This window comes from Paenibacillus sp. JT22N1, from assembly GCF_059692155.1.
The window spans coordinates 57,672-115,342 of record NZ_JCAUAW010000008.1 but is presented as its reverse complement, the minus strand read 5'-3'; the positions used below and the strand labels follow the sequence as shown (position 1 = coordinate 115,342).

The window sequence follows — 57,671 nt, the reverse complement described above, 5'->3', positions numbered from 1 at the left end:
AATCGGGAGGAGAATAAATACGCAAGCCCAAAAGCCAGCAGACATGAAGCTACTGCAACCATAATCGTATTCGATCTTATAATGCTGGAGGAGCGATAGAACGACTGGGAAGGCAGCCTCGCCTCGATCGTCCAATGATTAGCTGCAAGTGTTTTGTTCCAGACAATATCACTGGTTTGCGAAGTGAAGGCAGTTGCTGACTCATATATAATTCGTCCCTGTGGATCTGCTATTCTTAGATGAGCCTTCGTATCGTTCTCGAATAACTTGAACATATGAAGCAGATCTTCCGCATTCTCCTCTATAAGAATCTTGCTCCCCCGAAGCGCGCCGTAAGGATTGTTAATCGGTACAGCTAAGCCCAGCACGGGCATTCCGGAATCTTCGGTTTCCGTCATCCCATGATTCTGAGAATAGAAACCCAGCCAGTACTTCCCTTCATTAGCATCCGACATGGATTGCCAAGCTGGAATACGGCTGAGCTTCGACACATCGAGATTATTTTCTCCATAATAGTAGCCAGAACTGGTAATAATGTAGATGCCTGTCGTTCGGTCGGTTTTAAGCGCTTTCAGAAGAACTTCAAAATCATTCTTATCCATAATCTCTTTATAAGTTGTCGGAACCTGGTTCCCTAGATCGACCCTTGCAGGATCAAGTAAATAGGAATAAACCGTCTCCGTCGTCTGATTCATCCGATTCAAATACGAACTCATCTGCTGCTCCAGTTGCGCCACAGCATTCTCCCCATATTTGCCAAACTGTGAATTAATGACCTTCGCGGACTGGTAATAAGACAAGGCCCCAAGCGATAGCAGCGGAATAATCGTCACAATGAGAAAACAGAAGAGCAGCTTCGTGCGAATGCTCCGATAAGAGCCAGACAAAAGGCGGATGTTGAGTCGCTTAAGCAAATAATCTTTGATGATCGCACCCTCCCTCCAGCATTCTCTGTAAAATCATACACTTGAAGTGTAGCATGGAACACTTTAAGCGAACAATGTATCTTCCATCCATTGAGAGAGTCCGCTGACGGCGATGGCTTCACATTTCAAATTGAGACCCGATCCCCGAAACCGGAAAAGCACCTCCCCTCTGCGAATTTATAGCAGGGAGAAGTGCAGGTTTTATTTAGGTGGTTGTGTACTCATTTCCTAGAATCAAGAACACACTCGATGTCCATGTAAAGGCACGATCACGCAAGCCTTGTCCCGTAATCGCGTCAAAATTCTCAGCCATTCCGCTGCGATCCAGCATGGTACAGAATCGGCGTGCTACCTCTTCTGCCAATTCACGATCACCCGCTGCGGCCACTCCTTCCACGAGCAGCATGGTCGAAGGAGCCCAGATCGGGCCTCGCCAATAGCCGTCCGGATTATAGAAAGGACTAATCACGCTCTCTGTCGCCCAACCATTACTCGTTAAGAAACGATCTTCATCCCTTAGCCCCTTCAGCAAAGCTGTGCGGATCGGCTCGGGCAGACGTTTGCCTAGAAGAATGGGAACGAACAAGAGGAGACTGTCCCCTTCGGATAACTCGTGCGTGCCGGAGCGGCAAGCCGTGAAGCGGCCATCCTTCCAGAAATGGGAAATCATCTTCTCAAGTGTGCCCTCAGCCAGCTGCCGCCATTCTTTCGCTTCTTCCGCATTCCCGAGCAGTCCCGCAATCTCAGCAAGCAGTTCTGCTTGAAGAATGAGAAAGGCCGCTAAATCCGGGCTTTCTACCGGAATGCCATTATTGAAGGCTGTACTGTTATCCCAGCCAGAGTCATTGCCGTGATTGTATTGCGGAATGCCATCTCCATCGCCGTCGCGATATCGGAACCACCATTTCGTCCATTTAGAGAGTGGTTCATAGACCTCTCGAAGTTGGGCATCCTTAATATAGTCCGTTCTGGCCATCATCCAGGAAAGCGTCCATCCATGAATCGGCGGTTTGTTGCAGTTCCAGAGCTCATACTTATCATTGATGAAATCAGGAATCAAGCCGCTCTCATCCTGGCGGTCAAAGAAAATCATGAATTGATCCCACGCCAGCTTCGGATCATGGCGAACAAGCGCCATCGCATTGAAGCAGTGATCCCAGCTCCAAATATTCGTCATCCAGTTCTTCGACATATACATCGCCGGCCTGGTCAGGCACCCCTCATCTGGAACGAGGCAGGACCACGTGATATAAGCTGCAAGTTCCCGACTTTCATGCCAACGTTCTGGCAGAGGCAGGGTACGATCTAGCCACAGGTTAAACTCTTCCTTCACTTGCTTGACAGCGTCATCGAAGGATTCCAAAGCAGCGCGCGGCTCCCATACGGTGCGGAATTCCTCTACAGCAAACTCGGATACACCCGATTTGCGGTCAGGCAGGAAGTCTGCAATTACATAGGAACTTTTAATTTTGTCCCATGGCACTTCCATCTTCAAGTCGCCAACCAGCGCTGTCAGCATGAATCGGCATTCATGGGTGAAGCTGTTCACTTCCCAGCTGCTGGAGTCTGCTTGATAGGCGTAATCGTAAGCAGCCGTGCGGAAGGTTAAGCGGATTCCACAGCCTTTCGTGCGAATCCGAAATGTTCGGTGATCGGAGATACAGATCTCAGCTGTTAAGCCTGCCGTCGATTCAAGCCGGATCAGCTCCGGGCAAGCTATTGCCTGGAATGACACGGAATGACCGCTTTCATCTAGCACATCAATATGGAACGCCTCGCCGAATTTATCGTCGCCGCCACGAACGGTGCGCAGATACAGGCCTTGTTGTCTATCTTGGGCTTCAGGCAGAATCGAAATCGCTAGGAAGGATTCTCTCCGGCTGAAAGGTACAACGTTAAGGTCAAAGTTCATGATTAATTCTCCTTTACGAAAGCAGTATGCGCTTTCATTGTACCGAATGGAGATCTGGGGAAGAACCGACAGTTGTTTGTGATGGGTAGGTAATTTGTTGCCTATTGAGAGTTGCGAGGGGGTGAGGGGGAATTTTGTTCGGCGTAATTCGTCATATTGTTCGAAAACGAAAAACCTCCCATCGTGGGAGGTTGGTTTTGTGAATATCAATTTAAGAATGGATGATAGCTATTGCTGTTGTTGAACCTTTACACCCTTAATCAGAAGCCAGAAAGCTAATGATAGCTCTCCAATCACACCAGGTACGGCTACCATCAGTAGGAATATCGTTTTGTAGTCGGCGTAGTTGGGTAGAAGAAAATGTGCCATACTATCTATTACATATCCAGCAGATGCAAGGATCAAGAAGATCCCAATTATTCTTGGTATATATCCTCCTGACTTGATTATTAAATAACCAACGACCAACAAATGACATCCGAAAAATACTAATCCAATAAGCCATCCATTGTTAAATGCATTGATCAGTAGCATCACCTGAGCGTGTAATTGATCTTTCGTGAATACCGTGAAGTATTTAGCACCACTTAGAAGTGGTGAAACATTCAACAAATTAGACAAGGCGATTCCAAAAATAGCGGTGTATATCAACCTAAAACACGCCGCGAGCATGGCAAGATTCTTATTAACGGGTTTGAGTAGAACATACAGTGCCCAAGCTACCAGCACATCAAGAATAAGCACGATGACAAAGCTAATTAATCCACTCCGAAATAACATCTCATTGGCTATAATGTTACTAGCAGTTTTTGCTGCATCATCCGGTATAATAAGACCCTCAAGAACAGAAAAATTAGAGAACATAGCAAGTATGGCCATAAGTAGAAGCCCGAACCCTGCGACTCTAGCATAATAAAGCGGTGAGGCTCCTGTGTTAAGGTTTGTCATTTCTAACCCCTCCTAATTTTCCTCAAAAGAAAACACTTCTTCCAACGTTAAACCGAAGACGCGAGCAATACGAAAAGCCAATTCCAAAGAAGGGGAGTAATTTCCTTTCTCGATGGCGACGATGGTCTGTCGTGTCACCCCCGCTTTATCTGCTAATTGTTGTTGGGTCATTTCATCATGATTAAAGCGTAAAGTTCGAATCTTGTTGCTAATATGTGCTTTGCCCATCTTAGACTCCTCTCCGATAAAGATACAGCTGTGTGATGACTCCAATCACCTCTGATAATAACCCTGAACTAATAAGTATGATGAACATAACATAGGGTGGTTGATCCATAACCAGCGGTATCATTGCTAGAAGAAAACCAATAATAAATACATAATGAGAATTTCTCGTGGATTTCAATTCAATTAATTTGTCCAGCTCATCCGTGATTCGAGGTTCTTTCTCCTTCGTTGTTATGGTATTGATCATACTGAATACGATATGAATGATAATTTTTGCTAAAATCGACACCGGGATTAAGATTAAGATGAAAGCTCCCCAGAAGCTGAATGCGTTCGATGTATGAAAGCTCCCTTCTTGGTACTTTTGAAACACATACATACTATAGAGAGAAAAAATTAGTAAGGTGGATATTAAAGATACGATGTTTCTCTTTTCTTGAAAGGACATATTCACCTCTCCTTTTCTGTTAATATTTATAAATAAGTAAAGTATTATTTACATAGTATATTATCAAGCATACATTGTATCAAGTATTCTTTACATAAATAAAAGATAGGCTGTCCAAAAAGTAGTCGAAGATGTCTGAGAGATATACTTGTGCGACAATTTGGGACAGTCCCTATGCAAAAAGAGCAAAGGCGGTTACGCCTTTGCTCTTTTTGATCAATTAATCTACTGTAGGGTCCAAATTGCATTCTTCCAGTTTCAACACTTTTGTTTTGTATTTCCACTTGTAACCCAGCCACAACACCAAGAAAAACGGAATTCCAATATAGGAAGCGAGTAAGAAAATCCAATCCACCTGTCCGTCCGAAAACGCGCTAATGCTTTGGCCTATAATGACAATCATACACATTACGCCTGCCAAGATCGGCCCGAACGGGAACCACATGGAGCGGTATGGAAGATCAGCTACTTTGTTCCCTTGTGCAACGTAAGCTTTACGGAAACGGTAATGACTAATTGCAATACCAAGCCATGCGATGAATCCAGACATACCTGATGCGTTCAATAGCCAAATGTACACTTGACCATCGCCAAAGAAAGAGGCAAGGAAGGTAAGCATTCCGATTGCAGCTGTCGCGAGCAGGGCGTAAACTGGAATCCCGCTTTTACTTAATTTAGTGAATAATTTAGGTGCTTTACCTTCTTTCGCCAATACCCACAGCATGCGTGTGGAAGCGTACATCCCTGAATTACCCGCGGATAGAACCGAGCTTAGGATAACGGCATTCATCACAGAAGCTGCTATGCTTAAGCCTGCTTTTTCGAAAATAATCGTAAACGGACTTGCCGCTACGCTGTCGCTAGCCAATGTATCTGTGGAATACGGAATCAGCATGCCAACAACGAAAATAGCCAAGATGTAAAACAATAGAATTCTCCAGAACACGCTGCGGATCGCGCGAGGTACGCTCTTCCGAGGATTCTCGGATTCCCCTGCTGCAATACCTACGAGTTCTGTTCCTTGGAAAGAGAAGCCGGCAGCCATACAAACACCAAGTACTGCAAGCAAACCGCCCGAAATCGGCGCATCACCTGCTGTAAAATTACTGAATCCAATCGCTTTTCCACCCCAGATACCGACGATCATTAGCAATCCGATACCGATAAACACAGCAATTGTTAAAATCTTTATCATAGCGAACCAATATTCCGACTCACCATAGCTTTTAACAGACAATAAATTAAGTCCTACCATCAATGCAAGGAATAAAGCACTCCATAAAAACGACGGGCTATCGGGCAGCCAAAACTTAATAATTAACGTCGCCGCGGACAACTCTGCCGCAATTGTAATTGCCCAGTTGTACCAATAATTCCACCCTAGCGCGAAGCCAAAGGATGGATCTACGAATTTCGTTGCGTAGGTACTGAATGTTCCAGATACCGGCATAAATGTCGCCATTTCTCCTAAGCTTGTTACCAAAAAGTAAACCATAATACCAATGATCAAGTATGCTAACAGCGCGCCCCCTGGTCCTGCCGTATGAATCGCCCCGCCGCTGGCTAGGAACAACCCTGTTCCAATGGATCCGCCAAGTGAAATCATCGTCATGTGGCGCGACTTTAGACCTCTACGTAACTTGTTCTCTTTCAATTTCTGTACGCTCCCTTTACATGTTTTCCGTTAGCTTTCTTAAAATAGAAGGCTAACAACGCAAAAAAGCCGCCTCTATAAATAAGTCAGGCAGCTTCTACTCCCTCATTTATCCTGTTTCAAGATAGCACAACACACTGTTTTGGATTAAACAGTATGACAGTTCCGCTCCTTTCGGAAACGGCCCCAGCCGAGCGCGGTCAGTATACCGTGCGGCTTCGGCAATGTTGCCTTTTCATCGGAATCAACAGTCTTTACTGGACTTCCTCTGATGTACTCTTCAACATCGCGACCTCTACCTCATCTAGGTTGATGAGGGTTCATATTTAGTTTTAATAACTTTTACTATTTTAATTAGCTTCAGGTTATTAATCAATAGATATTTATTCCAATTAGAAAGGGATTCTAGATCATTATATTGTGTTTTACTGTCACATGCTGCATATTATATGGATTAACCTTTATTTTCAAATTAAATCGACTGGTTGAGGTGAACTGCTATGAAAGAACTAAAAATACATACGTATGAAGAGGCCGTTCAACTTATTCATGAAGTCGGTATTCTACCATTAGCTCCCTTAATCCCAGATCACCCGTCACTCTATCAGGTCACTCACGGTGAACCGTGGTTAACTGGCACTGATTTAGATCCTTGGGTGTGGCGAGCACGGTTTCCGAGCGACGGTACGGCTGCCTATGGCAAATTCCTTAAAAAAAAATCAGTTTTCATTTCACGCGAATTGTTTCCATGGGTCAAAGCCATATTAGGAAGCCCTCAACCTATTGAAGATCGTTATAAGAACGGCCTTGTTTCCAACGCTTCCTTAGAGCTCTTCCGGCAAATCAAAGAAGAAGAAGGGATTGAAACAAGGTCGTTAAGAGTTAAAACGGGCATGAATGCCAAAGAAATGAAAAAAACCTTTGGACAAGGTTTATTGGATTTACAATGCACATTGGATATCGTCATTTCTGGTGTCAAAGAAAGTAGAATTTCGTTAGATGAGAAAAGCGCATGGCAAAGCACTTCATTCGAAACAGCGAATCATTGGATGGAGAGCGCCAAATTGCACGCATTCGACATTGACCCCAAGATTGCCAAACAAGAATTGCACGCTCGATTAAAAAGCAGTTGTAGTCCCGATTCAATGAAATTTTTCACTAAACTGTTTCAGTTCGAATCCTAGTCTTACGTTAACATGTTAAATTATAATCAATTAAATAATATCGATGTATCCTGAGACTCATAAATTTGAGCCGCACAATTATCCAATAAATTGTTAACCTTCCGATATAACGCACCTCCAATACTTAACCTTTTGACTCCAAGCTCCTTGAGCTTATTGCAGTTAGTAAGTCCCGGCAAAGACATAATATTTAGCGGTGCATTTGTTTGTGAGATGATTGTTCTGATTTCGTCATCTTCTTTCAATCCGGGAACAAAAATACCGCTTGCTCCGCTTTCGACAAAGGCTTTTGCTCTGTAAATCGTTTCATTTAGTGGATCTTGATTTTGTAAATAAGTATCAGTCCTTGCGTTTATATAAAAACCTTGATAGCCATTCTTCTCTAATGCAGTTCTAATTTTCGATAAAAGATTGCATTGTTGGTCCAATGGTTTGAGCCCCACTAAGTTCTTGTGCGAATCCTCTATATTGATTCCTGATGCACCTAAATCTGCAAGTTTTAACACATTATCAACTATCGTTTGATCATCTTCTCCATAACCTGACTCAATGTCTGCAGTAACAGGTATTTTTACATGATCTACGATCATTTTCACAACGTTAAACTGCATTGCTAATTCAATCATTTCCCCGTCCGAATATCCTAAGCTTTTCGCTACTCCCCAACTCGTTGTACCGATTGCTTTGAATCCGGCTTTCTCAAGTGACAGAGCGGATAATAAATCCCAGGCGTTCCCCAACAATAAAACTTCATTTGATTCATGCAATGCGTTAAACTCCTGAATTTTATTCAAGCTAGTACATCCCCTTTAGTCTGGAACTTATGATTCTCTACTAATGATGCAATAAATAATTTAAAAATAGAAGCTAGGAATTGATTTTAATTAAAATATCCCTCTCGTTTGAGCTTTATCTTTTATCTGGGAGAGGAGAGGCTCCCCAACTCATCTCGTAAATGAGTTGGGGAGCCTCTTCAAAACTTAACTACTTAGTTACATTTACAATCATCTTTTCGCTAGATGTGGCTCCTGCATAGTTAATAAGCTCAGCTCGATACTCATAGTTGCCTTTTGCTCTATTTGCCACGGTCATTACAGATGATTGGGCATTCGGTGTATGATTGGCCAGTGCTTCTGTATAGATGAGAATACCGTTCTCATATAAATTATACGTCCCGCCATTGGTTCCCCACCACAGGTTCATGGTGACTTTAAAGTTGCCGTCGCCATCCCAGTTATCGCCCGACAGAACCGGCTTTTCTGGCGCTGCTTTCGTTACCGTTACAATATGCGTGCTGCTCGTTGTTGTGCCGAACGCATTAGTAAGCTCTGCATAGTAACGATAAGTCCCATTCTGCTTGTAGGTAATGGATGTTACGGTGGATTGAGCTGATGGTGAATTGTCAGTGAGCATTTGCGTATCTATTAATACATCATTCTCGTAGAGCTTGTAGATTCTACCGTTTTCTCCGTACCACAAGTTCATCGTAACCTTGTATGTACCGTCCAGAAGTCCGGTATCATACCCATTGTCATCGGATAGTACCGCTGTACCTGGTTTAGCTTTACTCTTCGATGCAATATTGTTTACAGTTGCCGTTGCTGTTCCGTGATTTCCTGCTGCGTCGACGAATTCGAAGGTAAAGCTGCCATTAAAGATGAACGTGTAGCTGCTTGAACCCCCATTATTCGTAATCGTTACCGCTTCGCTCGGTGTGATTGTGGCAATCACACTTTGTGCGGTTACCGCGCTATAGGCCACTGTTGCAGTTGGTAAAGCATGATCGATATTACTGACTACATAATGGGTTACATTGGATACGTTGCCTGCGGCATCCGTTCCTCTTGCGTACACCGTGTTATTTGCGGAAACAACGACAGGGTCTGTGTACACTGTCCATGCACCGTTTGCACCCACTTTGTATTCTTTCACCGCTGCGTCAGCCGGATAGCTGATCGTTATGCTAACGTTGGTATTGGTTGGTGGTGTAATATCTGCTGCCAAGGCTGCATCCTCCGGAGGCGTCCTATCGATCTTAATAATTGTCGTGTGATTGGCTTCGATATTCCCCGCGTTATCAATACTCCAATAAACAAGCGTATGAATACCTTCCGCTATCAATGTAACCGTAGTACCGGTTTGTTGCGGGCCGCCATCTACGGTGTAGTTTGTAGCTGCGATCCCTGATTCGCTATCACTTGCGTTCAAGCTTACGGTTACATCATGGTTTACCCAGCTTGTCGGAGCATCATCTGTTGTCGTTGGTGCTGTCTTATCATTCGGGGTCACTATCACTTCAGCTTCAGTATAAAGAGACGTCAACGGATTCGTGACGCGGATCACCGCGCTGCCAACAGCCAGAGCACGCAGCTGTCCTTGGGCATCAATGGCTGCCACATCGCTATTCGTGCTGCTCCAAAGCAGATTTCGATCCGTTGCATCGTTCGGAGTTATCCCCACCGTAAATAGATGCGTATCTCCTACTTGCAAATCAAGCGCCTGGCTATCCAAGCTGATGCCCGTAGGGGGGATGAACTCGAACTTGACTACATCCGCACGAAGCGGTCTGTCATGAGCTGCATTCGCATCCTCGACCGTGATGTAGCTGGCACTTCCTCGCGGCAAATCATAGATGCCCAGTACCTGCCATGAGCCTTGCAGTGTAGATTGATCGACGATCTTGGAATCACTCTTTGTGCCATCGATATAAATCGAATATTCGGCTGCTTTCGTCGTATACGCCGGAGTCGCGGGTGTTCCTGGCAAATAAACAGATACCCTATATCGTCCAGGCTGGGTGATTGTCGGCGTCCATTTGGCCGATGCGCCTGTTGGGTTCGTAATCGCTCGCGAGATGCCGCCGTTATAACCTTGGAGAACCGTGGAAGTCACCCACTTATTCGTAGCGGTTCCTAGAGGCCCGTTGACTTCCGTGTATCCCCCGTTTGTGCCATAGCTATTATAGATCGCAACCTGCTGTATGACGGGCATCGTTACCTGGATCTTCGCTTCGGCATAGAGGGAAGTTAGTGGATTCGTGGCACGAATTACTGCCTCCCCGACCCCCATCGCATTCGCATGCCCTTCGGCCTCCACAGTCACGACTTGACTGTTCGAACTGCTCCAAACCAGCGTCTGGTCGGTAGCCTCAGCAGGCGTAAACACTGCCTTGAAGGTATGCGTATCTCCTACCCCCAGGTCCAGTGAATCGGTATCCAGAGCAATTCCTGTCGGCGGGATGGCCTCTAACTTGATGACATCCGCCCTAAGCGGTCGATCATGAGCGGGGTTTGTGTCTTCGAGCAGGATATAACTGCTTGTTCCCCTTGGAAACTCATAGGAACCCAATACCTGCCAAGATCCCTGCTGAGAGAATTGATCAACAGCTTTCGTCTCCTGTTTGACTCCGTTGATGTAGATCGAATACGCAGCCATCTTGGTGGTATTCACCGGAGTGGCGGGCGTTCCGGGAAGATATGCTGAAACTCGGTATCTTCCAGAAGCGGACACATTCGGTGTCCATTTGGCCGAAGCTCCAGTTGGATTCGTAATCGCTCGCGAAATACCGCCGTTATAGCCTTTGAGTACGGAAGACGTTACCCATTTATTGGTAGCTGTTCCAAGCGGCCCATTGACTTCGGCATAGCCTCCCATGCTGTAACCACTATATAGGGTGATCGGATTGGTAATCGTAGGCGGAATCTCTTCGATATAAGGAGCCTCCAACCCACCCCTTACATAAATCGGATTCTCATCGAGCCGCAGCCGCACGTAACCATTCGTTGGCGTATATGTTAACATATTCCCCATGATATCTGTGATATTAAGGGGGCTGCTAGTATAAAGCTTGAGGTCGGCTCCCGCAGGAGCGTACATGACCCGAATATCTTCTGTTCCATTATGAAACTTATGACTATAAATGCCAGGTCCAACATCCTCCGTGGTTTGGAAATCCGCTCCCGTTAGTTCACGGGTCATGGTCGCATAAGCGGCATAGGCCGGCTTGGGAACATAGGCCCCTTTGGCATCGTCAGGATTCCGAATCAAACCGAACGTTCCCTCAAATTCATTCGGAACGGTAGATTTATTTTGTAAATTATAGATATTGATTTTTTGGATGCCATTCGCCAAAGCAGTGACAATTCTTCGAGCCACATAGTTGGCTTGGACATGCTCGTCGAAATTAAAATTACTAAATCCTGTCTCCGAAAGATTGATAGGGATCGTTTGATTGTTGTTATAAGTTTTCATTATATTTTTGTGCCTATTGATATCTTTAACGAAATCTTCTGGATTCCTCGTATATGAATGGAACGAGTACTCATCCATATAATTCAGCGCACCTTTTTGATAAAGCGCTTCCAAAAATGCATCAGAACCCAATTCGCCAAAGACGAATCCTGTTATTTTCACATTTGGAAAAAGGGGATGCATTTGTTCGTAGGATGTTTTTAACAGATTAAAGTAAAAATCCGCCTTCTCTGCCTCTGTGTTAAGTCCCTTTCCAAACGAAGGAATGTCCGGTTCATTCCAAATCTCCACCTGTCCGATCTGGGGATATCTGCTCAATACTTGCTTACCATATTCGGCAAATGCCGCCCTTGCCTCCGGACTCGTCGGCGCATTTCCCCCATCGTATAAATTATTATATAACGCCAGAGTCATATAAGGCTTGAGATCATTCGCCGCCACACGCGACATGAAATCGTCATGGAAGGATTTGAAGCTATAAACCCCCTTCGTCGTATCCTCGATGTCCCCCCAGCGCAAGGCATCCCTGACATACTTAACCCCCATTTTCTTAGCAATCGGTATCAGCGCTGCCGAATCTTGAGCAATAAGATCGGTTCGAGCAGCATGCGTTTGTACAGAAAAATGAGAATCTGCCACTTGGCTCAGATCGAAATTGGAAACGACCGCAAACGAGGTGTCTTTGGAGGCAATGACATTCCCGTTCTGCTTGGCTGTAATAACTAAGTTGAACCATCCCTTTTTCCCAGGATTAACGGTTAGCAGGGTCGTTCCATCACTTACAGCTTGGCTTCCAGACTGTACGGTTGTATTCCAATAATCGGAATAAACCCAATCAATCGAGTCCCCATCTGTATGGATCTGGAAGCTCTTGGTGTCATTTTCATAGAAAATGTTCCCTATTGTGTTTTGCTCAATGGTTAATGCTGCCGCATAAGCCACTTGGTTTCCCGAAATCAGGGAGACCCCAAACGTTGCGAGTAGAGAAAACACCAAAAATGCAGAACTTAAACGACTTAACACTTTTTTCATTGCCTTACATCTCCCTTCAAATTAGCTTTTTCATTACTGATTCAACACGTGTGTTTCCTTTACAGGACCTTCTACGAATTGGCCTCGGGTTTGCAGAATATACCGTATCTCTTCGGCAGAGACCATACGAACATCGCTGAAGCCAGATTTGACTGCTAAAGCTGCTGCGGTTCCTGCTGCTTCACCGATAGCACTAATTCCTGACATGACACGATAAGAAGCGTGGGCCTCAAATGTACCGCTAATGCAGCGCGAGCTTAACAGCAGGTTACCAAATCCTTTGGCAATGAGACTGCGATAAGGAATATGATAATACCCTGGGCTTGGCAGAATTGTCATATACTCTTGGTGATTTTTATTTCCATCAGGATCATGTACATCCACATCATAAGCACAAGCAGCCACCATATCATCAAACTTGCGTACTTGCAGACAGTCTTCTCCGGTTAACATATAGTCACCGATAACTCTGCGGCCTTCACGAACCCCTAGCTTCGTAAAAATAGTCTCGATCTTGGCATCCCGAAAGGCAGGATGCTCCCTTATCGCTTCAACTAATTCATAAACTTGAACTTTTCCGATTTCAAACGCACGTTCAACTGACCCTGGAATGGTCGGATCAACATCGCTCACAGCAGTCGAATTGAACAGGAACGCCTTCCCATCTGGATAAGGGAATGCTAATACGCCCTGACGCATATTGGTACTGTTCTTTTTCTGTTTCATCGCAAGATAATAGGGCTTCAGCGTCTCTTCCAGCCAAAAAAAGCAGCCCCAGCTTGTGACATCTTTCACTTTAAATAAAGAGGGATCGAATCCAGTAAGCTTGAAAGTAACCGTCGCCATCTGCATCTTTCCATCTTTTTCTCGCCCCTTCTGAAACCCTGCTCCTGCCAATGCGGACAAATTCCCGTCTGCCGTCCCGTCAAGGAACACGCGACCAAATACACGCGTTTGCTTAACTCCAGTGATCGTCAATGAACGAATATTCCCATCTTCCACCTCAACGGCATCCACTTCGCAGTTCGTCCATACGGTCAGATTTTTCTCTTTTTGAATTAATCGATGATAGGTTTCTTTTAATTCCTGTTCGTCATAACTGGGTACCGTTTCCTCGTCGAAGGTCAAGCCTGTGTTCTGGTAGGCCAGTGGGAATAATTCCTTATGAATGCCTGTGTTCACACACCGTCCATGATGATCACGAAATTTACACACTAAAGCAATAGCGGCATGGACGCCTGTTCCACCAATCTCACTCATTTTTTCAATAAGCAGCACTTTGCTGTTTAATCTTGAAGCAGCTAAAGCTGCACAAATGCCGCCTACGCCTGCCCCAACAATCACAATATCAAAATCGTTTGTCAAATCATTCATGGTTATCACTCCTTAATAAAATTACGTTTACCCCTTCAGGCCGCTGCTGGCAATGCCTTCAACAAAGAATCTTTGGAAGATGGCTACGACGATGATGAGAGGAAGCAGCGCCGAAACCGAAGCAGCCATAATCAAGGAATAATTCGCACCGTATTCATCTACAAAGCTGGAAAGACCTATCGGTAGTGTGAACAATTCACTCGAACGCAGGAAGATCAACGGATTCTCATATTCATTCCAGTGCCATGTAAAGGTTAGTATGAGGAGTGTCACGATGGCAGGCTTCGTTAATGGCAAACAAATTTGCCAATAGATCCGGAAGAATCCCGCTCCATCCGCTTTTGCCGCTTCAAGCAGCTCGTTCGGAATTGTACTGAAAAATTGCCGCATCAGGAACGTTCCGAATACGGTAAAAATTCCCGGTAAAATGACGGCCCAATGGGTGTTCACCAAGCCAACGCGATCGAACAGGATAAACCTAGGGACAAGCAGTACCTGAGCGGGGATGATCATCGTGGCCAAGTACATCAGGAAGATTAGATCTCTTCCCTTAAAGTTCAATTTAGCGAACGCGAACCCAGCCAACGAGCTGGTGATGATGGAGCCAACAACCGTAAAGAAAGTGATTTTGGCCGAGTTCCAATAAAACAAAGCAAATTTATATTTGCCACCCCAAACCTCTTCATAATTCGAGAGAATCGGATTTTTGGGAATCCAATTGATCGGGTATTTGAATAAATCAGCTTGGATTTTGAAAGACGAAGAAATCATCCAAATAAACGGAATCAGGACCATTACACCCAAAACCAACATGACAAGCGTTAAGCTTAATTTTCGCAAAGATACCACTACGAACCCACTCCTCCATTAAAAATGCTGCTGCCACTTTTTCTGACTGCGCCATTGAATCAAGGTAATCGAAAATATGATAACGAACAAAACCCAGGACATCGCTGCCGCATAACCCATTTTGTAATTTTGGAAGGCAGTGAGATAAATATGATACGCGATAACCATCGTCGAATTGACGGGTCCGCCTTGCGTCATCACATTCACAACCGCAAAAACCTGGAATGTGGAAATAATCAGTGTAATAGCAATCAAAAAGGTCGTTGGTTTCAGCATAGGTACTGTGATACTGAAAAACTGCCTCATCCCTGTGGCCCCGTCAATCGAAGCCGCTTCATATAAATCTTTCGGAATCCCTTGCAATCCCGCCATATACAGCACCATCGTGTATCCGATGTAAGTCCACACGACCATAATGATGATAGCCGGCAATGCCCACGCCGTACTGCCCAACCACTCAGGAGGATTGGCAACTCCTAGTGATCTTAGGAAGGCATTGATGGGACCATCCTGGGCATTGTAAAGCACGCTCCATACCACAGAAACGGCAACCAAACTGCTGACATAAGGAAGGAAAAACAAAGTTCGTAATACACCCTTGGCATAGACATGTCGATTAAGCAATACTGCTACAACCAAACCAATCGCCATTGCACTGGGCACCGTTACACCAGTTAGAATAAAATTGTTCCTCAGTGCGTGCCATAAGTAAACGTCATTCACTAATTTTTCAAGATTTCCTAGTCCAGCGAAACTCAGCCCAGCAAAGCCCTTTAAGTAATCCCAATCTGCAAATATCAGCATAAAACTGAACAGCAGAGGTAGAATGACGAAGAAAAAAACGCCGAGAAAGTTCGGCAAAATAAACAAATAACCCGCCAATTGTTCCTTCATATTATGTTTGGACACTCGTCGCATGATGCCACCTCATTTAGCTATATTCAACCCATACCCGTATCATAAACAGTAGCGAATCAGAGTGGAATGGCGTGATTTAGGTTGTTACAGCGTTGATTTTAAGATGTAGGGAAACAACTCAGATAAACCTAGCTTGCTTATGCCTCCCTAACAGGAGCCATTCGAACAAATAAGCACTCACAGATGCCTTATTTTCCGTATCGAACCACTTGGGGGATATGGATACACGCTCAACACGAATAAGGACCTGGCAGACTTCAAATTGAAGTCCTCCAGGTCCTTTTTTTAACACAACAGTTATTTTTTCTCAGCCTTAATCGCTTGATCCGCTCTTGTCTTCATATTCTGAATCGCTTTCTCTAAGGGCTGCACGCCCATTACATATTTCTCTGTTTCCTCATTGATAATTTTGGTCATTTCCGGCAAAGCGGTGGAAATCGTTTGAACTGGGAACGTGTAATCGCCTTTGATTAGAGCTTTCAGAGAATCCACGTTTATTAGGCTTGCTGCATCCCCGACCATAAGCTCAGCCACTTTGTCCACATCGATCTTCTTAGAGGATGGCAAACGTCCACCCGGAATCATTAGAAGATTTCCTTCTGTTAGGTACCAGGAGATAAATTGAAAGGCTTCGTCTTTGTTCGAAGACGTATTGTTAATCGACATGAAGTCGTTGAAGCCTGCCGTATTCACTTTGCCACCTTTCTCCAACTGAGGCACCGGTGCAAAAATGGTTTTGAACTCATGCGGGAAGCTTTTCGTATCCTTCACATTCCTTAGCAAATGTGTCCCTCCGAAGATCATCGCCGCTTTACCGGTCAGAAGCTCGTTAGGAGGAAGCAGTTTGTTGGCGATAATTTCCGGCCACTTGACCGACAATCCTTTGTCCTGCAGCGCTTTTTGATATTCCAAGCCCTTCTTGACGGCAGGACTGTCGAAGGTGGACAATCCATCCGCGGTATAATAGGAATCCACTGGCTTATTCTCAAGAATCGCAAAACGTACCATATTATCATCTGGAACCTTGATAAAGCTGCCCTTCTGGTCCGGTGTATGCAGCTTCTCGGCAAGCGCCATGTAGTCATCCCATGTCCATCCTTGAGCCGGAATCTTCTCTCCCGCTTTCTCCAAAGCCGTTTGATTAATCATAACGGAAGATAACAGCTTCATGGCCGGTAAATAATGCGTTTTCCCTTTGAACGGGACGACATTATTTTTGCCAATAATATCATCCACATCAAGCTTATATTTGCTAATCAAATCATCCAATGGATAGGTGACGCCAGCGTTGGCTCGGCGATTGTAATTGGTTTCTCCATAGCTGAAGAAGATGTCCGGAGCATCGGAGTTGCTGATAAGAGCCGTATCGAGCTTGGTGTTACCGCTATCGTCGTTCACGTAACGTGTATACTCCACTTGGATATCAGGATGTGTACTGTTCCATTTCGTGACCACATCCTTGGGTCCACTCTCTTCAGGAATGCCGCCCCACATCTTAAGTTTGACGGCTTTCTTCGGAACTGCGGAGCTGGCAGTTGTCGCTACAGCGGGAGATGAGCTTGTTTGGTTGTCACCTTTTGCACAGCCGGAAAGCATCAAACTAAATGCCATTGTAAGTGATAGTGCGGAATAAATCGATTTCTTCATACAGGCAAAACCCCTCTCTTACTTGTTTTCATCCGTTTGGAACATCATTAGCATAGCAAAGTGATCATTCCTGCGTAATGAATTCATTTAAGATCTTACCTGTCTTGTTTTATCCACTTTTAGTGAATATAGCGCTTACGATATTCTTGCGGGTATATGCCTTCAATTTTTTTAAACAACTTAGCGAAATAATTAGGGTCCGAATAGCCGATCGCGTCCGCGACTTCATAAATTTTAACATTGGGATCCTTGAGCAGTTCCCTGGCTTTCTTCATTCGTATACGGATCATGTAATCGATCATCGTTTCGCCTGTTTCTTTCTTGAATAAGGAGCTTAAATACGGTTCCGTAAAATTAACTTCTTTTGCCAAGTCGGACATTTTAAAGGAAGTGCTGTACTTTTCTTCGATCATTCTTTGAACGGCTTGAATTTCCGGGCGAGGCTGATGAACCACGCTTGAGCGCAAATGCTCGAGGAAGACTGCAATCCATCCCATCAACCATTCGCTTATTTCTTGTATGGATTCCGCTGTTCTCACGACATGATGAGGATAACTTCCTTCGTAGGGCTCAATCGAGTAAAGGTCTCCTCCTTTATGTTGAAGAAAAACCTCGAATAGATGTACAATATGCAGCCAACGTTCTCTGACCAGATCTGGATAAGGTCTCGGTACTCCGTCTTCTAAATAGGTCTCAGCCATATTCCTTATGGCATTCTCAAGCGCTTCTTGATCTTGCCGGGCCATCGAATCGAGCCAATCATCTTGTGACGTAATGGGTAAAGCATGATCTGCAAACATTTGCTCGCTATAATGAATAACACGATTCGAGTCATTGTAAAATCTCTCCAAAAGGGCTTCATCGGCAAACTTACACGCTTCATGCAGGTCGTATGCTCGTTCAACAGGGGAATAAGTACCGAAATAGACAGACAATTTGAGATAGCGTTGTATACATTCCGTCATCTCCTGAAGCATCGGCTCCGCCCCTGTACTGGATATCATACCGAAACACCCCCCACCCAATTCGACAATGTGTCCTGCCTTATATTTGCGCATAATTTCCCGGAGTATATTCATTACGGAAAAGCGCAGCAACTTTTCACTCTTAAAGCGATTCTCATCTACTACAGACTCGTATCGGTCGATTTTCATCATCGAAACCGTCCATGGAAATGACGGAAGCAGATTCGCATATTCCTCTGAGAGATCATCCGCTTCCCTTTTCGAGTATTGCATGGTCAAGAGATCACGCAAATGCTTTTCAATGGTTATTTCTTGGCGAAATTGAACAGCATTCCGATTAAGCAGTAACGTTTCCTCCTGCTTTTTACGCTCGTTCTCGATTTCCGCTTGCATTTGCTGCAGCTTGGTTTGAAGATCTTCCGGTCTCATGGTCAGTTTCAATATATAGTCGGAAGCGCCAAGCTGTAAGGCCCGCCTTACATACCCAAAATCATTATAATTAGATAAAATTAAAATTTTGATGTGCGGATATAGTTCCTTCACCCGTTCCATTAGCGAAATTCCATCCATATTCGGCATGGAAATGTCGGTAATCAACAGATCACATGGCTTTTCAGCAAGAATGGCAAGCGCATCTAATCCATCAACTGCCTCGCCGATCAATTCAAAGCCAAATTCCTCCCAAGGAATAAACGTCTTGAGTCCGAGCCTCACCAGAAATTCATCTTCCACTAATAAAAGCTTGGTCATGCTGGATCCTCCATCCTGTTCCAAGGCAGCTTAATAACCGTCTCCGCTCCAGCATCCGTGCCATTGTGCATAAATAATCCATAGGGTTCCCCGAAATGCATCCGAATCCGACTTTGAACATTTTCAAGTCCGATTCCACTATATTTCCCTTGTCTGATGGGATCGGATTCCTCAGTAGCGTCGGCTGCAAGCTTTCTCTCAGACAGCCCTTGTCCATTATCTGTAATCGTAACCAACAACAAATCATCTTCCTGATAAGCCGCAATACGGATGCTTAGAGGCATACGATTCCCATGGATTATACTGTTTTCCACAATAGGCTGAAGGGTGAATTTAAGCATGCAAGCAGACAATAGTCTTTCATCGACATGAATCGACAATTCTATGTTATCGTTAAACCGAATTTTTTGCAGCGAAAAATAATGATGTATAAAATCAAGCTCATCTCGCAGTGTAACAACTTCGTTCTCCTGCTTCATACTGTAGCTGAGCATAATGCCTAGGGAAGTAATCATATCCCCAACGTTTTTGGCACCCGAGAATAAAGCCAGCCACTTAATAGAATTGAGTGCATTAAACAAGAAATGAGGAGAAATTTGGGCCTGGAGAGCATGAAACCTTGCTTCCTCTTTAAGCTGCTGCTCTTCTCGAAGAGTCTTAACCATTTCCTTCAAGCTTGAAAGCATACGGTTGAAGTGATGGCTCAGCAGTCCAATTTCATCATTTCCTCCTGCCAAAGCAGGCCTTTCGAAATTTCCGGATGCTGCTTTCCCCATTGCCTGCACGAGTGAGCGAATAGGTCTCATCAAACGGAGGTTAAATAGGACATAGATGAAAAGAAAGCACGCGAATAAAACGATAACACTCCATGTCGTTGCAGTACGTACGTTTTTCAACTGCTGCATCCATTGTTCCTGCATGGGGATCCATCGCAATTGCCAGCCAGTTGCTTTTAAGATTTGTGCAAATGTGGATCCTTCATCTCCCGATTCCGTCCTGTTCCATAGCTCATTCCGTCCCCACAGCAAACGGTTGTTATCAGATATCAGGAATTGGGCGGGAGAGTCCTCCTCTAAACCATTGGAAACGAGAAACATTTCCTTGATTGGAAAGGCGATAAAGACGAACCCATAGCCTTTTGTCGTCTCCCCCCTGATTAATCGGACCATAGTAATAAAGCCCCCTTCTTGGTTCCCTTCAAGGCCTTTCACTTTCAAAGAAGGGTTCACGTCCCAAGCAGGAGCTCCATTTTTTTCTTTGGCTTGTTTCGCATAATCTGGCATCACTTTAAGAATCTCTTCGTCTTGATTGGTCGCATAGATGCTGCCATTAAATCCATAAACCGCAACAATGGCATGGTTGTCCAAAATATAGGAGATCAAGTTGTCCATCTTGCTCTGTAGACCAATTACCCTCTGGTAAGTTGGATAGTCATTTAAATCCGACTGCCCCGAACTTCTTAGCAATTGCAAAACATCATAGTCATTGGTGAGCAAATTCGAAACATTTAAAGTCCGATTCAACATATCGTCGGCTCGATCCGTAACCCGCTTTAGAACCTGAGTTTGTGTGTCGGTCATTTGTCTCATAAATATTTTGTCAGATTGAACGAAGTATAGATACAACATTAATAAAATAGGAACCACAATAAACAACGTAAATGCAAGTAAAAACTTGAGCCGAAGCGAGAAAAATAACTGCCTTTTGTTTACTGTCATTCCTCTCTCCCCTTCGAAACCAATGTGCAATGGCAACCGTCCACTGAACGGTTGCCATGATGATTTATATATGTAGTATTATAACTCACAGATTACTTTTATAACTAGGTGCTGTTTAATGTTTATACATGGTTATATTTAATCTCTTATTTCCTATACCAAGCTTACTTAGTTACTTTTACAATCATCTTATCGCTGGATATGGCACCCGCATTGTTGATGAGCTCAGTGTGATACTCATAGGTGCCTATTGCTCTATTTGCTATAGTCGTTACTGCTGATTGAGCATTGGGTGTTTTATCCAAAAGTGTTTGCGTATCGATAAGAACGCCATTTTCATATAAATGATAAGTTGTTCCATTGGTTCCCCACCACATGTTCATGCTGACTTTAAAGTTGCCGTCGCCATCCCAGTTATCGCCCGACAGAACCGGTTTTTCTGGCGCTGCTTTCGTTACCGTTACCACGTGCGTAGCGCTCGTTGTTGTGCCGAATGCATTGGTAAGCTCTGCATAGTAACGATAGGTCCCATTCTTTTTGCCGTAAACTGCGGTTGTCACCGTTTGTGCGTTTGGTGAATTGTCAGTAAGGATTTTTGTATCGATTAATACATCATTCTCGTAAAGCTTATAGATTCTACCGTTTTCTCCATACCACATGTTCATCGTAACATTGTAGGTACCGTCCAGAAGCCCGGTATCATACCCATTGTCATCGGATAGCACCACTGTACCCGGTTTAGCTTTACTTTTTGCTGCAATATTGTTCACAGTTGCCGTTGCCGTTCCGTGATTTCCTGCTGCGTCGACGAATTCGAAGGTAAAGCTGCCATTAAAATAGAACGTGTAGCTGGTTGAACCGCCATTATTCGTGATGGTTACCGATTCGCTCGGTGTGATTGTCGCAGTCACACTTTGTGCGTTTACCACGCTATAGGCCACCGTTGCAGTTGGCATGTTATCTACCGTTATCGCTATGCTGCCGACGAAGGGACCGTACGATGCTTGAATGATCGCGCTGCCTTCCCCAATCGCCTTCACTGTGCCATAAGTATCCACGGTTACGGTTGATGGATCGGATGAATGCCACGCAGCTTTGCCAGATAAATCTACAAACCCGTTTACCGTCAGTCCGCGGGCACCCAGAGTCTGTGTTTGCCCCTTTGTCATACTCGTTTGAACTGCTTCAACAACTAGCCCATTCAACGTCCACACTTTCCCATATTTCGCCGGATTTTTATCACTGCCAATTCCGCTGCTCCACTCAAGCCATCCAAGCCGACCGCTGCCGTTATTGTCGTTAACCAGCACAGACAGTCGAAGTGGACTTTTCGGATCATGTACATAAGGATACAATTCAGAAGAATTCACATGGATATAATAAGTTGTTTCATTGGGGACCGTTTGATCTACCTTTAGGGATGCGTACTGTGCTACGCTGTTACCCGGTGTCCAATTTGTTGGCAAATTGCCGCCAACATAAGGCACCGATTGTTTATAAAGCACTGGGCCTTGCGGTGTCAGTGCTGCCTGGAACTCCACCTGATCTCCCGTAAATCCCTGTCCGAATGTATCAATCGCGAACTGTACGCTGTCCCCTTTCCAGAAGCTTCCGAGTGGATTATCCTGAACAAATGTCTCATCCTTCACGCGAACGATCAGGTCTAGCCCGCTATCCGAATACCCCGCCGCAAACGAAGCGTCAAAATCCGTGGGTTTCGTCGACTGGGCAGCTGCTTTATACGCCCAATTATCGGTGGCCCAAACAGCATGGTCAGCGACTTCTAATGTGGCAGGATTGAACAGTTCTCCACTGGTGCCCTTCGACTCAGGGACAATAATATTACTCGTATTACGGTCGAAATCCGAGATCAAAAACGGCTCTGAGATCGGTAGTAGCGCTAATGCTGCGCTATCCGCATTACTTATCCAATATACCTTGCCAGGATGTACGCTAAGTAGGTTATTGGCACTTTGCGCTTTGCCCTCCCAGTCCGTAACGAGGGTCTCACCCGTGAAAGCAGCCGCTAGACGCGCATCGATCGGAGCTTCTGAGGATGCGTCAGACCACAAACCTATGAGCCGGGCTCCGTCATTGTCAAGTACAACTGCTTTTTGTCCTCCCTCGAGAACGTATTCACCTTTATAAACGAGAGACTGGCCAGCAAGATCGAGAAAATGATGGGCTACTGACGCTGCGAGCCTCGGCTCCACCCGTGGCTTTGAGCGGAATAAACCCGATGCGTGCGTAACAGTACCGGTGCTCTTTGCATAAGATAAAGTTTCCATCTCCGATAAATTCAACATATGAAATAAGGCAATTTTTTGCGTTCCCCATTTGAGCTGCGACAGAAAGTCAACGATCATGCGCTTGGCGATCGCAGATTCCGTAGGCACTGTGCCTGTTACCGAATTCGAATTAACCAAAATCGCATGACTCTCTGAATCGGCCCACTGCTTGGAAGCAATTCCAAAAACCTGATCTATACGCTGGAATTCGCGCGGATCTGGCAGGTAACCATGCAGCGAGAGCTTATCAAAATAGGACGCTCCGCCCAAGCTGAGCAGTTCTTTATAAAATGATAAATAGTTGCGTCCTGCAAGTCCGCCAATCCATACATCCGAATCCGGCTGCTCCTCTTTGATAGTCTGATACGCTGTTTTCAACAGCTCCACGAAGCGTTCCGTCGAATCTAACCAAAACACGCTCAACCCCGGCAAGTTTGGCTCATTCCATACTTCCCACGTCTTAATTCGAGTATTGTACCGGGTAACGACGGCACGAACAAAATCTTCCCAGTCCTTCATATCCACCGGAGCATAAGCGGAATAGGCCGGCACACTAATATTTGCCTGCGTTTGCTCCGGATGCGGCGATGCCCACTGCGGCGTGTATAACAGATTTCCAATCATATCGAAGCCGTAACTTGACAGCTTGTTGATTTGGTCATCGAATCTCGACCACTCATAAACACCGCGTGACGGTTCAATCGCCCAGCTCGTATCGCGGAACTGCGATCCCCATGGTACTGCATGAATCCGCGCAAAGCGAAATCCCACTAGATCAGCCAGTTTCATAGCATTCTCGCCTTCCGAAAGCTGATAGCTAAAGCCCATGGTCGGCCATCTTTGCGATACTGGTTTAGTAGGACCCTGACTTACTACCAATGAATATCGCTCACGCGAAAACGTAGTCAGATCCGTCTGTGAATACGTATATTTGACGGGTAGATCCGTTAAATCCGTAGAATCGTTCTGTTGATACGCAAAAGCAATTTCGTAGTACCCCGGCTCTGGAGGTGTCCAGCTCCAGCCTTGATCGAGAAATGTCTGCCTCGATACAGGTACTTGTGCGATCAATTCATTATCAGAATTGTAAACGCTGCCAATAATGGCATTAACGGAACTCGCTACTGCTCCGGCGTTCAATTGATACACTACGGGGTCCCCCAGATTCCACCAGCTAGCAAATTTATTGCCTTTCAAGGTAAAAACAACCGGTCCCAGCGATTGGTTCGACGCTTCAGCCTTCACATCATCGAAGTAAAGTTTGCCGCTTGTGGGTGTCGCAGCATTTATGCTGGTAGTCGTCAAATTCAGTACAAGCGTGTTGGTGCCGGCTGGAAATTGACTTCGATCAACGGTAAATGACACCTCCGTCCAATCTGCAAGCGACAACCCCTCCGTCTTATCCGTCGTGTAGGACCCTAAGAACGTCCCGTTGTTCTGGAAGGAAACCCACAAACGCGGTTTATTGCCTAAATAATCTTGCGACGCCTTCAGCTTGGTTGTAATTCGAAACGATGTCATATTCGAAGGGAGCGTTAGGGGACTAGACACCCACCCCGCGTATCCGCTGCTGACACTGTTGATATACACCGAGCGGAGACCGGCACTTTTTTCATTCTCTGAATAATTCGCTGCCGAAACTGGCGGAGTGTTCGCTGATCCGTTCCACCACCATGTTTTCCAATCTTTTGGACTGCTAACGCCATTCGTCACGCTCAATATCTCGAAGCCCGGATTCGAAACTGGCAGCTGCTGAACAACCGGAATCGGTTCATCCGACGCCTCCACCATCACATCATCGTAGTAAAGTTTGCCGCTTGCTGGAGTCGCCGTATTCAGGCTGGTTGTCGACAAGTTCAGCACAAGCGTGTTGGTGCCAGCCGGAAATTGGCTTCGATCGACGGTAAACGACACCTCCGTCCAATCCGCAAGCGACACCCCCTCCGTCTGATCCGTCGTGTAGGACCCTAAAAAAGTCCCGTTGTTCTGGAAGGAAACCCACAAACGCGGTTTGTTTCCCGAATAATCCTCCGATGTCTTCAGTTTGGCAGTAATTCGAAACGAACTCATATTCGAAGGAAGCGATATGGGATTCGAGACCCACCCGGCATATCCCGTGCTGACACTGCTGATAAATACAGAGCGCTGCCCACCGTTTTTTTCATTCTCCGTATAATTCGCTGCCGCAATCGGCGGATTGTTGACGGGTCCGCCCCACCACCACGTCTTCCAGTCTTTCGGACTGTAAACACCGTTTGTTACAGTCAGTGTTTCAAATCCTGGGTTCGAGACCGGCAGCTGCTGTATAACCGCCGCATGAGCAGCACGTGCTCCAATTACCATAAAAAATAATAGCCCCAAAACGCAAACAAATTTCTTATACTTACCCATAATTCTCCTCCTCATATTCATGTAAGGATAAAGTTCGTGCAAGGATATAGTAAAGCTGAGGACCGCAGATTCGTATAACGGCCCTCATTCTTTGTTAAATGCGCGTTGCTTACTTCTTCATTTGTGTTTGTTTTGCAACGGTCTCCCATAAATCTTTCATCATGAAACTGCTGTCCTTATTGGTTTTATACCACTCGATTATGAAGTCGTCCATTTGTTTGCCGCCCGCTTTATCCCATGAAGTCTGAACGTCCTTGAAGGCTTGATCAACAGTATATTTGTCTCCGCTTAAGACTGCTTTTAACCACGTATCGGTAATTTGCTTTTTGACGGTGTTAAATGACGTTTGCATATCCTTAGGGAAAGACGGTATAAGCTCTTGCAGGGTTACGAAACGGTATTTTTTAGTCGAATCTAGATATAAAGACTCGGCTTTATTGAACATGTCCAGTCCGGCTTTCTGTTCTGGAATGTCAGGATTGAATTGATTTTGGAAGAACGAACACTTGCCGAGCAGCAAACGGGAATAGGATTGCGCATAGTCACCCGCCCAGCTAACTTCAGACTTGCTTTTATTGGGGTCGATGTTTTGCGGACATCCGTTTGCATCCTTCTTATAATGCGTACCTTCCACACCGAAAAGCAGGCTGGTACCCGTCGAGACACGATTGATAAAGTCGATGTATTTGATCGCTGCAACCGGGTCTTTAGTCTTTGCATTAATCGCAGTTGTCATTTGCACTGGACTTTGTACGTCCGGAATAAATTCACCTACTGGACTTTTTGGCAGTGCGATAGGGATCACATCGGCATCTGGAACAGCCTTTTTCAAGGTTTGTATATCAGTTACTGTCGAATCGAACCAACTTCCTACAAAAGTCGGGAAAATGCCCAGCTTACCATTCAAATAGTCTTGTTTGGCCTTTGCCCCATTTTTGTCATTCACGAAGTCTTTATCGATTATCCCCTCATCAAACAGTCGTTTTTTGAATTCCGTCGCCAATTTTGCATGTTCAAATGCCCGGCTCGGTTGATCGTTTACAAGACCATACAGCTCAACAGGGTTCCCGAACATCATATCGATCGCAAACTCCGAACGAAAACTCAATGCCATTCCGTATGTGTCCTTCTTTCCGTTGCCGTCAGGGTCTTGCTCCGCAAACGCTTTTGCTACTTTATACAGATCCTCGGTCGTTTTCGGTACGTCCAGATTCAATTTTTTCAACCAATCTGCACGGACGAAGACCGCATAACTTGGAAATGATTCCAGCACCCGTCCAATTTTGTACATCTTCCCGTCGGGACTGGTTGCTACTTTCTTCAATGCGGGATAATCCTGAAGAACCTTCTTGTATTCAACGCTGTTCTTCTCGATCAGGTCGTTTATCGGCATAAGTTGCTTCTGATCGATGAGCGGGTTAAGTATATTCGGATCAAACTCGTTAATAATGTCAGGCGCCGATCCCGAAGCAAACAGTACATTGAATTTTTGTGCCGCATCGTTGCGCGGAATTGGAACATATTTGACATTCGCAGGGCCGTTTTCATTAATAAATTTTGTCCAACGATTATCTTCTAATGTTCCTTCTGCAGCAGGAATACTTCCACGGTCATAAACCGATACGGATATATCGCCTTTCTTGGCTGGCGTTGTTGATGCTGTTGGAGTTGTTGAATTAGCAGAGGAACTCGGTTGTACGGTAGATTTCGTACTGCATGCCGTTAGAACCATTGAAGTCGATAATGCCATCGTTAGTGATGTCGCAAACCATTTTTTCATGTTTGATAAACCCCTTTTGAATTCGTTATTTGTTTGCTTAAGCTTACCTCATCGAATCTTTGGGAACCATATTTCTCTTTGTAACACCACCTCCTTATCGCCCTCATGCTTCCCTTAGCCTTTCACGGAACCAAGCATAACGCCTTTGACAAAGTATTTTTGCAAAAATGGATAAACCACCAACATCGGGGTAATCATGACGATCACGCCTGCAGCTTTAATTCCTTCCTCCACCACATGAACCTGATCGTCAGGCTGCACCGCCATGCTTTGCTGCAGCACGCTCTGGCTTTGAATCATTTGCTGTACGAGCACAGTTAAGTTGTGCTTATCGGTATCGTTGATGTAAATCAGCATACTCATAAAGATATTCCAGTACGCAACACCATAAAAAAGCGTTAATGTCGCGAGAACAGGCATAGAAATGGGCAATACAACTTGAAGTAGAAGACGTACTTCACTGCAGCCATCCATTCGCGCTGCATCGTCAATTTCAGACGGGATGTTCTCGAAGTACGTACGTAACAGCAACATGTTATAGGTACTTACTAAACCCGGTAACCATAGCGCCCAATAGGAGTTAACCAGTCCCAGACTTTGGATGACCAGGAAAGTAGGGATAATGCCACCCGTAAAGATCATCGTAAAGATCATCGAAAGCGTAAAGAAGCGACGTGCATAAAAGTTGGGACGTGATAAGGGATATGCGGCCATAATGGTGGTGAGCATACATAACGTAACACCTACCAACGTGATCAAAGCACTGTTGCTGAATGATCGGATAAGCGGTGTTCCCTTGATCAAAACATTAAACGTTTCCCAGGTGAAGCCGATAGGCCAAAGATTTACTTTCCCGGTTTCAATGGCGGATGAACTACTAATGGAAAGCGCAATCAAATGAAGAAGTGGAAACAAGCTAGAGCAGGCAATTAAGGCTAATACGATATAGTTCATGATGTAAAAGATTTTATCTCCATTGGATGCACGCATCTCGATTCCTCCTCTCTAAAATAGGCCCTTCTGAAAACGACGTGCAATCCAATTGACAGAAAGCAGTAAAATTAATGCAACGATAGATTCAAACATACCCATTGCTGTAGTTAAGCTGAATTGCGCGCCTTGCAGTCCAACGCGATAAATATACGTGCTAATGACATCCGAAACGTCGTTCACCGCAGCATTTTGCAAGACGTAAATGGGGTCGAATCCGACTTCCATCACACGCCCCATGGAAAGTATAAAGAGCAAAATCATAGTCGGTGCAATTCCGGGAATCGTAATATGAATAATCTGTTTCCATTTATTAGCACCATCCATGCTTGCTGACTCGTAAAGCGAGGGATCGATTGTCGTCATTGCCGCCAAATAGATAATGGCGTTAAAGCCCATATCTTTCCATATCCCTGCACCAACAAAGATGGTGATCCATGATTTGATATTGTATAAGAACGGAAATGGTTCAAAGTTAAAAAAGGTCATCCATTGACTTAACCAGCTTCCTTCGATTCCGAAAATACTAAAGACGATCCCACCGACAATAATCCATGAATAAAAGTAAGGTAAATAAACAAGTGTTTGAACGATCTTCTTGAACCACATTTTTCTCACTTCGTTCAAAAGAATAGCTAATAGAATCGGAAACGGAAACCCCACGAATATATTTAGACTGCTAAGTAGAAGCGTGTTTCGGATAATTTTTAACGAATTTGGGTTACTGAACAGCTTTTGAAAATGTTCAAATCCAACCCAAGGACTGCGAAACACCCCATCAAAAAAGTTATAATCTTTAAAAGCAATGATCAGTCCAGCCATTGGCGCGTATTTGAAAATTAAGTAAAACAAAATGACGGGTATGAACATAAGGAGAAGTGGAATATTCTCCCTTAATCTCTTCATGTCGATTCCCCTTCGGTCTATTGCTTTCATATCGTTCCCTCTTTCTTTGTTGTAGCCTGCGATCCAACTGTACAACTGAAAAGTGAGGTAGAACAATCGTTCATTTTCCCTCGATCAACAATATTCTCAAATAAAAAAAGAACCGTCATCCCTGGCTTTTTCACCAGTGAATCCGATTCTATCGCAATCCAAATCCTATTAATCAACAAAAAAACACCAATCAACAAAGTTCATCTTTATGATTTTACTTGAGCAGTCTTCCGAAAGTCTCCTGGGGTTTGACCAACCAGCTTTTTAAATGATCGAATGAACGTGTTCGGATGCAGATATCCGATTCTGACCGTAATCTCTTGTATGGAATGTTCGGTTTGAACCAAAAGCTCTTTCGCGTGTTCCGTACGAATTCGCGTCAAATAATCAATAAAATTCTCACCAATTTCTTCCTTAAACGTACGACTAATGCTTTTCATATGCACATGGAACACATCGCTTAAATGAAGCAATGATAGATCCGGATTCTGGTAATGTTCCTCCATATACAATTTAATTTTGCGGATAAGCATATAATTGCTGCTCATCTCACGCAATGTCGCGATTGCTTCAGTTGTTTCCGAAAGAACACTTCTCAACATTTGCTGTAATTCATCCACGGTGTCCCAGTCGTCTACCGCTTTTTGCAATTTATCCTGCACGCCGTTTGCCCATATTTTCTGCACATCCGCTGGTAGGTCCGTAAACTCCTTATCAAGAAAAAATATCATGTAGCTCATTAAGTTGTCCAATTCCTTACGCGCATACAGACCGGCTCGAATGCCATCGAAAAGTTGTGCGAAGCTGCCCAGCCAATCGCCTTCTCCCGTTCGTAATGAAAACGCAATCTCACGGATATATTCGAGCAGGTCGAGCGACTGTTGCTTACCCTCGGGCTTAATCTGCCAATAACAGATCACACTATCCTCACCTATTGAAGGTTTGTATTGAAGTGCTTCCAAGGCTTCGACGTATGCGTAATGTACAAGCTCTATGCGATCGACGCCTGAGCCTATGCCCATCGTAATATTGAAATCAAGGTTGGTCTTCACCCATTGCATCAGGTCATTCGCTATATCACTCGCGATCTGCTCGGGCTTACTTTCCGACGAAATTTTCTGGACCAAGTGCAGCAAAGTCAATTGATCCTTGGACGTCCACTCGGTCCATATGGTAACATTTCGGCCAATTGCGATTTCCTTTACTACATTGGACAAAACGAATTTAAGCAAATTTTGATCATGATCTGAATATAGACTGGCGAATTTACTGTATTTATTAATTTCGAGCACACTAACACATAGCGAGTCAAAATCGCAAGGCATTCCGAGGCTCTCCATCTCCTGTTGCCACTCTTCATACTTCAAGGGGCGATTCCCTTCCATCCATTCGAAAAAGAAATGCTTTCGCTTAAAAACCAAATCTTCCTCATGCTGCTTCTGATAGGCATTTGACTGCTCCATCAAATTCAGCAAGGCGGTATCGATGAACTTAAATTCATCTTGATTGCCTTTACGGAACAGTTCAGCGCTTTTTTGCTGGGAGAATAATTGGATACGCTGTATGATCGTTTCTACAGGCTTATAGTTCCGTCGGGTAACCACAACGATCCATACAACGCCGATAAAAAAGAAAATCGCACAAACGAATATCCAATATTTAGATATTGCGGAGACAAGACGAAACAAATTACCATTCGCCACACTGCTGGAAATGGCCCATTCGGAATAATCGGAGTGCATCTTCGTCATTAGGGAATCGTTCGCATGAATATCACCATAAATAGGCGTACCCTCGCGGTCATAAAGGCTGAGATGATTGGAATTTTCCGTCGTCAGTGTTTGAACAAAATGGGCAATCGCTTGAAGCTGCACATTGACAACGATTAGACCGTCATTACCGGAATTCAATGGGACATATCGCACTAACGATACGAATTCGGTGGGTTCGCCTTGCTCCGTGTAACCTTTCCGAACATCTGTCCATAGATGATTTAGCCCGGATTGCTTCAATGCTTCCACAATCAATTGCTTATCGTTAAATGCAGCTAGCTTGGAAACGGAGTATGGCGTCTGCACCGTATCGTCCGTTAGCCTGTATAAATAGATCGAATCGATGAGAGGCATCGTTGCCATGAGACTTTTCACTTTTACAGACGACAAATAGCCCGAATAATATCGATCGTTCTGCAAGGCAGGATTAAAAAAACCCAATAGCGTATCATCGCTGGCGATCTCATTCGTGATCGTGTTATCGATCAACTTCATCTGATTGTCTACGGATTGGAGCACTTGCTTGGTGAAAATTTTATTCGATTCGACTGCGGTTTTTCGCGACAATTCGCTGAATGCCATCAACAGGACAAACATGAGGAGAGGCACAATAAAAAGGAAAATCGTTACATAGGAAAACAGGAGACGACGAAACCATGTCTTGTTCAGCGAGATGTTCTTTATCATCGTTTACTCTCCTTTTTAACAAATATTTAAATGAAATCATCCTCGTAAGAAATCCCAAGCAGGTGAATTCAGGTATTTGTAGTTTAACAGATAATCAAAACATCTTAAATAGCCAAAACAAGCAAGCCGCCTTTAACAAATTATAAAAAAATAATGGAACAAAACGACTGTCGAAAACCGCAACGACATGGTGCACATAGAGGACTAAGTCCTCCCAAATCCAAACTTGTTGATCCGCTTCCGTGACCAGACCAGACAATCAATGCCATTAACTCCTTAACGCCCTCTACCGGCGCGCCGAGCGTTCCCCCAATATTTTTTCCGAGCCATCCCCCATATACAATCCGATAATAATCTCGTTCATTTAAAATATTCAAATTCATGCCGCCTCTCCATCGTTTTTCAAATTTGTAATAATCGACATAATTCAATTATAAGAACGCTTTCTTGACGAAGCCATGAACACGATTGAGATGTTTTAAGAAAAAACATCAAAGGGAGTCATTTCATTTTCCTGTCGCGATTGTCCTTACTTGAGGTGATGTGGGCCGACCTTTTCGACGCGAATGCTAACCCTTCGTTTTTGAATTTGATCGTGTGGCCGACGGAACGATAAATCTGGAAGTCGGCGTAAAACGATCCGTCTTGTTGGCCTGGGATTCGCTGTTGCTCGGATAGTGGGAGCAGCAAACGGATGGCATCCGAACGAACGGCAAGGCAAATCTTATTGGACCTAACTTTCCTGTGGTCTCGGCATGGACAACTGCAGTACGAGCCGAACGTCCGAGCTTAATATCGTCCATGGCAAACGGACTCGGCTTCGAAAAATCGAGATCGGCCATGTGAATTTGGCGATACTATATACTGCTCGGCCGCTTCGAAGAGCTTGTGGACACGACGATGCTGTCGCGGGGCTAGTTCCGTTTTCAAAACACGTTGTTGATCGCCGTTATCACACTATATTTGATTTGTTACAACAACTTGAGGCGACTTGGCTCTTACAAATGTGAATATGCCCTTCCCCCATAGGCAGGGGAAAGGGCAACACAATTTAATGCTGGTCAATCAAATATTGAGCGTCTCGCAGCAGGTAAGCTGCAGCTTTACTCGAAATTTGCTTTCCGTTTTGCGCATTCACTTCGTTCACAAGATCGGCTAGAGCGTTCGCAGCCAATTTGCTCTGCAAGCTCTTGGCGATACCTGTGTTGTCGATCCATCCCATATTCGTAAAACGCGTGATCAAGGCCTGCATGGACTGGATGCTTGTCGTTGTCTGGAACAGGACGCTTTGACTGCTCGTATTCCCTGCCATGTCGCTTGCCGTTACGATAAGTGTGTGCGAGCCGAGAGGCAGCGTATACAGTGGAATGGTCGCCCCTTGCTGAACACTGTACGTATCCAGAGTTACCGTTGTCTTGCTGCTGTCAACCCCGGACAAGTTGTCGTTCAGCGTAAGGATCGTGGTAATATCCACGGAATCGCTGTACGTACCGTATGCTACGCCGGAAACCGTAATCGTAGGTGTAGTCGCATCCAGATTGAAGCTGATCGTTTGGGCAGCCTCCACATTGCCGGCGTTGTCCGTCGAACGGTAGTTCACCGTATGTTTGCCGTCTTGACTCAGCGTTACTGGCTCCGCGTAGGTTTGCCAGGTGCTGCCGCCATCCAGACTGTACTCCGTCTTGGCAACGCCCGAGAGATTATCGGCAGCGCTTAAGGTAATCGTAACCGGATGGGCGTACCAGCCGTTTTGCCCGTCGGCAGCGGCAGGCGATATTGCAGCCGTTGTGACCGGAGCGGTTGTATCCATGTTGAAATTGACGGTCTTCACTGTTTCCACATTGCCTGCATTGTCCGTCGAACGGTAGCTGACGGTATATTTGCCTTCTTTGTCAAACGTGAGCGCCGACGTATAAGGCTGCCATGTCGTTCCGCCATCCAGACTGTACTCCGTCTTCGCTACACCCGAGAGATTGTCAGATGCGCTTAGAGTTACTGTCGCTTGGTGCACATACCAACCGTTAACTCCATCCGGTTGGGACGGCGTGATGGAGGCCGTAGTTACAGGAGCTTCCGTGTCAGTCCGCAGGTGGTACACTTCGAGCGTTCCTGCATCCGGTAACGGAGGATTACGTGGTAAATCACGATTTTGTGGGAGGCTCTCCCACCGTAGCATGTAGCGATCCTGCCCATTACCGGACGAACCAATATCCGAAGCCAGTTGGACCTCCATCCCTGGGAATTCTGAGCGAACATCAGTCAACTCACTCGGCGGTTGCGGCTTGTCGATCTCAGAGATCGGTTGCAGGCTGTCCGGGTCTAGGACCCAGGTACGACTCTTGCCATTAACGCTGAAATCCAAGCGGAGATTGCCGTCCGGGAGTACGGAGACACGACCGACCGTCACCTCGGTGACCAAGCTTCCACCTCCCCAGATCACCCATCGGCCCTTCCAGTCGCTTATCTGTTTAATCACCCAACCATTATTCATGAGCTGCGCAATGTAGATCTGTGTGTTACCGAACTGGTCATACTTGTAGTAGCTGACCATCACCCGGCCCTGTGAGTCAAATCCGATCTTCGTATTGCCGTTGAGGATCCCCCCATTCATCGGAACAGGGTCGATTACCTCACTAGTCGAATACGTGATCGGTAACGTGAGCGGGGTCCCATCACTCCTCTCCCAGTGTAGAAGGTCTCGGCTTCTCGCATAAGACAGGCGGTGGTTCTTCGCCGCATTACCAGCGTCTCTCCAGATCCATGCTAAATGGTAATATCCGTCAGGGCCAAGTTTCGGACCATCGACATAGGCATTGTGCAGGCCTTCTCCGTCAGTTAGCGGCACGTCAAGGAGCCTTCGCCACTGCTGTGTCTTTTCGTCGTAGATATTGTACATATCATTGCCATCCCCGCTTGAGCCATCGCGATGCCGAAAAATCAGAGCTCCATCAGAGGTAGTTGTGAAATATGGATAAGTTACCTTCTGCTCAGTTGCCGGGTCAACCATGTTCGGGATCCGGGTAAGTGTTGTCACGTCTCCCGGAGTCGTCGTGCGGTAATAAATGAGTGGAACGACGTGCATGTTACCAGATACATGGAGCTGACCGGCACGGTCAAGCGCCATGGTGACATAGTTGTGACTGTCCCATTCGACAAACGTATCCAGCGTTTGTCGCACCCAAGTGTCTTCACCGACTTTACGGTGAGCAACCACCATCTGGCGGTTGGCATTATAATAGGCGACATACTGGTCGTCACCATGTGTAAGCAACGATTGTCCCACCGGATGCCCGGACCACGTAGTGTCAACTACGCTTTTCTCCACAACGTATTGCTGAGCATCCGGAAACTGGTACGGCTCCCCTGTCCCCACTACGGGGGTCCAAACCAGTGGACTTGATACGGGCGCAACAGCGGGTACGGTTGAAGTATTGAGACGGACATCATTGACCTGCAAATTTCCTAGGGCCGAGTAAAACCCTGCGTATCCACCCACGAGAAGCGTGTCAAGAGGGATGACCTCAGAGCGGTCAAGCAATTTGTTTGCACCGTCAGAAACCGTGAGGTCTATTACACCATACGAGGAAGATGATACGTGAACAGAGTAGTCCTTACCCATTATGACATTAGGGACGGTGCCAGAAGTAATCAAACTTCCGCTGCCGATCGTGGAGCGTGTCACCCGCAGCAACTGCCAGGTCAATGGACTCTGATCGGAATTCATCACCATCCGGAGCGCATAGTAATCTTGGGTACCGTCGCCATTGTCGGTGATATTGAATGCTATACCGTTCCAGCGCGAGTAAGCCGTATTACGTACAGTGGCATCAATCGCGAATGTCTTCCCTAGTTTGTAATTGGACTGAGCGATTACCCGATCTTGCACTCCGCCAATTGATTGAAGCGCGTTCCCCTTGATGGACCAGTCACCGCGCATCTCGACCCAGCCATTACCAATAACAGTGTTGTCAGGCCTGTCAAAGCTATCAGACCAACTCCCATCCACCAGGACAGCAATGGAGAGATAGGCATCATTGACCTGCAAATTTCCTTGCTGCGAGTAGAACCCCGCGTAACCACCCGTGAGAAGCGTGTTAAGAGGGAGGGCTTGGGAGCGGTCAAGCAATTTGGTTGCACCGTCAAAAACCGTGAAGTCTACTACACCGTTCGAGGAGGATGCTACTCGAACGCTGTAGTCCTTGCCCACTACGACAGGGACGGCGCCCGAAGCGATCAAAATCCCGCTGTTGATCGCGGAGCGTGTCACTTGCAGCAACTGCCAGGCCGCTGGACGTTGATCGGGATACGTCACCATCCGGAGCGCATAGTAGTTTTGAGTACCGTCGCCATTGTCGGTGATATTGAATGCTACACCATTCCAGCGCCAGTAATCAGTATTACGTACAGTGGCATTAATCGCGAACGTCTTCCCCAGTTTGTAATTGGACTGGGCGATCACCTGCTCTTGCATTCCGCCATTTGATTGAAGTGTGTTCCCCTTGATTGACCAATCACCGCGCATCTCGACCCAGCCATTGCCCACAACAGTGTTATCGGGCCTGTCAAAACTATCAGTCCAACTCACATCCTCCGTGGCAGCAATGGCGGTTTGGGTCGCGCTTATCGGAATAACCAAGGCAATAAAAGTTGTAAAAACAAGCAAAAAGTGAAGATATTTTGTTTTGGAATTAAGCATTATACTCACCTCTCTGATACTGATATATTTTCATTCAAAATTAACCTGCGAAATCAATGTATCTCTGCCAATTCAAACATTTCCTTGGCTGCCAAAAGAACGATACCTGTTCCATGATCATCATTGATATACGTGGGGATATCGAAATAATAGGAAGATTCCATTGCACAGCCTGAACCAAGACATACGCCATATACATTCCCTTCGGCGTCCACGCATTGTTTCAGCAGCGCAATCCACCCTTTTTGAACCCCATCCAAAAATTCCTTTCCCAGCCATCCCATGCGGATTCCTCTGGCTAAAGACAACACAAACATTGCCGTACACGATGTTTCCTGATATGAAGCGCTTTCATCTAAAACTTGATGCCACATACCAAATTCGTTCTGATACGATGCAATACCGATTGCCAGTTCCCTGTAAAATCTAAGCAACATATCTCGCTCTGGATAGTCGTTAGGGAGAATTAAGAGTATTTCTGACAATGCGAAAATGACCCATCCGTTCCCCCTCCCCCAAGGTACGCGACTGTTTACACCTTTTTGTGGAAAATAAATATGGGCATACAGATGTTTGTCTGGCAGCCAAAGGCGGCTATGGAAACCCTTAGCTTGTTTGATCACCTCCTCATAATATCTCGTGTCACCAGTCAATCGGCCCATGCGAACCAGAAATGGACAGCTCATAAATAAATCATCAGCCCACATCGTCTCGATCCGATAATACGTGCCATCTTCCATTCGTGGAACTGCGTTCATCACAGCATTAGCTAATCGTTCGATTACTGGCAGCATGGAGTTGCATCCCGTGCGTTCATAGGCTTCGATAAACATAACACCGATTGTACCGCATGGATCAAGTTCTTCTAATCGCTGGGCGCGCGGAATTAATGAAGGTACGCCGAAGTGCCCAGCATCCCAAAGCGCATAATCATGATACTGCGCCATAACAGCCATACTATCTGTTGCGTAACGAACAACCTCTCTTGCTCCTAACGTTTCGGCTGCACGCAGCATCCCGTATAGTCCAACCTGGATTGCATAAAACCATTGCCCGAAAAAGAAACCATCCATATAGGGTCTGACATAGGTATCAGGGGATGAAAGCCGCCAGTAAGTTTTTGCATCGCCTTCACCTATGGCATACAGATGTTCAAAGCAGATAGCTGCTGATTCTAAAGCAAATCTCATATCCAGCAGTACTTCCGGTTCCACTGCCGAACTACCAAATGGCCCTATATAGAGCCAACGTGCAGAATCGCCACGCATGGTCTCCAATTCGGGTATTTCATCTGCCCGCTGTCCGGTTGCAGTATCCACTATTTCCGCCTTAAATCCCCAACTATCAGCGGTACCCGGACGAACACATTTAATAAGCACCTGTCCAACTGGAGTATTTGAAATAACAGGGATTTGAGTCTGGCCTACAGTGGTTGATCGTAATACCTCCTTGCCATCAATCCATACTTTAATCTGACCTTCATGCTCGACATTCAGCACTAAGGAACTGTTATTTTTCTTTTCATAAAAGGTCAACCCGTAAGCACATGCAGCGTTCGGACCGTACAATACGAAAAAATCTACGAACTGCGTCCCTAACGGTGCAGAAATAATAGGCTCCCATGCGGAGAATTGACCAGACAGTGCCTCTCTTTCTATTAACTCATGACTTCCTTGTTCGATGGCTTCTGCATCGAAAGGACCGATGTACGCGAATCCTTCCTCACCCTCCAGATCAGGCTGCGGAAACGTTGGACGTGTGGCAAATAAATAGTCTTTGGCCCACATACCAGGATACCTGGGAAAGGCGATGATAAGATTAAATCCCCAGCGATGGTGTTCCCTGACACATAGCAGCATCAGTTCATTCCAACCTTGCTTCATCCTTACGGGAATCGTCTCTTTTTCAGCAAATAACTCGCCGTTAATCCAAAGTTTTGCGCAACCTTCTACAGTAAAAATAACGTCTTGCTCCTGATCGGCATGAAACCTGGCTGCTGCATAAGCAATGGAGCCTTCCTTGGCATCCGGCCAACATACTGAAAAATCAGCTCCGTAGGGTCCGAAAGAAGATTGTTGCTTAATGGGCTGTTCCATAAAGGGTCGTAGTCGGATACTCTTCCGCGGACGGGTTACAAGCATTCGCTTCGATACTCTTTCTATCACTTTAGCGGGATCAGCAACCCCTGCCTCAAATATTGACTTTCCCTGCTCCATTTTTTCATTCATGGATTTGCCTGCTTCCATTTAGAATCTTCAGCCCTTTAATGCGCCGATCATCATCCCTTTAACAAAATACTTTTGTAAGAAGGGATACAGTGCCAAAATCGGAACCGTTGCAACGATGATGACGGCATATTTAATCGTTTCCGCCACTAAACCTTTATCAAACGAATCGGACCCCACCAGCATTGCTTCAGTATTGTTTTGTACGAGAATATCCCGCAATACAAGCTGGAGTGGAAACAAGTCGCGGTCACGGATAAAGAGCATCGCGTTAAACCAAGCATTCCAGTGCCCGACTCCATAATAAAGCACCATCACAGCAACAACAGGCATCGATAGCGGTATAAATATTTTGAATAAAATCGTCAGATGTGAAGCCCCATCCAATACAGTGGATTCTACAATCTCCTCCGGAATGTTCATAAAAGAAGTTCGCATTAAAATGAGATTGAACGTATTGATGGCGGTCGGTATTATGAGCGCCATCAACGAATTGTCCAGATGAAGACCCTTAACCGTTAAATAATAAGGAACTAGTCCACCACCGAAGAACATTGTAAATACTATGAACATCATGATGGCATCGCGCCAAAGTACATCTTTGCGTGACAAGAAATAGGCGCCGAGCGAGGTCATGAACAAATTGATTGTTACTCCTGCAACAACAATAATGATCGTATTCAAGTACCCGCCTGTAATCATCCGGTTTTCCAGCACCAATTTATAGGCGTCCAGCGAGAAGCCGGCCGGTTTCAGCAGCAGCCCCTGATGAGCCATATAATCCGCCGGATTGCTAAATGAAGCGAACAATACATATAAGATTGGATAGGCGGTAATTAATGAAAGGAACGTGAGTATCGTAACATTAACGCCAATAAATACTTTTCTGCTGATACTTGTCTTCACTTTGTTTTCCTCCTACCACAATCCTGATTGATTGATTTTTTTACTGAGCCGATTCGCCCCGATGAGCAATAAAAAATTTATCGAAGAATTGAATAAACCAACAGCAGAACTGAAGCTCCAGCCAAATTCCTGCAAGCCCTTCCGGTACACAAATGTAGAAATGACGTCAGATGACTCATAAATGGCCGGATTGTAGAGCAAAATTATCTTTTCAAAGCCAACGTTCAAAATACCGCCAATTTTCAAAATAAGCAGAATAATGATAGTCGAAGCTATACCAGGCAGTGTTACGTGGAGTGTTTGTTTCCAACGACCGGCACCATCAATCGTTGCCGCCTCATACTGTTGTGGATCGATAGATCCCATCGTAGCCAAATAAATAATGGAGCTCCAGCCGATTTCTTGCCAAATCTCTGAAGATACGTAGATGGGAACAAAATAGTTTGCATGATTTAGCATCGTAACTTTCTCACCACCAAAAATGCCTACGACCGTATTTATTATTCCAGTATCACGGGTGAAATCGATAATCAAACCGCACACTACGACCAGTGAAATAAAATGGGGCATGTAAGTAATGGTTTGGACGAAACGGGAGAAGAAGCGGCTTTTTACTTCGTTAATCAACAATGCTAAAATTAGCGGGGCCGGAAACCCGAAGATCAGTGAAGTCAGGCTGATGACAAGCGTATTTTTAAGAATACGCCAGAAATAAAAACTGTCAAAAAACTCTTGGAAATGTTTAAGTCCCACCCATGGACTACCCCATATGCCTTTAGTCGGCACATAGTCTTTGAAAGCAATGATTGCGCCATAGATCGGCACATAATGAAAAATAATATAATAGAGTAAAACTGGCGAAACGATTAGATACAATGAATAATTTTTTAGCCAGTCCTTGCGGATTTTGCTTCGCATTGTCTCTTGGACATGCACACTCATGACTTACACCTGCTTTCTGTTCATCAGCCGGGCAGGATCATGTAACTAGAATGCCATCCTCCCCGGCCGACAGCCGTAATGCTATCTTTTGTTGTACCGTACCAATGCTTCTTGCTGCATACTGATCGCTTTATCAATCCCGAGCTTTTTCATTTGCTGTACATAATTATCAAAGTTACTAAGCGGTTCTGCGCCCATGATGAATTTTAGCAGCATTTCATTTTCATAAGTCGTTATTTCAGCCATAATTTTGGCCATCTCGTCCCGCTGCCCATCGGCAACAAAGATTGGAGGCACGGAATGTTTGGCCGCATTCGTATTTGACCATACCTTTACCGCATCTGCCTGTACCGGGATCATCGTCTGCATCACTCCGGGATTTTGGATATACGGCCCCATATCATGGGACAGCGTGTATTGTGCCATTGCCTGGCTAATCGGCAGCTTGTTCGGATTATTTAAGATCAGATCGGTAAACACAGGCTTACCGTTATCCATTTTATAGCTAGTGCCTTCAATGCCGAAGTTGGCGAGCAGCGCCCCCTCTTCGCTGTATAAATAATCCAAAAATTTTGCAGCCGCTTCTTTATGCTTACTGCTGGCTGTTATCGCTGCACCGAAACCATTGAATGGCAAGAAATATTGCCCAAACTGCGGCTGATCCCCCTTGTTTATCACCGGATACGGAACGCCGATAACCTGAAATTTCGGATCTTTGTCCTTCATAGTCGTCGTCCATTTCGCCACACCGCTGCCTCCACTGGCAACGGTTGCACCTGATTTGCCATTCATCATGTTGGCATCCACCGTTTTCGTATCCAGCGTGGCGAAGTTGTTGTCGAGCAATTTTTCGGAGAACCATTGATTCATCGTGGCAAGAAAATCCTTGTACGCCGGCTCAATCGGACCGTATTTAATCTGTCCTGCATCCGTATAGAAGCCTTTGGTAATCCCGTAGGCACCGATAAATGTTCCCCACGACAGAACACTCTGGATATTCCAATATGGACTAAGCGGAGCTGACGCCCCCTTCTTTTCTTTAAATGCCTTAAGCATGGTGTGCCATTCGTCTATCGTCGTCGGCACCTGGAGTCCAAGTTCGTCGAGCCAGTCTTTACGGATAACCGACCCCGCGGAGACAAGTAAACTTTTATCACCGCGAATAAGGGGGAATGAATAGTAGCTGCCTTCATCTGTCTTGACCATTTTGTCGATATCTGGCATATTCTTCAAATACATAGATAAATTAGGTGCTTGCTTTAGCTGCAAATCGTTCAACTTGGCAATTACTTTATCGGCAATAGCTTTCTCCGGACCTCCGGGGTATTGGGCCCAATTGTACCAAATGATATCAGGCAAGTCGCCGGAAGCAACCATCAGATTGAACTGCTCTGATTCTTTGCCTGCTGTGGGATGAATGAATTCTACTTCAACGCCTGTACGTTTTTTTAGTTCTTTGGCAAATTCCGTTTCAGCAAGATTTTTTACAGTGGCTGAAGTATTGGCAGGTATCGGGAGCCAATACTTGAGCTTCACATTCCCACTGATAGGATAAGCTGGCCCTTCCGTCTTATTCTGAGGTTCTTTCTTTACCTCTGATTCTTTCTCTTTGGTGCACCCTACCGTAGTCCCGACAAGCATAGCCGCTGCCGTGATGAGCAATATCCCCTTAGCACGTTTTTTCATTGTAAGCCTCCCCCATGTTTTTGAGCTTTCGTTTTGCAAAAGTCGACGTCGACAGTATTAAGCTTAGCCGCGATATCTCCAAACAGATAGAGACAGAATCTAAAAATGGAGGACAATATCGCAAAATCGTTAATAGGCGACGGGACAATATCTAAGAGCAAGGGACTTTATTGCAAAAAGAAAGCCAACCAGGAACTATCTTCCGGCTGGCCTCATGTCGTTATGCATTATTCCGTGATCTCAGAATACTTACCGGGGGTAACTCCTTCATATTTAGCGAAAACGCGGCGAAAGGTACGAACGTTGGCATAACCGACCATCAAAGCTACAGTCTCCATATTCAAGTCCTGTTCCTTCATAATTTGTTTCGCCTGCTCAATCCGGTATTTTCCTATATCATCCAGCAGTGACGCACCTGTAGCATCTTTGTACAGTTTCGATACATAAGCCGGATGCAAACCGATTTGCTCAGCAATGGATGCAATGCTCAGATTAACGTTGTTATACTGTGCTGCTAAGATATCTTTTATACTTTGCATTACGTCATTCGCCCGTTTCCCCACGTGCTTTTGTTCTACAGAATCGCAAATGCTGCGTAAAATGTATTTCAACTGGTTTTTTATTTCACTTACCGTCTGGCTAGCTAGCAAACGGTCTATCGGATTAAGCTCTTCCAAAAAAGCGTCGTCATACATGCCGCTTAATCCATTAATCGTTTTCATCATCGTACCGACAAGATCTATAAACAGACATTTAACAAGTTTGAGTGGAAGATTGCGCTGATCTAGGTTTTCCTTAAATACATCATCGATAATTTCTTCGGCAGCGACATAATCGCCTGCCTTGATGCAATTCATCAACGCCTGCTCTTGTTCAAGAGAATATGAATACTCGCCCTTTGCCCAGGGCATCTCCATATCACTATAATCCATGACTCCGCTCATGCCGTAAATGCTCTGATATTCCATAACCTCAAGCGCTTCATAATACGCCTTTGAGATTCCCGCTCTCGAAATATGCAGCCCGCTCAGCGCAATCGTCACCGGAACCCGGTAATTGTTCACAATAAATTCCAGTACTCTGCCTGCAACTTCAGAGAGTTCCCTTTTCCTTGCAAGCTCCTGCCTCTCTCGAAAATTTACCAGACAAACGATAAAATCATCCATCTCAATAACAAATCCTTGATTAGTTTGCCTCGCCAATTCTTCTGTCACATTCATTACCGCAAATCTCACTAAGGAAGGTGCGATATCGTTGTAATCCTCGACATTAATGATCATGACAGCAAACTCGTCGGATATGAAGGAGATTTCATGCAAATCCATCACCTGTTGCAGCGGAATAGCACTATCCCGGCCTTTAAGCAGTTTCTCGATAAAATGACTGCGCATAACGCTCTCTTGCCGCCATAGCTTTCCACCCATTTCTTTATTTTCCAGCAATGTGGAGTGAATTCCCCGTTGGAGAAATTCATACTCATTGAATTTCTTGCTTCCAGCCCTATCTCCGTTTTTCTTTTCTTTAAACATTTCGAGCATGCCACGTACAGGCGAATAGTTGCGACGTACGAAAGCGTAAGTTAGGCAACCGCCCACGAATAGGCAAATGAGCAAACTCATCATGGTCGCTTTTTTGATACCTTCCAACTTATCCCAATAAATATGCTCAGGCATCATTATCATATACTTCCAATCACTTGCACCCGAACTAATATATGAGATGACTAACTCCTGTTCACCATCCTGCACTTTGAGTACACCGCTCTTGCTGTCTAAATCGCTATATGACACCGGTAATGGCCCGTTTAATGATTGAGTAGAGGCAAGCACCTGATTATTACTATCGATAATAACAGCTGCACTATTGTGTAAATAGTCTTTTGCGTTATCCACCCAAAACTTTGCCTGATCCAGAAAAATGACAATGTTGCCTTGACTCGTTTCGTTCTTACCTATAGGAATCGAGCGAATAAAGGCCAGATTGTTACCCAGTTTCACAAAATTACCTTGAAAATAGCCGTCCAAATACTTGATCCAAGCACCATATCCTACACCACCCGCCCCATACAAACTATGAAAGACGGATTCACTAGAATTACTTATATCCGGTGTAATAATCGTATCCATTGCTTTGATATATACGAAATAATCATTCCAGCGGTTAGAGGATTTAAACACCTTCAGGCTTTCAAATGCTTTATAGAGTGAAAAATATTGTTCTGACTTCAGCGGTTCCCGAATTGTCAGCAGTTCCTGCACTTGAGGGTTAAGAGCAATTTCCACACTTAAACGATTCGCATCCTCTAGCAGTGTGTCCATATCCTTCTGCATCTTTAACAAAATCAGATTATTAGATCGATTAATCTCATCAATAATTGTTTGATTTGATTTCAAATAAATAAAAACACCTGTCAATACAGGTACGAGTAAAATTGCCATATATGATAGTAGCCATGAGAATATGATACTACGTTTAAAAATCATTTTACGCCCCCCCTTAATAGCCCCCAGTATACTGTCGAAAATAATTATAGATACCCGTTATACTCCTGTCCAATAAGAAAAATGCAGCTAGTGCTTTATTATCATTCACATATGTGAATATTTCACAAAAAATACGACGGCTAGATTAGCGAACGCACTGTTCGTTCCATAGTTTTTCTAGATTTTTTAGATACTTTTCTGGGGTCCCGTCTAAACCGTTACATTTCACACTATGAGCGTCACAGCGCGTAACCGGAATCGGCAGCGCTATAAACTGCTCAGCCGCTTCGAAGAGCTTGTGGACACGTTGAAGCAACCGCGGGGCTACTTTCGTTACCAAAGCACTCAGCTGATCGCCGAAATACTCGGTCTCATCGCTAACGATTTTCTGGAGGAAAGACATCTGGACACGGGCTTCCCGGTTTCTTACTTCACCTTCCGCAAGCTGATCAATCATTTAAACAATTTTCACGAAACCGATATCACTAGAAAGAAGCTTGAACAAGCATTGGACTACAAATACGAATATTTATGTCAAGTGTTCAAGAAATACGCGGGGATCCCTATGATCCACTACATTCAACAGCTAAGGGTCCAAAAAGCCAAGCATCTGCTGCACCATACCGGCAAAAGTATTCAAGAAATCGCACAAGAAGTCGGATATCCGGATCCGTTTTACTTCAGCCGCCTGTTCAAAAAGTTCGAGGGTGTTGCGCCGCAGCATTATCGGGACGGCAAACAAAAAACGCTCCCTGAACAGGGAGCGGATTAAATCATCGAGAACCAATACCGGCCAAGATTTCACGAGCACCGCAAACAATACCGTCGAATAAATAACGCTGTAAGAACAAATACAAAACGATTATCGGCAAAAGGATGATATTCGCTGCCATGGCAATCATATTGCTGCTTGTGGAAAGCCGTCCGTACGTGGAGATTCAGGATGAAATATAAGGGATTGTTGGTACCTTGGACAAGCTTGCAAATACCCTCCTTCCTGTTAAATATCATGACGGCAAACGCATCGGAAACAAAGCGGGCTCCGTACGTTTCAAGCGATTGTTCGAGCGGAATGGCACTTGCCCTGCCCTTGAGCAATTTCTCGATGAAATGGCCGCGCATGAAGCTTTTTTGCCGCCAAAGCCTGCTGCTCATGTCCGTATTTTCCATTAAAGTGGAATGGATCGCTTGACGCATAAAATCATATTCGTTTAAAGGCGCTCTCTCCACACCTATATCTTCCTTTTGTTCCTTGAACAGCTCCATCATCGCTCGAATCGGCGAATAGTTTTTACGAACAAAGGTATAAGACAGTCCGCCACCGACGATCAGACACGCGAGCAAACTGATGACCGTCGCTTTTTTGATATATTCCGATTTATCCCAGAACACATGCTGCGGCATCATAATCATATACTTCTAATCGGTTGCACTGGAACTGATGTAAGAGACGACCACATCTTGATCATTCAATTTGGCCGTGACAACACCGCTCTTTCCATGAAGCTCACTATAGGTTAACGGCATTGGCCCCGTCAAAGGCTCCGAGGATGCTACAATCCGATCGTTTTTATCCAAAATCGCAGCGGTTCCGCTATGAATATAATCCTCGCCGCCCTGAACCCAAAATTTATTTTGATCCAGGAAAATGACTACGCTGCCCAAACTGACTCCATTTCTTCCTAAAGGGAGCGATCGAATAAAGGCGAGTTCATCGCCCATTACAACATACTCGCCATTGTAATAATGATTGAGCCCCTTGATCCATTCCGTATAAGAAACATTGTGCCCAGCGTATAAATTATTGAAGATCACTTCGCTCGTATTGCTGATATCCGGAGTTACTACTGTATCAATCGATCTGAAGTAAACCAAAAAATGATTGGAACGACTTGATGCTTGGAATACTTTCAAATTTTCAAACACTTTATAGATCGAAAAATATTGTTCGGGTTTCAGAGGCTCGCGGATCGACAAAAGTTCCTGCACTTGTGGATTATAGCCGATTTCAACGCTTAATCGCTTGAAAGCCACTTCGCGAAACAATTGCTTCCCCCCTCGCTGTCAGTGTCGGATCACCCGTACTTGTTGCGGGAAATCCTCAACCCACTGTCCATGGTTGTATGCAAGGCTAATCAATCCGGAAGGGACGAGGACTTGCAGCGTAAAATGCTCCCAGTGTGCCGGTATTTTTGGTGAAAATGAAATTTCCTCCCACCCCGGTTTGGATGGTTTCAATCCGATGATTTCCTCGATCAGCAAGGGTACTGGAGCGCTTGCCCACGGGTGACAAAGACTCGTATTCCACTTTTGGTCTTTCCCCCAGGCCTCAAAGCAAGTCGTAGCGCCTTCTTTCAGCATATTTCCCCATGAATGTTCTTCTTCTGAGCTCATAAGCTCATATATCAACGCATGTTCTCCAACCCTCGCCAAAGCTTTTAAGACAAAATAGGAAAAGTACACGCCGCACGAAAATCTTTTCTCGCGAATTTGATCTACAATGGATGGAACGGATTCCTCCGGAGCCAGATCAAAAAGCAAGGGCAGCACATTGGCATGCAGCGCATGATGTCTGCTTCCCTCCGCATCTGTAAATAATCGGCGGGTCGGATCATAAAAAACTTCGATGAAGCGTTTTTTTAACCGTGGAAGATCATTCTCATAAGAAATCCCAAGCAAATCACGTATCTCATTCACTGCTTGGGTGCAGCCAAGATAAAACGCATTAACCACGTTATGGCAGCCGGGACCTATCGGCTTCGTTAGCTCAAAATCGTATTCATCGCGCAGCTCCTTCGGCCAATCAACCAAATTCCACTTATCGGTGATTTCGTGTAACAATCCGTCGCCTCGATCGTAGGCTTGAAAATGACGGAGCAGTTGCTCCGCATAAGGATACATGTCTCGCAAAAAGGTGAGATCCCCGCTGTATCGATAATATTCCAGCAGCTGCAGCGGCCACTGAAGTGAAAAGTCAGCAATCTCCTGCATAAAGTTCCCTGGAACGACTGACATGAGACCTGGGCACGTAGAGGAACTAAGAGCAAATTGCTCTATTGCCTTCTTATACAACCGTAGATCGCCGCTGAGGAGCATGTGAGCATGCCCGATCACCGTATTATCGCCCAAGTATTGTCCTTTCTCACGGGTTGGACAGTCAACAAAGTTTTCTTGCGAACCATATTTGACGCCATTTTTACATATTTGAAAAATTCGGTTCATCAAGTCATCCGAGCTTTGAAAACGGCAGCTTTCTTCATTAAAGGGATAGTGTCTGACGATCGCTTGGAACGAATCAGGACGAATCGCTTGTTCGGGGCCGAACACTTCCACGTATCGAAAGCCTTTGTAATCGTAAAGGTCCAATTTATCGTTATCCCCGGATAGCGTCCAGCGATCTAGATAAGTACAGTTGCAGCGCATGTTAAATCTCACCGCTTGTCCATCCTCTTCCAGTTCTTCACCGCAGCGGATTTCGATTTCTGCGCCTGCTTCCCCTTCCGCCTCCATGGTAAACTGGCCAGTGATTTCCTCACCAAAATCAATCCAGTAATGACCGGGAGCCCTTCTTACTACGCTATGCGGTTTCTTATCATAAACCGACAATATCGGTGTCGGCTGCTCCACAAGCGTATAGTCCGCTTGATCGTTCGTGTGGACAGGAATCCAAGCGGAGTCATCAAAGGAAAGATCCTTCCAGCCTTTTTCCGACTTTCGAGCATCGATATGCTCTGCAAATTGAGTCAAATAACCAAAAGTCTCCCCTTTCAGGTAATCTTCTGCCCGTTTAGCTCGCCAAGTCTCATCCGTTTTTAGAAGAACACGGTCGCCTGTTGTCAGCTCTGCGATAAGCCCCTGCCTGTAATCGCCGCTGTTATATGCCCGGTTAACTAGTCCTTGGTAATATACGTGGACAGCGATGACATTTTCCCCCGCTTGGAGAAAGGGACTAACCTCGATCCGATTGTAATAGTAGTGGCCGGCATCGTTTTGAGCCGGGCCCTGAGCAACAAAACAGCCGTTTAGATAGACCTTATAGTAATCGTCTGCTGTGATGTCCATATAATGGGAAGCGGTTTCAAGATTAATAGACTCCAGATTAAATGTGGTCCTCACAAGCCAATGATGATGATGCAAATCTTCGCGATGCGTCTCTGATTCAACTGCATCCATTTCTTTATGAAATAAATCCAACGGTTGCATCGATCTAAACGGGGTATCCGTTATCCAACGTGCTTGCCAATGCTTAGACAATCTTATCTCTCCCTTAAAGTTGAATTCGAATATTTGTAGTTTAACAGAAGTACTAAAATTCTCCTGCGATCCAACTGTACAACTGAAAAGTGAGGTAGAACAATCGTTCATTTTCCCTCGATCAACAATATTCTCAAATAAAAAAAGAACCGTCACGATGCTGCAAATCCTCGCGATGCGTCTCTGATTCAGCTGCATCCATCTCTTTATGCTTCCGATTCCACAATATGGGTTTCAGCAGCCAAAGTCAACACTTTAGGAGCTCGATGGTACGCTGGCATGAACTCCAGTATTTCCTGACATGCAATCACAATTTGTCCGTTTAGCTGCTGTTCATTATTCGACTATCTTCTACACCCTCATTCTTGAAGAACATAACGAAACTTATAATATTGAAACAATAAACAATTAACATGATTAAAGGAGCATCGAATGCTGACCAATATGGATGAAAGAAAGATCACTAATGGAGATATTGACCTGATGATTGCTGAGATAGAGGAAGGCTGGAGAGAGTTGAGTATGATCAGTAGGTCTTGCCGGGATATTAGGGAGGATCTGGTTAGGCTAACGCAAGTTTTGGATGAAATCATTTATTAAGACTAGTGTCTCCTGTTTAAATGGAAACATCTTTCAATGCCTTTTTAAGACATTTATGTTTTAATGAACATATAATTAATTGAAATTTCAGAGAAAAGGAGTTTATAACCATGAAAATAGCCTCTTTTCTATTACCCAAAGACAAGGTTACTTTTATCACATCGTCAGCTTCCATGCGGGAAGCTTTAGAAGAATTAGAAAATCACTATTACACAGCACTTCCCCTTGTGGATAGTGACGGGAAATATGTAGGTACATTGTCGGAAGGTGACCTATTATGGACGTTAAAGAATACACCTGGGATTCATTTTGATAATATCCATCAAGTGCCAGTGAGCGAAATCGAGAAGCATATTCATAATGAGTCCGTTTCAATTAATGCATACATGGAGGATATGCTTGCGCTAGCAGCCGATCAAAATTTTGTTCCGGTTGTAGATGACGAAAATATTTTCATAGGAATTATTCGCCGGAAAGATATTATTGAATATTATATGAAAAACATAACCGATTGATAAACCCCTGCCACTACATCTAAATCTCTACTCAAGACATTATACCTCCTTAAATTGCCAAATTAACAATCAATCCCAAATAAATGTTTATTGTGCTTCAATTGTCCGTTAGCAAAAATAAGCTGCCACATAAATTGCGGCAGCCTAAATTTCATCATGATTTAGTTAGTTGTTTTCTATCTTCTACTTGTGGTGGTTCCTCCATCCAACCGTGTTTGATCATTATTTCTCCACCATCTTTAACAAAGGGTATAATTTTCTGAGTAAGTCGAGCCATCGTCACCAGCAAATCACTTCGCAAACTAAAAGCTCCACCGAGTGCATTGCTCCCAATACCAAATGATCCTAACAAGTTAGTGATATACATCATTAACTTATCCGAAAATGGAGCAACCGTAGAATTCGTCGCTTTCCCTGCATGAGAAGCAGGTGGCTCTATGTAATCCTGACGTAAATATTCACCTAGTGTTGTTTCAACTTCCTTTGACAATTTCATTCCTTCAACAAAATATTCTTTTACTTTCGTATCATTAGCTACTTGGGCGAAACCAATCATTAATTGCATGCCTGTAAGGTTGGCCTCAATGGCATGATGTATAAGGGAAATTTCAATGGCATTTAATGATCTTTTTTCCCTTAGCAAATTGAACCCTGATAAATAATTTTCATCCTTAATAAAGGAAATTTCTTTGGGCATTGTCATAAAAGGCGGGCGAACAAGAACCCCTTTATCTAAAAGAAACTGTGCACATTGGTCAAACATCTCTTGTGCGTTTGCTGTTAATTGCTTAAATAGTTGTCTTATATCTTTACGATAGGACATCGTTGAGTACAATGCAAAAAGACTAGCTTCAATCTTGCTTATCATATGTAAAAACATGGGTTCATACAGATAATCAAATAACTTAGGAACTCCTTTATTAACGTCATTCACTGTAAAGCCAAGTGGAATAACGGCTCCTTCTTGTTGGAAAATATTTTTAATGGATTCTACAATTTGTTCCGATGAATCGTAAGTTGATTTTAAGATTTTTTGAATTTCTTCATCTTCTACATGCTCAAGGAAATACTCTAAAAACCTCAATAACATTGTTTTTTCTTGATAAGTCATCCACAAGTTTCCTATTTCCGATGACGTCAATGGTACATGGTTTGAATTCATAGTTATACTCCCTTGTTTTATTGATTATTTTTATCCATTATCTCAATTTAAATTCCCTTAATATTTAATATGCCCATTATTGGAGTAAAGGTACGCTACGCGGCAGACCTTTTCTCAGTAATGCAATAAAAAAGAAGCCGCTTCATAGCAGCTCCTGTTAAATTATGTTTTTCGTTAATTGTTATCATCAGAATCGGAAAATAGCTCCTGCAAGACCGTCTTTCTGTTTTCAAGAAACCTTCTTGTGATAATGTAATGCAGCGTGTCCTCATATCTAATTTCCTCTATGGGATGAACATCAAAGTTAATAATCTGTGCATCTGGAAATCCGAGAAGTATCGGAGAATGTGTTGCAATGATGAACTGAGCTTCATTCTCTAAATCCTTGATAACACGCATTAATGCCAATTGCCTTGCAGGGGATAAAGCTGCCTCAGGTTCGTCGAGAAGGTAAATCGCCTTTTTTCCAAAACGATGTTTAAAAAGAGAAAGAAACGCTTCACCATGCGATTGCTCATGTAAAGAACGACCACCGTAATACTGCAGGCTTTCGGGCAAAGTATCCAGATGGGAGGCAAAGTGATAAAAAGTCTCTGCTCTTAGGAAAAAACCATTCGTGATTTTTGGCATCCATGAAAGACGAATATGATCCCCCAGAATGGAATGCGAAGCCTTCACATCATAATAGTTGTTCTTCCCTCCTCCAGCCGTATTAAACCCGCTTTGATAAGCAATTGCTTCAAGAAGTGTTGATTTACCCGAACCATTCTCCCCAACAAGAAAGGTGACATTCGTTCGAAAAGAAAGTGACTTTAAAGATTTCACAGCAGGTATAGAAAATGGATAGGTTTTCGGATCGGTATGATCATTCCTCAGAATCTCAAGGCTTCTCAAGTACATTAATTTTCAACTCCAAACAAAACTTTCATGAGCCTAGTCTATGTTGTTATTTTAACATAACCGCCGTGATTACATGATAAGCTATTACATATACTCAAGTATTATTTTGTATAAAGCTGGTCGCAATTGACCTATCCGAAGGTGAGGTCGACGCTAATGCCTAAGATGCTGGAATCCGATGCAGATCTATTTGCCGCAGCATTATCACAAACTCCGGTTTCTGTGTGGCAGACGGATGCTGATGGTGTTTACTGCGAAGTAGATCGCGGAATCATCGAAAAGTTTACTAATAAATCCGTAAGACTGAGCACGAGAACAGATGAAATTGCATATTACTTCCGTGATGATGGGACCAAATTCCGTGCTGAAACGTAAAAAGAAGCTGGATCATTGATCTCAGCTTCTTCATTCTTGCGTCTTACCTGAAAAGAGAAATTACCATATTGCAGGCAATACTTCATTCAATTTCAATTCCAATATGGATACATTTTATAATTCGAACATTATCCGGTAAACAGGTTTTCTTTCTTTTCCGTTTTTAACGCAATAAACAGTATTATTGCCAAATAAAAAGCAAAGTATACATGGATAAGCTTTTTCCGTTACTCCCACTTGAATGTTAGGCTGGCGATAATGAAGGCTACAAGCATCCAGCCGCCAAGCAGCGCGGCTTCAGGCCACATGTCTGTAAGTGTGGCTCCGACATTCATGATTTGGCGCAGTGCTGTGGACAGATGCGCGATCGGCAGCAACTTGACTACGGGCTGCAGCCAGTCAGGCATATTCTTGATCGGAAAGAAGACGCCACCTAGAAAAAGAAGTGGGAAGGAGACGAAGCCAGCAATCGGGCCAGCACTTTCCGGCGTTTTGGCGAGCGCGGCGATGATAAAGCCGATCGACATGAACGTCAGTGTCCCGAGTACCACGAACATTAGCAGAAGTATCCACGAACCGTTCACCTGCGTTCCGAAAATCAGGCTCCCGATTAGCAGCACGATGATCGCCTGTGCGCCGTTCAACACCAGTCGGGCCGTGATTTGTGCGGCAATGAAGCTCCGAGGTTGGAGCGGCGTACTCTGAAGACGCCGAAGTATACCCCGCTCGCGCCAAGATGCAATTTGGCCGGCGACGCCATTCAAATTATTACTCATAATCATCATAGCAACGATGCCTGGGACGAGGAAGTCGATATACTTCAGGTTAAGAGATTGGACCGCCTCTGATTGAATCGTGATGACAGGGTTGTAGCCCACGATCTGCTTGCTAATCCCATCGGCGATCTGAGACATAATGGGGAGCCCGATCTGATTGGTTGTTTGGCTCGTCTCGTCGTAGTAGACGGTGAGTTTGGACCCTTCCATAGAGGCTTTTTTAGCGCTCACAGCAGCTTCATACCCTTTTGGAACAGCAACGACAAGCTGCCGATCGCCATGCTTAAGATCTTTCATCGCCGCGTTGAGATCTGTGCTTTCAGTTAATTTTAATATGGATAGCTGCTTCATAGAGGATATAAGCGCCTTCGACGCAGTCGTCTGGTCTTGGTCGATAACGGTGACGGAGAGCGATGTGCTGTCCCCTTTTCCTAAGAATGAACCCAGCATCACCATGAAAAAGATTGGAAAAACGAGCGTCCAAAATAATACTTGCCGATTTCGCCCAAATAGTCGTAACTGAGCTAAGGTCAATTGACGATACGCTTTCATTCTTCCCTCAGGCTCCTTCCCGTCATGTGGATGAACACGTCCTCGAGCGTTGCCGTGCGCGTTTGCAGATCAGAAACCTTGATGTTCTGCTCAGCAGTTTGTTGTACAAATGCAGTCAGCGTATTTTGTAAATGATCCGTGTACAGCACAAACGTGTCTTTACGCTGGTCAACTTGCTTTACATCAGGCAATGATTGGATTAGCGTCAGCACTTCCTGCTTTCGCGCCTCATCTTCTCGAATCTGCTCCGACAAGCGAAACTCGATGGCGCTGTCTGACTGCAGGCTGCGGACGAGCTGCTCCGGCGTGTCCAGTGCAACGATTTGTCCCTTATCCATGAGGCAGATGCGGTCGCAAAGCACATGAGCCTCTTCCATGTAGTGTGTTGAGATCACCACAGTCTTACCGCGCTCCTTCAGGCGAAGGACAATATCCCACAACGTACGACGGGCTTGAGGATCGAGTCCGGTTGTCGGCTCGTCCAGAAAGACCACCTTTGGATCGTTCACGAGCGCCAACGCAATGGCGAGTCGTTGCTTCTGGCCGCCGGATAAGTTTTTGACGCGGTCATTCTTTTTTTCGCGCAATAACATATCGTCGAGCAGCGGCTCGATCGGAACTGAACTTGGATAAAAGCTTGCGTACATGCGGATAATCTCGTGAACGTGGAGCAGGTCGAACAGTGACGTCGATTGGAGCTGAACGCCAATGATTTCCTTGACCTTTTTCAAATCTTTTTTCGTATCGAAGCCTGCGACAAGTGCTCTCCCTTCATCCGGTCGCCGCAGACCTTCGATCATTTCCATCGTTGTCGTTTTGCCCGCCCCATTTGGGCCGAGCAGTCCAAACACTTCCCCTTCACGCACTTCGAAATGTATGCCATTCACCGCGGTGAATTTCCCATACCGTTTAACGAGTCCGTCCACTTCTATGATGGCGTTGACCAAGGTTGGTTCCTCCCTTTCGACATTCCTGCTAGTATTTCTTGTGCCTTAGCTCTCATTTTTCAAAAAAACTGATCGGCAATATAACACCTATCAGCTTTTTTATGATACTTATTCTTTTCGAATGACCAACAGTACACCAATAAAGATGAGATGTAGTTATTCTACCGTTAAGGGAGAATAACTGCAGGTACATCATTTTCAAATAATGGTGACCACATCATCAGCTTTCAGCTCACTTTCAAAACGTTTATTTGATTATACAATAATATGGTCGATTTAGGCACCAAAGTTCAACTTAGAAAATACCGCTTTACATGCTGTGCCACTTCGACCGGTGCGTATTTATTGTCCGGAGCGAGATGATCTAGATTTGGTAAAATCAACGTTTGTGTTCGTGAAATTGTTTCATCCAATACGCGAATCATTTGATGTACAGAATCTGGACTCTTCCCCCCAGAAATTAATAGGACATTCGCATCAATCATTTGGTAATTACTGAAAGTGGATGCCAAACGTTTCACTTCTCTGTGCTCAATTAAATTTTCTGGCAATAGTTTTTCCATCTGATCCCAATGATTCCCTCGTATCACCAAACGTAAAATAAGTTTTGCATACCATTTCGGTAACTTTTTTAAGGGCGAGTGAGCTGCACCCTTTACAAAGCTGGCAAATGCCCCCCTAAAATCTTTCCTATTCATATCATTTTCATATTCAGGCAGCCAATCCCATTCTGTTGGTGTCGACTTAATTGAAACGCCAGGTTCATAGACGGCCATTTTCTTAAAGGTATTTGTTCGCGCAGTTTCCAAAGCTACAAGCCCGCCGTAGCTATGTCCGAATACATAGGTTGCTCCCGTTGCTTCTTGTACGCTATTTACATCTTCACATTCCTTACTGATGGAATAGTCATTCCCTTGCGGTCCACTCCCTCCACGTCCACGTCGATCCATAACATGGACTCTAAAGGAATCCGACAATTCTCGGGCAAACTTGGTAAAATCATTCGAAGTACTAAGCGCCCCGTGGATTACAATGAGACTCGGACCCTTGCCTATACTTTGGTAGCCAATTGTGGTCCCGTCCTTCGAAACTACGGTTGAATGGGTAAACGAATCCAAAGAGTTCGAATTTATTTTTGTACTCACCATATTCCATTTCCCTCCCCTACAAGCAAGTCTCCAAGCAGAATACTACTAATGTTTTCATTATATAATGACGACACTGTCTTTCATTCAAGCCCGGGTATGAAATCACAATCAGTCTTGAGACTGAACCAAAGAAAAAAGACATGCTGAGCTCCCAGCATGCCTCCTTTTAACACTGTCCTTGCAAAAGTACTATTCCACCAATTCTACATTCAAAATATCGTCAAATGCTACCCAATCCGTACCATTTTCGTGGGATAACTTTACTCTTCTTATCTCTTGATCAATTTTGGTTATTAGACCTGTAATTTGCCCATCCCCAGCCTCATTATAAATCTTTACAATAATAAATTGCTGGCTAAGTAAAGCATTAGCCATTACGTTTGCTATCTTTTTATTCTCACGATTACTTATACTCATTAGTACTCAACTCCAATCCCAGAACATTTGTTCTAAGCCTATTATACTTTTAGTAGGATGAGTGGTAAAGAGTCTTTGGGATAAATAGCTTCATTCGTTCGATTCGACAAATCGTATCAAATTCCACCCGTTTACAACGAAACGAGGTTTATTCATAATTATAGGTGGGCTACCATCTATTTCCAAGGAGTGATTTCATGTCAAAGAGGATCTTAATTCTAACTGGTGATGCTGCAGAAGTTCTGGAAGTTTATTACCCATATTTTCGTGTATTAGAGGAAGGGTACGAGGCCGTAATTGCTTCACCGACGAAGAAAGTACTTCGTACAGTCGTTCACGATTTTGTCGACGATTGGGAGACCTACACAGAGAAGCCGGGGCATCTGCTGCCGTCACACATTGCTTTCGTTGATGTGGATCCTAGTCAATATGATGGTTTAATCATTCCTGGAGGCAGAGCCCCAGAATACATTCGTTCGAACGAGCATGTTCCACGTATCATTCGTCACTTCCTTGAAGCTGATAAACCAATCGGCGCTATTTGCCATGCTGCACTGGTATTCTCCGCTTTAAAAGACAATCGTTTTTTTGAAGGCCGCACCATGACTGCTTATAACGCTTGTCGTTTAGATGTGGAGCAGCTCGGAGCATTGTATACGACAGATCCACTTCATGTGGATGGGAAATTAGTCACTGGTCACGCTTGGCCGGATTTACCAGGCTTCATGCGCGAGTTTTTGAAACTGCTCTCCAAATAACTTACGTTGATATTATATTAATCCCCGATTTTTTGCAGTACCGCTGGGCCTCTAGAAGCAAGCGAATACCGAGGGCTGCCCCCTGCAGCCCTTTTGATACTAAATAACTACTAAACCTTCTCTATTAAATCTTTAATCAAAATCCCATCAATTCTTAACCCATCAATATTACAATTCTTGAGTTCCACGTTCGTAAGATTGCATGAGTCAAATACGGCTGTACTCAAATCACTGTTTTTAAACATAACTGGCTCGACATTTACCCAATTTCCCGTACCAGGCTCTCCAAGCAACTGGCTTTTTTCCGCTTTAGGACGAACAATATTCTCAAATATAGTTCCTCCCATCTGAATCATATTAATGGTTACACCCGAGAAATAAATATGTTCCCATTTAGAATTCACAAAATTCGTATGCGCAAATGAAGAGTCTCTCATATCAACATCATTAAAAGATGCCTCTTTGAAACAGACCCTGTGTATCTCTTCATTTCTTAAATCCTGTAATTCCAATCCATTATTTGAATCCAATACTTTCTTTTCTGTAAGTGGCATTGCAAACGTCCTTTCATAATGGATTATTTAAAAAAAGTTTGATTAAACTAAGATATACTTTTCGTTAAACATTTTAAATTTCCTTTTTATGTAAAAATGTTTTCTCCATTTTAATTATGCTTCCCGT

General features: G+C 44.6%; 43 protein-coding genes and 1 riboswitch (1 of these 44 only partly in view). Of the genes, 6 read left to right on the top strand and 37 right to left on the bottom strand.

All coding sequences use genetic code 11. The features are described from left to right. The 6 genes from AC58UU_RS17050 to AC58UU_RS17025 form a co-directional block, all read right to left on the bottom strand. On the bottom strand, positions 1-914 hold the 5' portion of the coding sequence (locus tag AC58UU_RS17050; protein ID WP_497317536.1) for a sensor histidine kinase. It extends 823 nt beyond the left edge of the window; 914 of the gene's 1,737 nt are visible here — the first part of the coding sequence; its start codon is at positions 912-914; the stop codon falls past the left edge of the window. 217 nt (positions 915-1,131) lie between these two features. Then, positions 1,132-2,838, bottom strand: coding sequence for an amylo-alpha-1,6-glucosidase (locus tag AC58UU_RS17045; protein WP_497317534.1), 1,707 nt, complete (start codon positions 2,836-2,838; stop codon positions 1,132-1,134). 228 nt (positions 2,839-3,066) lie between these two features. Further along, entirely contained in the window at positions 3,067-3,786 is a 720-nt protein-coding gene (locus AC58UU_RS17040) for a DUF4386 domain-containing protein (protein ID WP_497317532.1), read from the bottom strand. A 12-nt stretch (positions 3,787-3,798) separates the two neighbouring features. After that, positions 3,799-4,014, bottom strand: coding sequence for a helix-turn-helix transcriptional regulator (locus AC58UU_RS17035; RefSeq protein ID WP_171641852.1), 216 nt, complete (start codon positions 4,012-4,014; stop codon positions 3,799-3,801). 1 nt (position 4,015) lies between these two features. Next, entirely contained in the window at positions 4,016-4,462 is a 447-nt protein-coding gene (locus AC58UU_RS17030) for a hypothetical protein (protein ID WP_497317530.1), read from the bottom strand. A 220-nt stretch (positions 4,463-4,682) separates the two neighbouring features. Beyond that, entirely contained in the window at positions 4,683-6,074 is a 1,392-nt protein-coding gene (locus AC58UU_RS17025) for an amino acid permease (protein ID WP_497317831.1), read from the bottom strand. A 159-nt stretch (positions 6,075-6,233) separates the two neighbouring features. After that, positions 6,234-6,422, bottom strand: a riboswitch (Lysine riboswitch). Positions 6,423-6,616: 194 nt separating this feature from the next. Here AC58UU_RS17025 and AC58UU_RS17020 point away from each other — a divergent pair. Further along, positions 6,617-7,300 (top strand): AlkZ-related protein, encoded by a 684-nt coding sequence (locus AC58UU_RS17020; protein ID WP_497317528.1) that lies wholly within the window; start codon positions 6,617-6,619, stop codon positions 7,298-7,300. 26 nt (positions 7,301-7,326) lie between these two features. Here AC58UU_RS17020 and AC58UU_RS17015 read toward each other — a convergent pair whose 3' ends face one another. The 21 genes from AC58UU_RS17015 to AC58UU_RS16915 form a co-directional block, all read right to left on the bottom strand. Then, positions 7,327-8,094 carry an isocitrate lyase/PEP mutase family protein gene (locus AC58UU_RS17015; RefSeq protein ID WP_497317526.1) on the bottom strand — a complete coding sequence of 256 codons (768 nt, stop codon included), beginning with the start codon at positions 8,092-8,094 and terminating at the stop codon, positions 7,327-7,329. A gap of 190 nt (positions 8,095-8,284) precedes the next feature. Continuing rightward, entirely contained in the window at positions 8,285-12,583 is a 4,299-nt protein-coding gene (locus tag AC58UU_RS17010; RefSeq protein ID WP_497317524.1) for a golvesin C-terminal-like domain-containing protein, read from the bottom strand. A 33-nt stretch (positions 12,584-12,616) separates the two neighbouring features. Next, on the bottom strand, positions 12,617-13,957 hold the full coding sequence (locus AC58UU_RS17005; protein WP_497317522.1) for an FAD-dependent oxidoreductase: 1,341 nt from the start codon (positions 13,955-13,957) through the stop codon (positions 12,617-12,619). Between the two features lie 27 nt (positions 13,958-13,984). Next, complete coding sequence (locus AC58UU_RS17000) at positions 13,985-14,806, bottom strand: carbohydrate ABC transporter permease (protein WP_497317520.1); 822 nt, start codon at positions 14,804-14,806, stop codon at positions 13,985-13,987. An 18-nt stretch (positions 14,807-14,824) separates the two neighbouring features. Then, complete coding sequence (locus AC58UU_RS16995; RefSeq protein WP_497317518.1) at positions 14,825-15,700, bottom strand: carbohydrate ABC transporter permease; 876 nt, start codon at positions 15,698-15,700, stop codon at positions 14,825-14,827. Between the two features lie 321 nt (positions 15,701-16,021). Beyond that, positions 16,022-17,371 (bottom strand): ABC transporter substrate-binding protein, encoded by a 1,350-nt coding sequence (locus tag AC58UU_RS16990; RefSeq protein ID WP_497317516.1) that lies wholly within the window; start codon positions 17,369-17,371, stop codon positions 16,022-16,024. A gap of 119 nt (positions 17,372-17,490) precedes the next feature. Next, positions 17,491-19,086, bottom strand: coding sequence for a response regulator (locus AC58UU_RS16985; RefSeq protein ID WP_497317514.1), 1,596 nt, complete (start codon positions 19,084-19,086; stop codon positions 17,491-17,493). Beyond that, positions 19,083-20,804 (bottom strand): histidine kinase, encoded by a 1,722-nt coding sequence (locus AC58UU_RS16980; RefSeq protein WP_497317512.1) that lies wholly within the window; start codon positions 20,802-20,804, stop codon positions 19,083-19,085. The genes AC58UU_RS16985 and AC58UU_RS16980 overlap by 4 nt, the downstream gene beginning before the upstream one ends. Before the next feature lie 164 nt (positions 20,805-20,968). Beyond that, complete coding sequence (locus tag AC58UU_RS16975; RefSeq protein ID WP_497317510.1) at positions 20,969-25,483, bottom strand: beta-galactosidase; 4,515 nt, start codon at positions 25,481-25,483, stop codon at positions 20,969-20,971. 109 nt (positions 25,484-25,592) lie between these two features. Continuing rightward, positions 25,593-27,263 (bottom strand): extracellular solute-binding protein, encoded by a 1,671-nt coding sequence (locus AC58UU_RS16970; protein WP_497317508.1) that lies wholly within the window; start codon positions 27,261-27,263, stop codon positions 25,593-25,595. A gap of 114 nt (positions 27,264-27,377) precedes the next feature. Continuing rightward, positions 27,378-28,253, bottom strand: a complete 876-nt coding sequence (locus AC58UU_RS16965; protein ID WP_057302088.1) for a carbohydrate ABC transporter permease — start codon at positions 28,251-28,253, stop codon at positions 27,378-27,380. A 15-nt stretch (positions 28,254-28,268) separates the two neighbouring features. Further along, positions 28,269-29,159, bottom strand: a complete 891-nt coding sequence (locus AC58UU_RS16960; RefSeq protein ID WP_497317505.1) for an ABC transporter permease — start codon at positions 29,157-29,159, stop codon at positions 28,269-28,271. Between the two features lie 236 nt (positions 29,160-29,395). Further along, positions 29,396-31,648, bottom strand: a complete 2,253-nt coding sequence (locus tag AC58UU_RS16955) for an AraC family transcriptional regulator (protein WP_497317503.1) — start codon at positions 31,646-31,648, stop codon at positions 29,396-29,398. 140 nt (positions 31,649-31,788) lie between these two features. Next, positions 31,789-32,031: a hypothetical protein gene (locus tag AC58UU_RS16950; RefSeq protein WP_497317502.1), complete on the bottom strand. Its 243-nt coding sequence runs from the start codon at positions 32,029-32,031 to the stop codon at positions 31,789-31,791. Positions 32,032-32,217: 186 nt separating this feature from the next. Further along, positions 32,218-32,490, bottom strand: a complete 273-nt coding sequence (locus tag AC58UU_RS16945; RefSeq protein WP_497317500.1) for a hypothetical protein — start codon at positions 32,488-32,490, stop codon at positions 32,218-32,220. Positions 32,491-32,699: 209 nt separating this feature from the next. After that, positions 32,700-36,344 carry a BNR-4 repeat-containing protein gene (locus AC58UU_RS16940; RefSeq protein ID WP_497317499.1) on the bottom strand — a complete coding sequence of 1,215 codons (3,645 nt, stop codon included), beginning with the start codon at positions 36,342-36,344 and terminating at the stop codon, positions 32,700-32,702. Positions 36,345-36,397: 53 nt separating this feature from the next. Then, on the bottom strand, positions 36,398-38,572 hold the full coding sequence (locus tag AC58UU_RS16935; protein ID WP_497317497.1) for a glycoside hydrolase family 88/105 protein: 2,175 nt from the start codon (positions 38,570-38,572) through the stop codon (positions 36,398-36,400). Between the two features lie 27 nt (positions 38,573-38,599). Continuing rightward, positions 38,600-39,475 (bottom strand): carbohydrate ABC transporter permease, encoded by an 876-nt coding sequence (locus tag AC58UU_RS16930; RefSeq protein ID WP_497317495.1) that lies wholly within the window; start codon positions 39,473-39,475, stop codon positions 38,600-38,602. A gap of 12 nt (positions 39,476-39,487) precedes the next feature. Next, positions 39,488-40,417, bottom strand: a complete 930-nt coding sequence (locus tag AC58UU_RS16925) for an ABC transporter permease (RefSeq protein WP_497317493.1) — start codon at positions 40,415-40,417, stop codon at positions 39,488-39,490. 81 nt (positions 40,418-40,498) lie between these two features. Continuing rightward, positions 40,499-42,103: an extracellular solute-binding protein gene (locus AC58UU_RS16920; protein WP_497317491.1), complete on the bottom strand. Its 1,605-nt coding sequence runs from the start codon at positions 42,101-42,103 to the stop codon at positions 40,499-40,501. A gap of 227 nt (positions 42,104-42,330) precedes the next feature. Continuing rightward, entirely contained in the window at positions 42,331-44,586 is a 2,256-nt protein-coding gene (locus AC58UU_RS16915; RefSeq protein ID WP_497317489.1) for a helix-turn-helix domain-containing protein, read from the bottom strand. Between the two features lie 232 nt (positions 44,587-44,818). Between AC58UU_RS16915 and AC58UU_RS16910 the strand changes: the two genes are divergently transcribed. Next, positions 44,819-45,358, top strand: coding sequence for a helix-turn-helix transcriptional regulator (locus AC58UU_RS16910; RefSeq protein WP_497317487.1), 540 nt, complete (start codon positions 44,819-44,821; stop codon positions 45,356-45,358). Between the two features lie 29 nt (positions 45,359-45,387). Here the strand turns inward: AC58UU_RS16910 and AC58UU_RS16905 are convergent, their stop codons facing one another. The 3 genes from AC58UU_RS16905 to AC58UU_RS16895 are packed head-to-tail and all read right to left on the bottom strand — an operon-like array spanning position 45,388 to position 48,840. Then, a complete protein-coding gene (locus AC58UU_RS16905) occupies positions 45,388-45,999 on the bottom strand; it encodes a hypothetical protein (protein WP_497317485.1) in 612 nt (203 codons plus the stop codon). 6 nt (positions 46,000-46,005) lie between these two features. Beyond that, positions 46,006-46,632 (bottom strand): hypothetical protein, encoded by a 627-nt coding sequence (locus AC58UU_RS16900; protein ID WP_497317484.1) that lies wholly within the window; start codon positions 46,630-46,632, stop codon positions 46,006-46,008. Positions 46,633-46,650: 18 nt separating this feature from the next. Then, positions 46,651-48,840, bottom strand: coding sequence for a family 78 glycoside hydrolase catalytic domain (locus tag AC58UU_RS16895; protein ID WP_497317482.1), 2,190 nt, complete (start codon positions 48,838-48,840; stop codon positions 46,651-46,653). A 432-nt stretch (positions 48,841-49,272) separates the two neighbouring features. On the opposite strand from AC58UU_RS16895, the gene AC58UU_RS16890 reads away from it, so the two are divergent. Both AC58UU_RS16890 and AC58UU_RS16885 read left to right on the top strand, forming a co-directional pair. Continuing rightward, positions 49,273-49,440, top strand: a complete 168-nt coding sequence (locus AC58UU_RS16890; protein ID WP_497317480.1) for an SH3 domain-containing protein — start codon at positions 49,273-49,275, stop codon at positions 49,438-49,440. A gap of 110 nt (positions 49,441-49,550) precedes the next feature. Beyond that, entirely contained in the window at positions 49,551-49,955 is a 405-nt protein-coding gene (locus AC58UU_RS16885) for a CBS domain-containing protein (RefSeq protein WP_497317478.1), read from the top strand. Between the two features lie 154 nt (positions 49,956-50,109). On the opposite strand, the gene AC58UU_RS16880 is transcribed toward AC58UU_RS16885, so the two are convergent. Next, the gene (locus tag AC58UU_RS16880) at positions 50,110-51,117 is read right to left on the bottom strand and encodes a DUF3231 family protein (protein WP_497317476.1); all 1,008 of its coding nucleotides are present in this window, start codon (positions 51,115-51,117) and stop codon (positions 50,110-50,112) included. Between the two features lie 174 nt (positions 51,118-51,291). Then, a complete protein-coding gene (locus AC58UU_RS16875) occupies positions 51,292-52,017 on the bottom strand; it encodes an AAA family ATPase (RefSeq protein ID WP_497317474.1) in 726 nt (241 codons plus the stop codon). Positions 52,018-52,173: 156 nt separating this feature from the next. Between AC58UU_RS16875 and AC58UU_RS16870 the strand changes: the two genes are divergently transcribed. Then, a complete protein-coding gene (locus tag AC58UU_RS16870) occupies positions 52,174-52,392 on the top strand; it encodes a hypothetical protein (protein ID WP_497317472.1) in 219 nt (72 codons plus the stop codon). A 227-nt stretch (positions 52,393-52,619) separates the two neighbouring features. Here the strand turns inward: AC58UU_RS16870 and AC58UU_RS16865 are convergent, their stop codons facing one another. From AC58UU_RS16865 to AC58UU_RS16850, 4 genes are all read right to left on the bottom strand, one after another. Continuing rightward, the gene (locus tag AC58UU_RS16865; RefSeq protein ID WP_497317470.1) at positions 52,620-53,720 is read right to left on the bottom strand and encodes an ABC transporter permease; all 1,101 of its coding nucleotides are present in this window, start codon (positions 53,718-53,720) and stop codon (positions 52,620-52,622) included. Next, positions 53,717-54,667 carry an ABC transporter ATP-binding protein gene (locus AC58UU_RS16860; protein WP_497317468.1) on the bottom strand — a complete coding sequence of 317 codons (951 nt, stop codon included), beginning with the start codon at positions 54,665-54,667 and terminating at the stop codon, positions 53,717-53,719. The genes AC58UU_RS16865 and AC58UU_RS16860 overlap by 4 nt, the downstream gene beginning before the upstream one ends. A gap of 290 nt (positions 54,668-54,957) precedes the next feature. Next, a complete protein-coding gene (locus AC58UU_RS16855) occupies positions 54,958-55,815 on the bottom strand; it encodes an alpha/beta fold hydrolase (RefSeq protein WP_497317466.1) in 858 nt (285 codons plus the stop codon). Positions 55,816-56,004: 189 nt separating this feature from the next. After that, entirely contained in the window at positions 56,005-56,232 is a 228-nt protein-coding gene (locus AC58UU_RS16850; protein ID WP_307552523.1) for a YolD-like family protein, read from the bottom strand. Between the two features lie 197 nt (positions 56,233-56,429). Here AC58UU_RS16850 and AC58UU_RS16845 point away from each other — a divergent pair, with 197 nt between their 5' ends. Then, positions 56,430-56,990 carry a DJ-1/PfpI family protein gene (locus tag AC58UU_RS16845; protein ID WP_497317463.1) on the top strand — a complete coding sequence of 187 codons (561 nt, stop codon included), beginning with the start codon at positions 56,430-56,432 and terminating at the stop codon, positions 56,988-56,990. Positions 56,991-57,100: 110 nt separating this feature from the next. On the opposite strand, the gene AC58UU_RS16840 is transcribed toward AC58UU_RS16845, so the two are convergent. Then, positions 57,101-57,544 (bottom strand): pentapeptide repeat-containing protein, encoded by a 444-nt coding sequence (locus AC58UU_RS16840; RefSeq protein ID WP_497317461.1) that lies wholly within the window; start codon positions 57,542-57,544, stop codon positions 57,101-57,103. Positions 57,545-57,671: the final 127 nt, after the last annotated feature.

What these genes read in the sequence shown, in the direction of transcription:
- AC58UU_RS17045 (WP_497317534.1), bottom strand. Translation starts at nt 2,838, where the DNA reads ATGAACTTTGACCTTAACGTTGTACCTTTCAGCCGGAGAGAATCCTTC.
- AC58UU_RS17040 (WP_497317532.1), bottom strand. Translation starts at nt 3,786, where the DNA reads ATGACAAACCTTAACACAGGAGCCTCACCGCTTTATTATGCTAGAGTC.
- AC58UU_RS17035 (WP_171641852.1), bottom strand. Translation starts at nt 4,014, where the DNA reads ATGGGCAAAGCACATATTAGCAACAAGATTCGAACTTTACGCTTTAAT.
- AC58UU_RS17030 (WP_497317530.1), bottom strand. Translation starts at nt 4,462, where the DNA reads ATGTCCTTTCAAGAAAAGAGAAACATCGTATCTTTAATATCCACCTTA.
- AC58UU_RS17025 (WP_497317831.1), bottom strand. Translation starts at nt 6,074, where the DNA reads ATGACGATGATTTCACTTGGCGGATCCATTGGAACAGGGTTGTTCCTA.
- AC58UU_RS17020 (WP_497317528.1), top strand. Translation starts at nt 6,617, where the DNA reads ATGAAAGAACTAAAAATACATACGTATGAAGAGGCCGTTCAACTTATT.
- AC58UU_RS17010 (WP_497317524.1), bottom strand. Translation starts at nt 12,583, where the DNA reads ATGAAAAAAGTGTTAAGTCGTTTAAGTTCTGCATTTTTGGTGTTTTCT.
- AC58UU_RS17005 (WP_497317522.1), bottom strand. Translation starts at nt 13,957, where the DNA reads ATGAATGATTTGACAAACGATTTTGATATTGTGATTGTTGGGGCAGGC.
- AC58UU_RS16995 (WP_497317518.1), bottom strand. Translation starts at nt 15,700, where the DNA reads ATGAAGGAACAATTGGCGGGTTATTTGTTTATTTTGCCGAACTTTCTC.
- AC58UU_RS16990 (WP_497317516.1), bottom strand. Translation starts at nt 17,371, where the DNA reads ATGAAGAAATCGATTTATTCCGCACTATCACTTACAATGGCATTTAGT.
- AC58UU_RS16985 (WP_497317514.1), bottom strand. Translation starts at nt 19,086, where the DNA reads ATGACCAAGCTTTTATTAGTGGAAGATGAATTTCTGGTGAGGCTCGGA.
- AC58UU_RS16980 (WP_497317512.1), bottom strand. Translation starts at nt 20,804, where the DNA reads ATGACAGTAAACAAAAGGCAGTTATTTTTCTCGCTTCGGCTCAAGTTT.
- AC58UU_RS16975 (WP_497317510.1), bottom strand. Translation starts at nt 25,483, where the DNA reads ATGGGTAAGTATAAGAAATTTGTTTGCGTTTTGGGGCTATTATTTTTT.
- AC58UU_RS16970 (WP_497317508.1), bottom strand. Translation starts at nt 27,263, where the DNA reads ATGAAAAAATGGTTTGCGACATCACTAACGATGGCATTATCGACTTCA.
- AC58UU_RS16965 (WP_057302088.1), bottom strand. Translation starts at nt 28,253, where the DNA reads ATGCGTGCATCCAATGGAGATAAAATCTTTTACATCATGAACTATATC.
- AC58UU_RS16960 (WP_497317505.1), bottom strand. Translation starts at nt 29,159, where the DNA reads ATGAAGAGATTAAGGGAGAATATTCCACTTCTCCTTATGTTCATACCC.
- AC58UU_RS16955 (WP_497317503.1), bottom strand. Translation starts at nt 31,648, where the DNA reads ATGATAAAGAACATCTCGCTGAACAAGACATGGTTTCGTCGTCTCCTG.
- AC58UU_RS16950 (WP_497317502.1), bottom strand. Translation starts at nt 32,031, where the DNA reads ATGAATTTGAATATTTTAAATGAACGAGATTATTATCGGATTGTATAT.
- AC58UU_RS16945 (WP_497317500.1), bottom strand. Translation starts at nt 32,490, where the DNA reads ATGGCCGATCTCGATTTTTCGAAGCCGAGTCCGTTTGCCATGGACGAT.
- AC58UU_RS16940 (WP_497317499.1), bottom strand. Translation starts at nt 36,344, where the DNA reads ATGCTTAATTCCAAAACAAAATATCTTCACTTTTTGCTTGTTTTTACA.
- AC58UU_RS16935 (WP_497317497.1), bottom strand. Translation starts at nt 38,572, where the DNA reads ATGAATGAAAAAATGGAGCAGGGAAAGTCAATATTTGAGGCAGGGGTT.
- AC58UU_RS16925 (WP_497317493.1), bottom strand. Translation starts at nt 40,417, where the DNA reads ATGAGTGTGCATGTCCAAGAGACAATGCGAAGCAAAATCCGCAAGGAC.
- AC58UU_RS16920 (WP_497317491.1), bottom strand. Translation starts at nt 42,103, where the DNA reads ATGAAAAAACGTGCTAAGGGGATATTGCTCATCACGGCAGCGGCTATG.
- AC58UU_RS16915 (WP_497317489.1), bottom strand. Translation starts at nt 44,586, where the DNA reads ATGATTTTTAAACGTAGTATCATATTCTCATGGCTACTATCATATATG.
- AC58UU_RS16910 (WP_497317487.1), top strand. Translation starts at nt 44,819, where the DNA reads ATGAGCGTCACAGCGCGTAACCGGAATCGGCAGCGCTATAAACTGCTC.
- AC58UU_RS16905 (WP_497317485.1), bottom strand. Translation starts at nt 45,999, where the DNA reads ATGATTATGATGCCGCAGCATGTGTTCTGGGATAAATCGGAATATATC.
- AC58UU_RS16890 (WP_497317480.1), top strand. Translation starts at nt 49,273, where the DNA reads ATGCTGACCAATATGGATGAAAGAAAGATCACTAATGGAGATATTGAC.
- AC58UU_RS16885 (WP_497317478.1), top strand. Translation starts at nt 49,551, where the DNA reads ATGAAAATAGCCTCTTTTCTATTACCCAAAGACAAGGTTACTTTTATC.
- AC58UU_RS16880 (WP_497317476.1), bottom strand. Translation starts at nt 51,117, where the DNA reads ATGAATTCAAACCATGTACCATTGACGTCATCGGAAATAGGAAACTTG.
- AC58UU_RS16875 (WP_497317474.1), bottom strand. Translation starts at nt 52,017, where the DNA reads ATGTACTTGAGAAGCCTTGAGATTCTGAGGAATGATCATACCGATCCG.
- AC58UU_RS16870 (WP_497317472.1), top strand. Translation starts at nt 52,174, where the DNA reads ATGCCTAAGATGCTGGAATCCGATGCAGATCTATTTGCCGCAGCATTA.
- AC58UU_RS16865 (WP_497317470.1), bottom strand. Translation starts at nt 53,720, where the DNA reads ATGAAAGCGTATCGTCAATTGACCTTAGCTCAGTTACGACTATTTGGG.
- AC58UU_RS16855 (WP_497317466.1), bottom strand. Translation starts at nt 55,815, where the DNA reads ATGGTGAGTACAAAAATAAATTCGAACTCTTTGGATTCGTTTACCCAT.
- AC58UU_RS16850 (WP_307552523.1), bottom strand. Translation starts at nt 56,232, where the DNA reads ATGAGTATAAGTAATCGTGAGAATAAAAAGATAGCAAACGTAATGGCT.
- AC58UU_RS16845 (WP_497317463.1), top strand. Translation starts at nt 56,430, where the DNA reads ATGTCAAAGAGGATCTTAATTCTAACTGGTGATGCTGCAGAAGTTCTG.
- AC58UU_RS16840 (WP_497317461.1), bottom strand. Translation starts at nt 57,544, where the DNA reads ATGCCACTTACAGAAAAGAAAGTATTGGATTCAAATAATGGATTGGAA.